A 54639-nucleotide genomic window follows, 5' to 3' on the forward strand; every position below is an offset into this window, starting at 1 on the left:
CGCGCGCCTTCGCCTTCGACGCCCCCCAAGGTCCGGCGACGCGAGCGCCGGGGTTCGCCGATGACATCGTCGCGCGCTTCGAGCGCCAGAGCTTCGAGGTCGCTATCGGCCGGCGCGACGAAGACATGCGTCTCGCCCTCTTCGCAGACCGGGAACTCCGGGCGCTGGCCCGCGCTGACAGCACCCCGCGCACCAAGTGGTTTCGCGTGATGGGCACGCCGCCGCTGCGCGCCGTAGTCGAGACCGCGCTCGGGCTTCCCAAAAGCTTCGGGCAGCAGGATCTGGACCGACAGCTGGAGACGTTTCGCGACCGTAGCGCGCGTCTTTTCGGGAGTCCGGACATTGCGGCCTTCGCCGATCCGGAGGTGCGGGAGCGGGTGATCCGCCAGTTCCTGCTGCAAAGCGAAATCGGGCGCGTGCCCGCCACCACGCCGGGTGCCACGGCGCTTGCGCTCCTTGAAAGCGCCGCTTCGGCGGGCCGGTCCGGGGTTTGAAGCGAGGCGTGTCGCAAGATCGCAGCGCGTCGGAAACGGCGCGAAGGCCAACGGCGCCGCGCGCGTCCCAAGCCCGGCTCTGTCCCGCAAGGTGTTCCTCTGCCTGACAACGCCAAGCAGGCCATCACGAAGCTGGGCGCGCCTCGGGCGGATACCCCTTGCGCGCGCTCTGGCAAGGCAGAGCACGGTACGCCACTCTTCGCCGCGCGAGCGTGGCTGGACACAGGGCGGCGACCCGCCAACAAGACTGCCGGGGCGCGACACGATCTGTCGCTGCCAGCCCAGGCGGCAACGAACCGGCCGGGCACCGACTTGGACCACCGCCGCCGCCTGCTATCCGGCCAGGCGGCGGGGCGCCTCTGGCCCTGCGGCGGTTCGCGGCGCGGCCCGCCCCGACGCCTCGGCCCGGCGCAGGATCAGCTGCAGCCGCCGGAAGCTCTGCTCCACGCTTTGGCTTTCCGGTTCGGCGAGAAAGCTCTCTATCTCCGGCCAGACACGCATGGCCTGATCGACGTCAGCATCGTTCCCCTCCGCATAGAGCCCGGCACGAATCATCGTTTCGGCCCCCTCGCGCGCCGCCACGAGCGCCCGCAGCCGCAGGATGGCGGCATTCTCCTCCGCGCTGGCAGCCGCAGGCAGGCTGCGCGAGACCGATCGGGTAAGATCCACGGCAGGAAAGCGCCCTCGCTCCGCGATCGCGCGGTCGAGCACGACGTGCCCGTCGAGCACACCGCGAAGAACGTCGGCCACCGGCTCGTCCATGTCGGAACCCGCCACCAGAACGGAGAAGATCGCGGTGATGTCGCCAGCCTCGCCCGCGCCGGGGCCGGCGCGCTCGGCGAGCGCCATGACCGACTGCCCCAGCGAAGGCGGATAGCCCCGCAGCGCGGGCAGTTCGCCGGCAGCTGCGGCAACCTCGCGGTGGGCTTCGGCGAAGCGCGTCACCGAATCGGCCAGGAGCAGCACGTGCCGGCCTGCATCCCGGAAGTGTTCGGCCACAGCCATCGCCGTCCAGGCGCAGCGCCGCCGCAGAAGCGGCGAACGGTCCGACGTGGCGGCGACCACCACGCTGCGCGACATGCCCTCGGGCCCGAGGCCGCGCTCGACGAAGTCGCGCAACTCGCGCCCGCGTTCGCCGATGAGTGCCAGCACGACGACATCCGCCTCCATCGCACGGGCGAAATGCGCGAGCAGGCTCGACTTGCCCACGCCGGAGCCCGCGAAGAGGCCCAGGCGTTGACCGCGCACCACGGGCAGCGCCGTGTTGAAGAGCGCGAGGCCCGTCTCCAACCGCCGCCCGAAGCCGCGACGGCGGGCCGGATCGGGCGGATCACACCGCAAAGCGCGCGGCTGCGACCCCGGCAGAAGCGGCGCGCCGTCGAGCGGCCGGCCGAAGGGGTCGATCACGCGGCCAAGCCAGCCGTCGCACGGCGCGATCCCGGGCGCGCGCACGAGCGCGACGGGATCGCCCAGAGAGACGCCCTGCGCCTCGCCCTCCGGCAGCATGACGGCCTCCGATTCGGCGAGGCGCAGAACCTCGCCCGCGAGCCGGCCGCCGTCGCGGCGGCGCAGTTCGAGCCGGTCGCCAATGCGGGCAGATTGGCCGAGGCCCCGCACGCGCAGGAGCGCGCCGTCGACCGCAGCCACCCGCCCGAGCGCGCGCACTGCGCCCAGGCCGGCCAACGCGGCGCCGAGCTCTTCCAGACGCCTGTCTTTCATACCGCCGCTCCCCTGTTGTTCCGGGAACGGTTTCTAAAGGAATCGCAGTTAAGCCTTGATTGAACGCGATCGAGGGAGAAGCCCCGATGTTCGACAGGCTGAACGTCTTCCGCACGGCGGAAATGATGGCGGTGCACGCCGGCACGCGGCATGCGGTCGTCGCGCGCAACATGGCGCATGCCGACACCCCGGGCTACCGGCCCGCCGATCTCGCGCCCTTCCGCGAGATGGCGGCGCGCCACGCGCCCGCCGCCACCACCCTGCGCGCAACGCGCCCGGGCCACATCGGCGCCGCGACCACTGGCTTCGCCACGCCCGAGCCACGCCGTGACGTGGTCACGGACCCCAACGGAAACGGCGTCTCGCTCGAGTACGAAATGCTCAAGTCCGTCGAGGCCAAGCGGCAGCATGACCGCGCGCTGACGATTTATCGCAGCGCGCTGGAAATCATGCGCCAGAGCCTCGGGCGCCGCTGAGAGGGGTTCTGCCATGACCGATTTCTCCGATTCCCTTCGCCTGTCCGTGAGCGCCATGCGCGCGCAGGCGACGCGCCTGCGGCTGGTGTCCGAAAACATCGCGAATGCCGACACGCCGGGCTATCGCCGCAAGACCGTGAGCTTCACGCAGATGGCCGGCGCGAGCGGCGAGGTGCAGACCGGACGCGTCAACCTGGACCGCTCCGAACTCACGCGCATCCACGACCCCGCGCATCCCCTCGCCGACGAGAGCGGCCACTACGCCGGATCCAACGTCGATCTCATCGTCGAGATCGCCGATTCACGCGAAGCGCAGCGCAGTTACGAAGCCAATCTGAAGCTCTTCGACCAGGCGCGGCAGATGTCTTCGGCCCTGCGCGAACTTCTGCGCCGATAGAGGAGAACCCCTATGATCGATGTCCGCACAGCCCTCGCCGCGCGCGAGTACGCCGCCCTTCGCCCCGCCACGGAGCCCGATCCGGCGCAGGCCGGCGCAGGGGCCTCGCTGCGCGCGGCGACGGAAGACTTCGCGGCGACCCTCCGCAAGGGCGAAGAGGCGGCGATGGCCTCCATGACCGGTGACGCCGACCCGCATGCGCTTGTGATGGCGCTCGCGCAGTCCGAACTCGCGGTGCAGACGGTGGTCAGCGTCCGCGACAAGGTCGTCGAGGCCTACCAGGAGATCCTGAGGATGCCCGTCTGATGCAGAGCGACGCGATCTTCTTCGACACGCTGCGGCAGGGGCTCTGGATCGCCGTGATCATCTCGGCGCCGGTCCTGACCGCGGCGCTTCTCGCCGGCGTCACGATCGGCCTGTTCCAGGCGCTGACCTCGATCCAGGAGATGACGCTCACCTTCGTGCCCAAGCTCGTGGCGATCGTCGGCGTCTTCTGGGTCTCGATGAGCTTCATGACCCAGACGCTGGTCTCCTTCCTGCACGAACGCATCGCGCCGCTGATCGCCGGAGGCTGAGATGGAACACGCGACCTATGTCACCCTGGCCCGCCAGTCCGGCCTGATGCGCGAGATGCAGGCGGTGGCGAACAACATCGCCAACATGGCCACCACCGGCTACCGGCAGGAAGGTGTCATCTTCTCCGAGTTCGTCCGCCGGATCGACGGGGCCGAACCGCTTTCCATGGCCACGGCCAACGTCCGCAACACCAGCTTCGCGCAGGGCGAGATCGGCCAGACCGGCGCGCCCTTCGACCTCGCCATCGAAGGCGAGGGCTACTTCCTGATCGAGACGCCTGCGGGCGAACGGCTCACCCGGGCGGGCGCCTTTTCACCCAATGCCGCCGGAGAACTGGCGACGCCCGACGGCCACCGGTTGCTCGACGCGGGCGGCGCGCCGATCTTCGTGCCGCCTGGCGCCGCAGGCGTCACGATCGCGGCCGACGGCACGTTGAGCGCCGACGGTCGGCCGCTCGCCCGGATAGGGCTCTGGACGCCGGTCGACCGGACCGACCTGCGCCGCGAGGACGGCGTGATGTTCCGCGCCGAGTCGGGCGTGCAGCCCGGCGCGCCGGGCCGCATCCTCCAGGGCTACCTCGAGGCCTCCAACGTGGACCCCATAGGCGAGGTCGCCCGGATGGTCGCCGTGCAGCGGGCCTACGAGATGGGCCAGAGCTTTCTCGAGGCCGAGCACGAGCGGATCCGCAGCGCCCTGAGAACCTTCGTGAAATAGGAGATCGCCATGCGCGCCCTCAAGATCGCAGCGACCGGCATGAGCGCCCAGCAGATGCGGGTCGAGGTCATCTCGAACAACCTCTCGAACATGTCGACGACGGGCTACAATCCCCGGCGGGCGGAGTTCTCGGACCTGCACTATCAGCAGTATGCGCGCGCAGGCACGATCAATGCCGCCGACGGCACGGTGCTGCCCACGGGCGTGCAGCTCGGCCTCGGGGTGCGCCCCGCCGCGGTCTCGGTCCAACTCGAGCAGGGCGCGCTCTCGGCCACGGGCGGCGATCTCGATGTCGCGATCGAGGGCCGCGGCTATCTCGAGGTGACCCTGCCTTCAGGTCAGCCCGGCTATACCCGCGACGGCGCCCTGAAGCGCAGCGCGGACGGGCTGATCGTCACCTCCGACGGCTACCCCGTTTCGCCGGAGATCGTGATCCCCGCGGATGCGCGCGCCCTCTCCGTCAATGCCGACGGCGAGGTCTACGCCTACTTCGAGGAAGGTGGTGCAGCGCAGCTTCTCGGGCAGTTCACCCTGGCAGGCTTCACCAATCCGAAGGGTCTGGAGGCCCTTGGCTCGAACCTCTTCGCGGAAACGGAGGCCTCGGGGCCGGCCCTGCTCGCCGCGCCGGGCGAGGATGGTCTCGGCACCCTGCGGCAGGGCTATCTGGAGGAAAGCTCCGTCGATGCCGTGCGCGAAGTTACCGAATTGATCGAGGCGCAGCGCGGCTACGAGCTGAACTCCAAGGTCATATCCGCGGCCGACCAGATGCTCGGCGCGACGGCGCAGGTACGCTGATGCGGGCGGGCCTCGTCGCGCTCGCTGCGCTCGCCGCCGCGCCGGCCGCGGCCGAGACCCTCGTCGCCACGCGCCTGATCCGCGCGCAGGAGGTGATCGGCCCCGGCGACGTGACCCTTTCTTCCGGCGAGGTGCCCGGCGCGCTGACCGATCCCGCCGCGGCCGTGGGTCGCGAGGCGCGGGTCGCGCTTTATCCCGGAAGGCCCGTGATGCGGGGCCAGACGGCGCCGCCTGCCCTGGTCGAACGCAACCAGATCGTCACCGTCGTCTACGCGCAGGGGGGCCTGCGGCTCACCGCGGAGGCGCGGGCGCTCGGCCGCGCCGCCGCCGGCGAACGCGTCCGCGTGATGAACCTGTCGTCGCGGCTGAGCGTCACCGGAACGGTCGCAGAGGACGGCTCTGTCCGCGTCCAACCCTGAGGAGATTCCATGCGCCTCGCCCCTCTCGTCCTCCTGCCGCTGCTCGCCGCTTGCGCCACCGGCCCCATCGGGCGGCCGCCGGAGTTCACCTCGGAGCCCGATAGCGCCGAGCGCTTCGCGATGCTCTCGCCGGGCTTGCCGCCGGAGATCACGGCGTCGGAGCCGGCGGACGCCTCCTCGCTCTGGTCGGCAGGCCAGCGCTCGCTTCTCGGGGATCGCCGCGCGATGCGCCGCGGCGACATCCTGACCGTGGTGATCGAGATCGACGAAAGCGCCGAGATCTCCAACGAAAGCTCCCGCAGCCGCCGCGGATCGCAGCGGCTGGGCCTGCCCCAGCTCTTCGGCCTGCCGCAGCGCGCGCAGCCGGATCTGCCGGAAGGCGCCTCGCTCGCCAATGCCGTCGAACTCGACAGCACAAGCGAGGCCAGTGGCGACGGATCGGTGCGCCGCCAGGAGGAGCTGACCCTGCGCGTGGCCGCGACCGTGACGCAGGTTCTGCCCAACGGCGTGCTCGAGATCCGCGGCAGCCAGGAGGTGCGGGTGAACTTCGAGCTGCGCGAATTGCGCGTGACGGGGCTCGTCCGGCCCGAGGACATCTCGCGCCGCAACGAGATCACCTACGACAAGATCGCCTCGGCCCGGATCTCATACGGCGGCCGGGGCCAGATTACCGACATGCAGCAGCCGCGCTACGGCCAGCAGATGCTGGATGCGGTGCTGCCCTTCTGAGCGGAGGCGCGTATGGGCAAGCTCCTGCCGGTCCTTCTCGCCCTGGCGGGCCTCGGCGCCGGGGTTGGCGCAGGACTGATGCTGCCGGCGGCGCCCGCGCCTCAAGCGGCCGCGCCGACCGAGGCCTGCGCACCGGCAGAGACGGAGGTTGCGCCGCCGCCCGACGGGTCGCGCGAATACGTCAAGCTGGCCCAACAGTTCGTGGTTCCGGTTCTCGAGGGTGACCGCGTCGGCGCGATGGTCGTGCTGTCGCTCTCGCTCGAGGTGCTGCCAGGCGCCCGCGAAGCGGTCTTCGAGCGCGAGCCCAAGTTGCGCGATACACTCCTGCAGGTGCTGTTCGATCATGCCAACATGGGCGGCTTCGGCGCAGAGTTCATGGGGGCGGCGAATCTCGATCTGCTGCGACGGTCGCTTGCCGAAGCCGCGCGGCAGATCATGCCGGATCGCATTACCGACGTCCTGATCGTGGACATGGCGCGTCAGGACGTCTGAACACGGCCGCCATCAGGGTGGCTCGCTCAGAATCAGTCGCTCGATCGCATCCTCCGCCTGCCGCCGCGCGGCGGCGCGGCTCCGCATGCGCCGGACGTCCTCCAGCAAGGCTGCGGCGCCCTCCCGTCGGCGCAGGCTGTCGCGCAGTCGTGTCTCCGCTTCGCCGACACGGGCACGCGCCAGGGCGAGCTCCTGCAGGAGGGTGGTACGGCGGCGCCGGGACTGCTCCTGCCAGAGCGGCGTCGCGCCGACCGTGTGGTGCGCGATGCCGGGGGTCGCAAGCGCCGATCTTGCCTGCGCCTCCATCGCCGCGAGCGCCTGCGCCACACCCTTTTCCTCCGCCTTGGCGCGGGCGAGCGCTGCGGCGTCCCGGCGATACCGTGCCTCAAGGACAGCGAGGAGGTCCGCCAGCTGCGCGCTCATCGCCGGCCCCGCGCCCTTGCACGCCGCCGCATGTCCTCGGCGAAGCGGATCGCCGCCGCGACGGCCCGATAGTGATCCGGCGGGATCTCGCGCCCGAGCGGCACCTCCGCGTGAAGGGCGCGCGCGGTCGGCGCGTCGCGATAGAGCGGCACGCCATGCTCCTCCGCGATCTCGCGTATGCGCCGGGCCACCTCGTCCGTGCCCTTCGCCACGCAGACCGGGGCGGCACCCGGCGCGCGGCTCCAGCGCAGCGCGACCGCGAAGTGGTGCGGATTCACGACCACCACGTCCGCGCCGGGCACATCGCGCAGCATGCGATTGCTGGCGATCGCCTCGGCCCGCGCGCGGCGCTCCTGCTTGAGCCAGGGATCGCCTTCGGACTCCTTCATCTCGTCGCGCAGCTCCTTGTGCGACATGCGGTTGCGCCGCCGATGTTCCGCGCGCTGCCAGAAGTAGTCGAGCGCGCCCATGACACCCGCCACCGCCGTGACAAGCGCGAGGAACTCGATCATGAGGCGCGCCATCGCGGCGCTCGCGGGTCCGGGCGCGGTCATCACGCTCGTCAGCACGTGATCGAGCCGCGCGGCGAGGAAAGCCGCGAGCACCGCAGAGATCACCAGGAGCTTCGCGAAGCTCTTGGCGAATTCGAACAGCCCGTTGCGACCGAACTTGTTCCTGGCGTTGGCGATGACCGAGAGTCGGGAGGCCTTGGGCTTGAGCTTGTCCGGTGCGACAGTGAAACTGCGCTGCGCGACGACCGCGCCGATCACGGCGAGCGCGGGCACGCCGAACCAGAGCGCCAGCGGCGGCGCGAGCGCGGTGAGCAGCCCGCCCGTCGGCGCCGAAGGCGTGCCCTCGAAGAAGAGGGGAGCGAGCCGGTCCGCCTGGGCGACCAGCGTCGCGAGCGCCGACCCCACCTCGCCCACGGACCAGGCGCCTCCCGCTACCGCGGCGACGAGAAGGCCGCCATAGGCCGCGGCGGCGCCGATATCGGCGGATCGGGGAACCTCGCCGCGCCTGCGGGCCTGTTCGAGCTTGCGCTCGGTCGGTTCGTGCGGTTTGTCGCTCCCCTCCTCGGCGCCCTGATCCATCAGTCCGACCCCATGGGCGTCTCGAGAAACAGGTGCAATGCGTCGAGCCAGACCGACAGCATGAGGGGCGCCGCGACCGCGAAGAGCGCGAGCCCGCCCAGCGTGATGACCGGGGCGCCGACGAAGGCCACCATGAGCTGCGGCATCGCCTTGTTGATGGCGCCAAGCGCCAGGTTGTAGAGCATCGACAGGATCACGAAGGGGGCGGCCAGCGTGAAGGCGAGCCAGAACGCGCGCGCGACCCGCCCCGTGCCCCAGGCGGCGAAGGCCGCTGCGTCCGGGAATTGGCCTGCAGGCAGCAACCCGTAGGAGAGGATCATGAATTCCGCGAGGCGGACATGCAGGCCCGCCATCATCGCAAGGGCGAGACCGCCGATCGTCAGAACCTGCCCGATGGCCGGTATCGGTTCCGCCTGCGCGCCGCCAAGAAGCTGCGACAACGACGTGGCGTTCGCCGCGATCGCGCCGGCAGTTTGCAGGGCCAGCACCATGAGCCGCAGACCGAGGCCGAGGGCGAGGCCTGTGAGCGTCTCTGTGGTGAGAAAGCGCAGGAAGGGTCCGAGCGCCGGCTCGGCGTCGGTCTCTATCGGTGCGGCGGGTGCGACGATGGCGGTGAAGGCGAGCGCCAGTGCGAGGCGGATGCGCATCGGCACGGCCTCGTTGCCGAAGCCCGGCAGCACCGCAGCGATCGCGCCCACGCGGAGAAAGACGAGCGCGGCCTGCCACAGCATCGGCTCGAGCAGACGGGCGAGTTCGGTCGCTTCGTTCATGCCGCGACGGTGCCGACCAGGGCGGGCCGCGCCTCAAGCCCGATCTCCTCGAAGGAGAGGACCGGATTCGAGACGCCCTTGGCCGAGAGCACGGTGCGCAGGAACCGCCGCCGCCGGCCGCTCGTGACGAGCGCGGGGTAGAGGCCGCGCTCGCCCGCCGCGCGCATTTCCTGCGCAACCCCGTCGCCCAGCCGGTTGAACACGTCCGGTGGCAGCGCCACGTCGAGACCGCCGCCGGCGCCCTCCACCTGATAGCTGGCGAAGGTGTCTTCCCACTCGGGGTCGAGTTGCAGAAGCGGCACGCTCCCGTCCTCGCGCCTGAGCTGCGCGACCAGCTGGAAACCGAGCCGCTGGCGCACCTGCTCGCAGATCGCCTCAGGGCTCGCATGGGTGAGCCGCGCTTCGGCGATCGCTTCGAGGATGAGCGGCAGGTTCCGGATCGAGACCTGTTCCTCGAGAAGCAGCCGCAGAACGCCGTGCAGAAGATCCACGGGCACCTTGTCGGGCACCAGTTCGTCGAGCAGCCGGCGATTCGCCTCGGCGCGCGCGGGATCGGACAGATTGACCATCTCGTCGAGCAGGCGCCGCAGGGCGCGCAGCGTCAGCAGTCGACCGAAGTTCCGCTTGATCGTCTCCAGAAGATGCGTGGCCAGCACCTCGACCGGCGCGACCACGGTGACGCCTGCCAGAGCGGCCTCGTCCTGGGCCTCCTGCGCGACCCATCGCGCCGCCGCGCCGTAGACGGGTTCCTGCACCTCCTCGCCGGGCGGCAGGGTGTGAGCGGCATCGCCGGCCAGCGCGAGAACCTGTCCGGGACGGAGCTGCGCGCGTGCCTGCTCGACGCCGAGGATGCGGATGACATAGGTGCCGGAGGGCAGCGAAAGCTCGTCGGTCAGCCGGATCTCGGGCATGATCAGGCCATAGGTGGCCGCGATGTGGCGGCGCATGTTCGCGATTCGCGCGTCGAGTCCCGTGCCCTCGTCCAGCACCATGTTCACGAGGTCTGGCGCGAACTCGACATGCACGTCGTCGACCTCAAGCACATCGCCGAGTGGCGGCGGCCCGGCCGGACCCGCCTCCGGGGCGTCGGCACGCTCGTCCGCCTCGGCATGTCGGGTGCCGCGATGCGCGAAGAAGGCGGTCCCGCCCAAGACCGCGGCGCCGGCGAGAAACGGCAGCAGGGGCAGCCCCGGGACCAGAGCGAAGAGCGCCATCAGGACGGCCACCGTCGCGAGCGCCGCCGGGTAACGGCCAAGCTGGGCGAAGAGCGCGAAATCCGCTGCGCCCGTCGTGCCGCCGCGGGCGAGCAGCAGGCCGGCGGCGATCGAGATGATGACGGCCGGGATCTGGCTGACCAGACCGTCGCCCACGGTGAGGATCGCGTAGGTCTCGAATGCGCGGCCGAACGGCATGCCATGCGCGAGCACACCCATGGCGAGGCCCATGACCAGATTCAGCAGCGTGATCAGCAGGCCGGCGACAGCGTCGCCCTTGACGAACTTCGACGCGCCGTCGAGCGATCCGAAGAACGTCGTCTCCTGCTGCTCTCGCTCGCGGCGGGCCTTGGCCTCGGCATGGTCGATGGCGCCGGCGGACATGTCGCTGTCGATGGCGAGCTGCTTGCCGGGCATCCCGTCGAGCGCGAAGCGCGCTCCGACTTCGGCCATGCGGGCGGCACCCTTGGTGATCACGGCGAAGTTGACGATCAGCAGCACGCAGAACACCACGAGTCCCAGCGCTACGCTGCCGCCCATCACGAAATCGGCGAACCCCTGGATCACGTTCCCGGCGGCATGGGTGCCTGCATGTCCCTCGCCGATTATCAGCTTCGTCGACGAGACGTTCAGCGAGAGCCGCAGCATCAAGGAGGCGAGCAGGATCGTCGGGAAGGCGGAGAAGTCCAGCGGGCGCTCGATGAACAGCGTCACGGTGAAGATGAGTATTGCGAGGGCGAAGGACGCTGCGAGGCCGATGTCGAGCATCCAGGCCGGCATCGGGAGCACCATCATGACGATCACCGCCATGAGCGCCATCGCGAGCAGGATGGTAGGGCGGAAGAGTGCGCGGAGGCTGATCGCGGGCATTCCGGTCACCCCCCTGCGGCGAAAAGCGGCCGCACGCCGGCCAGCCCGGCGGGTACGAGCGATCCGGCGACGCCTGGCGCTTCGCCTGAGAGCAGTAGCGGAAACCGGTTCGCCGCATCGCGCGGCGGTGTGACGGCAGGCGGTGCCGGGGGTGTCTTTGGCAGCGGTGGCCGATGGGCGAGCTCCGCGCGCACGGATACGTATCTTTTTCGATAACGCTGCGCATGGACGGGCGTGCGCGAGTGATACGCGGCTGCCGCCGCCGTCCAGTCGCCGGTTTCGGCATGCAGACTTTTCAGAAAGCGCGCCGCGTAGAGCGCGCCGGTCTCCGGGTCAGCCATGTCGTCGAGCGAGCGAAAGGCGTCGCCATGCCAGCGGTGATTGATCTGGAAACACCCGAGATCGAAGCTCGTCGCGCCGCGCGAGACGTGGTGCGCGACGTAGTCCAGCATGCTGGCGCGGTCCGGGAACCATCGTCCCTCGCCTTCCATGTTCACCGTCCAGGGCCAGGGCGTGAGGATGCCGGCCTGACGCCGGCCGGTTTCCACCCGCGTGATCGCCAGCAGAACCTCGGCCGGAACGCCTTCAGCCGCTGCCGCCGTTCGTGCGGCGCTGTCGCAGCGCGCCGCTTCACTGGCGGCCGGGCCGTACGAACAGCTCAGCAGCCACGCGCAGAGAATCCGGCGCAGAAGCGAGGCGAAGGCGCGCCGGCGATGGACGGGCGAGCGCCATCTGCGCCGGCTCGGATCATTTGCCGCCTCCGTTCGATTGGTACGGGGATGGCGCCCGGGGGCGATGAAGGTTGCGGCGGCGGACGTGCAAACCGTTCCTGACCGCAATCGCTCATTGCTGAACCGTTTCCGCACGCCATGCGGCGCGGCATCGCTCGCCATTCGTTCACCCGCGCGTTCTGCTGCCTTGGGCCAGAGTCGCCCGCGAGGCCAAGGTTGACATGGGCGGGTTTAGGGAAGGTTAGTCTCTTGCGATGCGTCAGGGGCTGGTTGTTCCGTTTGCCGCGACAGGGCCAGGCACGCGCGCAAGAAGCTCTTCGAGCGCCGCCCGGGTCGCCGCGCTTTCTTCGATCAGTGCGCGATTGCGGGCGAGGATGCCGGAGTCTTCCTCGAAATTGCCGTCGCTCGGCGCAGACGAAAGACCCGGCCCCGGACGTGTCGCAGCCGATGCGCGTGCAGGGGCGCCAGCATCGCGCGCAGCCTCCTGAAGCCCGCCGTTCGGATCCGCCGATGGGACATTCGGACGCAGGTCGGGGCGCGCGGCCCCGGTGCTCTCGCCCGGCGCGATCGGCGGCGACACGTCCGGGCGCGCGCGGTCGTCGACCGGCTGCGCCGCCTCGCCGCGGCTCTGCTTCGACAGTTGGGATGCGCCAGAACGACTCGGTGCGTGCGCGGCTCGCGCCACCGGCCGTGGCGACACAGGGTCCGCGCTTGCCATGTGTGCGCGCGCTCGCAGACGTTCCGCACCGGGGCCCTCCAGCCCGCGCAGTTCGAGCAACGCGTCCTGCGGTCGGGCGAGCTGGAGGGCGGCTTGAGCGCGGAGTAGAGGCGCGTTGCCCCGACTCGCCTCTGGCGTTTCGCCGTTGAGCCAAGACAGGGCGATCTCGGGGAATCCCAGCTTGAGCAAGCGCGCAGCGACCGCCTCTGCCGCCGCGGGGGGTAGCTGTGCTGGCGCGTCACCGCGGGCGATCACCCGGCGCAGGAAGGCCGTCTCGTCCGGCGCCGCGGCGACTGCGGACCACAAGGGGCCGAGGGTGCCCGGCGCGTCGATCGCGTAGCCGGCCTCTGCGACAGCGTCGAACGCCGACAGCGCGCTGTCGAGGTCGCCCGAGCCGGCGAGCGCGAGGACATGCGCGCGGCGCAACGCTTCACCCAGCGGATGATCGCGGTACTCGCGCGCATAGCTTCCGGCGAGCTGAGCCGTCTCTGGCGCAACCGGGCGGCCGTCTGCGACCCGGGCCTCCACCAGCGCCACCAATGCGCGCGGTCCCTCCGCGCTCGTGCCTGACGCGACCGCGCCGAGAAGTCGCTCGGCCTCGGACGGCCGCCCCTCGGCGAGCGCACCCTCCGCACGGGCGACGTCGAGCCCCGGCGTCGAGCCGGGCGTGAGACGTTCGACGGTGCGCAGGATCGAGGTCGCCGCGACCGGCCGGTCGGCCTGCCTTAGTCGCGTCACTAGGTCGGGCGCGAGATGGCGCCGGAGCTGCATCGGCAGCGCCTGAAAGGCACGCCGTACAGCGTCTGTGTCGACAGAGTCGAGCGCGGAGGGCGCAGGCGCCTCGAGCACCGACCAGAGCGCTGCGGGGCCGGGGCAGGCCGCCTGGCCCGAGAAGGCCGGCTTGCCAGCTTGGCTCACCGCGGGCATCCCGGCACCATCCAGGATACGGGCCAGCGCCCCGAGCGTTTCGCCCGCACCCGGGCGGAGCGCCGGAGCCGCGAGCGGCAGCACCGCAGCGGCCTCCGCGCCGAATCCCATGTGTAGGTAGAGACGCGCGAGTGCGGCGGCCGCCCCCGAATCGGGGCGGTCGAACTCGCGGTAAAGCGCCAGCCGATGCCGCGCAATCTGCTGGGCGTAGGGCGTGCCGTCCGACCAAGCCGTGAAATCAAGATACTCGTCAGGCAGACAAGTCCGCCTCGGTGCCGGCGGCGCGCCTGCGGGAGCATCAGGCTCGGCAGTTGCGATGAAGGGCTGCCGTGTGTCGACCTGCGCCGCCACGCCGGTGGTCGGCACGCGCCCATCGGGCGCTGCCGCGACCGGCGGGCTGGGGGTGTCCGGCCGCGACCGGACGGACGGCGTCAGCAGCGCCTGCGTCGCAGCCCGGCCGATCTCTTCGGCGAGCCTGCGTTCGACAAGGTGCAGGTCTTCGTCCCCCACTCCTTCAATCGACAGCGGCTGCCAGCGCCGAGAGATCCCCGGCAAAAGCGGCAGCGCGAGGCTGTCCGCGGCATTGCGGAACCGGGGCGCGCTTGGTGGCGGATCAGGCGGATCGGCGATGTCGATCACCAGCATGCGTCCATCGTGCAGGAAGCTGTCGATGGTACACTCGCAGCCCAAGCGCAGCGTGAGCTGGCCCGGGTCGGGCCCGGGCTCCGCCGCACGCAAGCGCTCACGCGTGATCCGCGCGAAGACCTGGGACAGATCGAATCCGGGAGCACCGCCGGAGAGCGTCACGGTCGCCGTTCGGCCCGCCGCCTCGATTTGCCAGGAGACCCGCCGCGGCAAGTCGAGGGCCAGCCGGGTGAATCCGTCGTGCTCGCCGCCGCGCACGCGAACATCCTGAGCCACCGCGCCGCCAGCGCAGACGACCATCAACATGAGCGAGACCAGCCAGCGAGTCATGCAGCCTCCGTTCGAAGCGATCGCAGCGACTCCTCGAGGTCGGTGAAGCTGGGCCGGACGTGCTCGGGCGTATTCTGTCGTCCGACTTCGATGCATATGTTGGTGGCGTGGGCGTGCAGGTTCGCGACCAGCACCTCGCGGATCAGCTGGTAGAAATGCGCTTCCTCCTCGACGATCGCGCGAAGGCGTGCCGAGAAGGGTCCGACCAGACCGTATGCGAGGAAGACCCCGAGAAACGTGCCGACGAGCGCGCTGCCGATCAGTTTGCCGAGAACCTCGGGCGGCTGATCGATGGAGCCCATGGTCTTGATAACGCCCAGCACGGCGGCGACGATTCCGAGGGCCGGCAGTCCGTCGGCGACGGTCTGCAGCGCGTGACTGGGGTGCAGCGCGTGCTGCGTCGCCGCCTCCATGCGCTTTTCGAGGACTTCCTCGACCTGGTGCGGATCGTCGTAGTTCATCGAGGCCGCCCGCATCGTGTCGGCGATCAGCGCGACCGCCTCGTGATCGGCCAGTATGCGGGGGTAGCGCGCAAATATGGCGGAGTCCGCGGGCGCCTCGATGTGCTCCTCCGCCGCGACGGGATCCTGCCGCGAGACACGTATGAGCTCGAAGAGCAGGCACAGCAGATCACGATAGTCCTGGGAGCGCCAGCGCGCGCCGCGGAAAAGCTTGGGGATGTCCCGTGCCGTCTGTTTGACCACGGCGAGATCGTTGCCGATCAGGAAAGCGCCGGTCGCAGCGCCAAGGATCATCATGAGCTCGAAGGGCAGTGCGTTCAGAATGATCCCGAACTTGCCGCCAGCGAGCGTGTAGCCGCCGAAGACCATGCCGAACACCACGAGAATGCCGACGACTCCGATCATCCGTGCTTCTCCTCCGCGAGGGGCGCTTGTGTGCTGCGGGGCTTCATGCTCATTCCGTCGGCGCCTCCGCGTTGCGCCCGGCGAGAAGCGCGCTGACGGCATAGGCCGCGTCCGGATTCATACCGGCGAGGATTCCCGCCGCCGCCTCCGGGCGCATTCGGCCCAGAAAGCCCGCGGCGAAGGTCGGCGCCATCGCCTCGAACAGCGGCGCCGCTTCCTTGGGCTTCATGGCTTCGTACACCGCGGTCAGGCGGCTCAGATCGTCCTCGGCCGCAGTCTCGGCCAACGCGATGGTATCGCGCAGCGCTGCCTCGGCTGCCTCCAGGTCGGCCATGCGCCGGTCGATTTCGCGATTGGCGACGGAGAGCGCGTCGAGCCGCGCGGCGATCTCCGCCTCACGGGTGGCGATCCGCTCTTCGCGTGCTTCCAGTGCCTGCAGAACCTTGGCGACCTCCGGCGCGGGGGCGCATTCCCCACCGCGTTCGGTCGTTCCCGTGCCGGTCTCCTTCGGCGTCCGGGCCAGCGCGTGGCCCGCCTCCGTTCCGAGACGCACGGCGGCCGAGGCGATCAGAAGCGTGGCAATCGCGGCGAGCGTCCCACGGCCCCGACGGCGCGGCGCGCGGCGCACCACGCTCATCGCTCTCCTCCCATGGCGGCCCGACTGGCGAATACCGGCTCCGCCGCCGCCCTGGCCGCGTCCTGCCGCTGGGCGGGCGGGGCATCGGGCAGATCGTGCATCGACGCCACCAGAAGCTCGAGACGCTTGGCGACAGATTCGGCGCGATCGGTCAGTTCCTGCAGGGACTCGTTCGAGCGGTCCGCCGTAGTGCGGGCGGATTCCAGCGTTCGCGCCAGATCGTCCACTTGCGCGGAAAGCACCGCGACGGCGCCGCCAACCCCTCCCTCGAGATCGTTGAATCGCGTGAGGCGCCTCGCCAGGACGAAACAGTAGAGCCCGGCGCCCAGCGCCCCGGCGGCGAGCAGAATGTCTGCGACAAGATCCATTTTCGGCCCTCAGGTCATCACGAATTCCATCACGAGCAGATCCCGCACCCGCCCTTCGCCGGTGACGAGCTGCAGCCGGCGCAGCATTTGCGCACGCAGTCGGACGAGCGCCCCGGGCGACTCGATATCGCTTTCGTCCAGCGCGCGCAGGTAGGTGTTGAGCACGTCCATGATGCGCGGGCGCAGCCGCTCCACTTGGGAGCTGTGCGCCGGCGCGACTTCCAGTTCCCCGGTGAAGCGCAGATGCCGGCCGTTCGCGAGCGAAACGACAATCGGCTCGAGCGGCACGAAGGCGACCTCGGCCAGCGGCCTGGACGCCGGCCTCTCCGCGTCGCCGGCCGCATCGTTCCCCAGCACGGGCACCAGGCCGCCGCGCACCGCGAAGAACCCGCCCGTGCCGCAGACCAGCGCGAGAACGAGTCCCGCGGCCAGCGGCCAGCGGCTTCGTTTCACGGGCGCGCTTTCCCTGGCGGCGGTATCGGACATGCGAATCCTCCTCTCGTGCCCCGCCACATTGGCAGGCAAGGGCTAACCGATTGTTAAGCGGGATCGCGCATGACTGCCCCCGAAAGCCCGGGCAGAAGTCCCGAAGGTCAGGAGGCCTGTCTTGCAGCAATTGCTTTCCCTATGGCGCGCGCTGAGCCCCATGCGGCGCATCGTGGTCCTCGGGGCGGCGGCGGCGGTCTTCGTCGCCGTGCTGGCGATGGCGCGGATGGCGGCGCAGCCGGGCATGGCGCTGCTCTACGCCGGCCTCGACGCCGCCGCCGCAGGCGAGGTGGTCAGCGCGCTCGAGGCGCGCGGCACCACGTTCGAGGTCCGTGGCGATTCGGTCTTCGTCGCGGCGCATGAGCGCGACCAGCTGCGCATGACGCTCGCCGGGGAAGGTTTGCCAGCCACATCGGCGCAGGGCTACGAACTGCTGGATTCTTTGTCGGGCTTCGGGACCACGAGCCAGATGTTCGACGCAGCGTACTGGCGCGCGAAGGAGGGAGAGCTCGCACGCACGATCCTGTCGGCACCGGACGTCACGGCGGCACGCGTGCATATCGCCAACGCAGGCGACAGGCCCTTCCGCCGAGATCTGCGGCCAACCGCGTCAGTCTCCGTGACGATGAGTGCCGGAACTGTCGGCGCGGAGCAGGCACGCGCGATCCGTTACCTTGTCGCCTCCGCCGTGCCCGGCATGGCGCCGGATGACGTCGCGGTGATCGATGGCCAGGGCGGCCTCGTCGCCGCCGCCGAGGAGGCCTCGCCCCACGCCACCACCGGAGAGGAGCGTGCGGCCCGGCTGCGCGAGCGCGTGCTGCGGCTGGTCGAGGCGCGCGTTGGACGCGGCAACGCGGTGGTCGAGGTGGCCGTCGAGACAGTCACGGAACAGGAGATGATACGCGAGCGCCGGATCGATCCGGAGAGCCGCGTCGCGATCAGCACCGATACCGAGGAGCGCAGCAGCCAGTCCCAGGATACGGGCGGCGACGTAAGCGTGGCCTCGAACCTGCCGGACGGCGACGCTGCCAGCGGCGACCGTCGGACCAGCACCGACACGGAGACCCGGGAACGGGTAAATTTCGAGATTTCCGAGACCGAGCGCGAGGTGCTCCGAACCCCCGGCGCCATCCGCCGGCTGACCGTCGCGGTGCTCGTGGCCAGCGCGCCGGACGGGGCGGAGCCCGCCGGCGCCACACCTCTGCCGGACGAAGAACTGGCCGCGTTGCGCGACCTGGTGGCCGCCGCCGTGGGCTTCAATGCCGAGCGCGGAGACGAGATCACGATTCGCGCCATGCCGATGGCTGCGTTGCCCGCGGCGCAGGGCACGCCGGCGCAGGAAAGCTGGTTCGCCACGCTGAACCTCGACGCGATGCGGCTGGTGCAATTGGGCGTGCTGGCGGCCGTGACGCTCGTCCTGGCGCTCTTCGTCCTGCGCCCGATGCTCATGCGTCCGACGCCTGGCGAAGAGTCCACGGCGCTTCTCGCGCAAGACCCGGAGGCCGGTAACGGCCCGGCCGGTCCGGTTCCCGCAGCACTCGACGGCGAAGTGGAAATCGGCCCGTTCGGGGGGCCGGGTCTGCCCATGGCTGGACCGGATCCGCTGGCCGTGGCCGACGATCATGACGGGACAACAGAGACGCCCGTCGAGCGGCTGCGCTCGCTGATCGAGGAGCGGCGCGAGGAGACGATGGAGATCCTGTCCAGCTGGCTCGAGGACGAGCAGGAACGCGTCTGATGTCGATCGCGCATCTCCTGGAAGATTTCGGCGAGCCCGTCGCCGAGCAGCCGGCCCCCGCCCTTGCTGGCGAAGCGCTGGAGGCGCACCGGCTCGAGGCTTTCGAGGAAGGTTATCGGGCGGGATGGGACGACGCGGTCAAGGCGCAGGCGGAGGAGGAATCGCGCGTACGGGCCGATCTCGCGCGCAATCTGCAGGAGATGTCGTTTACCTACCACGAGGCCTACGCACAGATCAGCCGCGCGCTGGCCCCGCTCTTCGAGCGGATCGCCGACACGCTGCTGCCCTCGGCGGCGCGGGACTCGCTCGGGTCGCATGTCGTCGAGCAGCTGACTGCTCTCGCCCGCGAGGGCGCGGAAGGCGTGGCGGAGGTCGCCGTCGCACCCGAGAGCGAAGCGGCCGTCGCGGCGCTGCTGGAAGAGGGGCTGCCCTGCCAGGTTCGGTTGCGGTCAGACGCAATGCTCGGCGCCGGCCAGGCCGAGATCACCTTTGGCCAAGTCGAGCGCGAGATCGATCTCGATGCCGCCCTCGCGGCGATAAACGACGCGATTCACGCCTATTTCCACGAGACAGAGACGGAGAAACGTCATGGATGACAGACCCGAAAACACCTCGCTCAGCGATTCGGCGCGTATGTTCACTGCCGTGCCGATCGAGATCACGGTCTGCGTCGGGCGCGCCCGGCCCCTGATCCGCGACCTGCTGCGGCTCGGCGAGGACGCGGTGCTCACGCTGGACCGGCGTGTGAACGATCCGGTCGAGCTCTACGTCGGCGACCGGTTGATCGCCCGCGGCGAGCTCCAGGAGGTCGACGGCGACCAGAACGGGCAACTCGCCGTGCGCCTGACCGAGGTCGCTGATCTGGAGGCAGGTCTGGCATGAAGCCGGCCGCCCCCGCGCTCGCGGCGCTTGCCGTGGTCGTCGCGGCGCCCGCCGCCGCACAGGAGATTACCATCGGACTCGGCGACGGGGGCAGTCTGACGGCGCGCAGCGTTCAGCTGATCCTGCTGCTGACCGTGTTGAGTCTGGCGCCCGGGATCGCGGTGATGATCACCTGTTTTCCCTTTCTCGTCACGGTCCTGTCGATCCTGCGGCAGGGTCTCGGTCTGCAGCAGTCGCCGCCGAACATGCTGATCGTGAGTCTCGCGCTCTTTCTGACCTGGTACGTGATGGAGCCGGTCTTCACCGCCGCCTGGACGGCGGGAGTCGACCCGTTGATCGCGGGACAAGTGGCGGTCGATGCCGCGTTCGGCGCGGCTATGGAGCCGTTTCGCGGCTTCATGCTCAATCGGGTCGATGCCGCGACGCTGGCCGCGATGGCGGATCTGCGCGGCGAGCCGACGGATACCGCGCCCGACGCGATGCCGCTCTCCGTGCTCGTCCCGAGCTTCATGCTGTCCGAGATCGCCCGAGCCTTTCAGATCGGGTTTCTCGTCTTTCTCCCCTTTCTGATCATCGACCTCGTGGTCGCCGCTGTGCTGATGTCGATGGGCATGATGATGGTACCCCCGGCGATCGTGGCCCTGCCCTTCAAGCTCGCCTTCTTCGTGGTGGCCGATGGTTGGAGCCTGATCGCAGGCGCACTGGTGCGCAGCTATCTCTAGACGCGCGCCTGCCCGGCAACCGCGCGGGAGCCGTGGATCGGGCAGCCATGTCCGCCCCAGGCATACCCGGCCCCCGCGTAGGCGTTGCCCCGCGCCGCGCCGAGCGAAGAGCCAAGGCGCGCAATCTCTCATGCGCGTGGAACGGGACGGCGCCGCCCTCGTCCACCGACCTGGTTGCGCTCCGGAGCGGGCGCCGGCGCCTTGCACAGGTGGTCCCGGCGGGAACTCAGCGCACCACGAACTCGGCGTGCAGCGCGCCGGCCGCCTTTATGCTCTTGAGGATGTCGATCATGTCCCGGGGCGCCACGCCCAGGGCGTTCAAGCCGGCGACGACTTCCGAGAGGGAGGTTCCGGGGGGCACTTCGGCAAGTCCCAGGCCCTCCTCCTCCTCGATGTCCGCCTGCGTGCGCGGGACAACGACGGTCTCGCCCTGCGCGAACGGATTGGGCTGCACCGCGAGCGGCGCTTCCTCGATGCGCAGCGTGAGGCCCCCCTGCGCGACCGCGACACGCGAGATGCGCACATCCTCGCCCATCACGATGGTGCCGGACCGCTGATCGACCACGATCCGCGCGCGACGCTCCGGCGAGACCGCGATGTTCTCCACCCGTCCCAGGGCATGCGCCGGCGATCGGGCACCGGTGCGGGCGATGTCGAGCCGCACCGTGCCTGCATCCAGCATGACGGCCACGTCGCGCCCGAAGTCCCGGTTGATCGCCGTCTCGATCCGTGCGGCGGTGGTGAAGTCCGGCTCGCGAAGCGCCAGGCGCAGCGTCTCGAGCGAGGCGAAATCGAAGGGCACTTCGCGTTCGACCCGCGCGCCAGACGGAATCGAGCCCGAGGTGGGAACACCCTGCACCACCTCCGCTGCGTCACCCTCCGCGCTGGCGCCTCCGGCGATCACCGTGCCCTGAGCCACCGCGTAGATCGCGCCGTCAGCGGCATTCAGCGGTGTCATCACCAGCGTGCCTCCGAGCAGGCTGTCGGCATCGCCGATGGCCGAAACCGTCACGTCTATGCGGCTTCCCGCGCGCGCGAAAGGCGGCAGCTCCGCGGTCACGAAGACCGCGGCGACGTTGCGCGGGCGGAACTGCTCACCCGCGACGTTCACCCCGAGGCGCTCAAGAATGTTCGCCATGATCTCCTCGGTGAATGGCGCGTTGCGCAGCCCGTCGCCCGTGCCGTTCAGACCCACGACCAGGCCGTAGCCGACAAGGTCGTTGCCACGCACGCCATCGAACTCGACGAGATCCTTGATGCGCACCGGGCTCGCCGCGGCGACGCTTGCGAAGACGAGCGCGTGGAGCGCTACCGCGAAACCGCGCAGCACCCTCACCGGATCGTCTCCAGCAGCGTCAGTCGAGAGAGCCGGGCGGTCACCGCGTAGAGACTCTCGAGCTTCTGGCTCAGGGCTTCCATGCGGGTCGCCGCTTCGTATCCGTCGACCTCGATCAGGGAAGCGCGCGCGCGGCGCGCGCCACCGGCGGAAGCCTCGATCCGCGCGCCGGCGCGCTCGATGCGCGCCTCCTCGGCACCAAGATCCGCGCGCAGACCGATCAGTTGCGGCCCGGCGCTCCCGAGCCCCTCGGCGGCCGTGTCGAAAAGCGCGCGCACGGTATCTTCCGGCAGGTTCAGCGCTGCATCCGCCGCAAGGGTCGCGAGCGCGCTGGCTGCGAGCACTTGGCGCAGTGCCGGTGCATCGGCGCGGATGTCGAGCGCTGCCTGATCGCCGCCACCGAGCGGGACGGGCGACGCCGGGCTGTCGGCACCGAGATACCCGGACGAGTCGAAGCCGCCGCCGGGCGCGAACCAGTCCTCGACGATCTGCGCGACGCCGGCGGCTTCGGTCTCTGCCCCGATTTCGGCACGCAGGGTGTCCAACATGGCGTCCGCGCCGGCCAGCGCCGGCCCCGTGGTCGCAGCGCCTGCGAACAGGCTGCGACCGGCCGTGCTCTGGTTGAGCGCGCCCACGGTGTCTTCGAACGCGCCGCGCGCCGCCGAACCCGCCGCCGCGAGTTCGCCCGCGAGGCCGCCCGCTGCTGCAGACCGGAGCGTCGTCGCGAGGGGTTCGGTCGCGCTCTGGACGCGTCCCAGCGCGGCCTGCATCGCCGCGCTGCGGTTGGCCGCCTGCGCCTGATTCCGGCGCAGCGTCGCCGCAAGCGCGACTTCGCGATCGAGAGCGGCGAGCCGCGCAGTATCTCCGCTCAGGCGATCCGTCAGATCCGCCGCGCGCCCGGTCGACAGCTCCTGTCCGCGTGCGGAGAGCTCTGTCCGGAGCTGCACGGCCTGCCGGCGGAAAAGGAAGCCCTGCGCAAGATCTCCAACACGTACTTCGGTCATGGTCAGAGCCTCGTTAGCGTGTCCATCATCTCGTCAATCGCGCGGATCATCCGCGCGTTGGCGCCGTAGAGCTGCTCGATCACCATCAGCCGCTGCATCTCGGAATCGGTGTCGACACCAAGGCGACGCTCGGCAAGCGCAATTTCCGTGTGCTGCGCGGCGGCATGGCTTTGCCGCGCTTCGGCATCGACGAGCCGCGTCGAGACCTGCGCGGCCAGATCTGCAGCGAGCGCGGCGACGCCCCGCGGAACAGACCCGAAACCGCCTGCAACGGGCGGGCGCGCCTCGGCCACGGCCGTCTGCATCGCGGTCAGCAGTGCGCCGTCGCCCGCCGGGCCGGGCGTCGCCGCGCCGAGCCCGTCGCGCAGCCGCCAGGAGGCGCCTCCCGTCTCGGGGCGCACCGCATCGTTGACCTCGACGCGGCCGGCAAGGCCGGTTTCCGCACCCGCGGCGAAGGCAGCTCCAGCATCGGTAAACAGCCCCGGCGCGCCCGGCGCCAGCGTGGGGTCCGGCAACCCGTCCTCGAAGCGCGCGATCAGTTCGCGAGCGAGGGCGTCGAGGCCGGCCTGCGCCGAGACTGCGAGATCGTCCCGGACGAGGAAGCGGCTTTCAAGGCGCCCGCCTGCGAATCTGTCGACAGGCACGGGTCGCCCGTCGACGGTAAGCCCGGAGAGATCGCCATCGGCAGCGGTCATGTTGGCGGTGATCACGCCGCTGCGGGCGAAGCCGATCTCGACGGGCGATCCGTCGAGCAGCGTTGCACCGCCCTGCGTGTAGAGGGCGACAGCGCCTCCGGGCCGAGCGAGTTCGCGCAGGGGCACCAGTTCGGCGAGGTCGTCGATCGCCCGCTGCCGCTGATCCAGCAGGCCGGAGGTGTCCTCGCCCCGCACCCCGGCCGCGACCACGGCAGAGTTGAGATCATGAACCCGCGCGAGCGCCGCGTTCATGCGCTCCACCATTCGCCCGATGTCGGTATCGGCTTCAACACGCATCGCCTGCACCTCGGAAGACGCGTTTCGCAGACCCGAGGCCAGACGCTCCGCCGCCATGACGGCGGCATCGAGCCGCTGTGGTGCCGCGGGTTCGCCCGCGGCGGCGAGGAGAGCGGTCTCCAGCTCGGCGACGCGCGCCGACAGCGCACCGGGGTCGTCCGGCGTACCCAGCACATTCTCCAGGCGTGCGAGATAATCCGCCTCGGCAGTCGCACGTCCGAGCGCCGCATCGGCGCGCCGCCGGTCGGAGATCAGGACGGGATCCACATCGCGCATGACCCCGTCGACCCGCACGCCGCCGGCGGCGCCTTCGGCGCGCGCAGACAACTGCAGCGAGCGCGGGCCGTAACCCGGGGTGAGCGCATTGGAGATGTTGGACGAAACGAGTTCTGCCGCGCGCGACGCCGCGGAGAGGCCCGACAAGGCGTTCGAGAGCGAGGCGCTCAGACTCATGATCTATCTCCCACGCGGCGGCTTCAGCGCTTGAGGTTGGTGGTTTCCTGCAGCATCTCGTCGACGGTCTGGATGACCTTGGCGTTGGACGAATAGGCCCGCTGCGTGCGGATCATGTCGGTGAGTTCAGTCGCGACGTCGGTGGCGGACTCCTCGAGCGCGAAGGACACGATCTCACCGGTCGGTCCGTCCCCGGCTTCCCAGAGGAAAAACGGCCCACTCTCGGGGGACGGCAGATAGGTCTGCTGATCGAGCGAGACCATGCCGTTGGGATTCGGCAAGTCGACGAGCGGAATCTGATAGAGGCGGCGCGAGGCGCCGTTATCGAAGACGGCCGAGACGTAACCGGACTCGTCGACAGTGATCTCGCTCACGCTGCCGACGGGAAAACCGTCCTTCTCGATCGCGAGGGGAACAAAGCTGTCCGCAAGCTGCGTCATGCCGTTTGGGTCGCCCGGCTGTCCGATCTGGATTTCGATCGGTCCGCCGCCGGTCGTGACGATCGCACTGCCGGTGGTGGCGTCATAGGCCCCGCCTGACAGCGTCGTCACCGAGCCGAGGGTGCCGCCGCCCGTCGGAGTGTCGTCGAAGGTCAGGGTGTATTCGCCCACGACACTGCCCGTCGCCGTGTCGGTGATGGCCATCGTCCACTCGTTCGAGGACCCGCTGGCCGGCACCGTGGGCGTGAAGTCGAAATCGAGATTCCGGGACGTGCCAAGATTGTCGAAGTATTCGACCGACAGCGTCTCGGCCTCGCCGGATGCTCCCGCCTCGGTCGCCGTCGCAGGAAGGTTGAGGCCCAGCGACACGCGCGTGGTCGGCTCGCCGAACAATTGGTTGGCATTGATTCGCACCGGCTCCAGACCCGCGCTGGTATCCTGCGGGAAACTCGGGACCGAGCCGTCGCTGTTCGCAGGCCAGCCCAGGAGGACGTGGCCGGAGCCGGTGCGCAGGTAGCCCTCGGCGTCGGTCCGGAAGGATCCGGTGGTGCCGAGAAGCATCTGAGGCTGGCCTCCGAGTGCAACCTCCGTCGCCCGCGCCATGGGCAGGAACCCCCGGCCGCGCACCACGAGATCGGTCGGATTGCTGGTGCCGACGAGCGCGCCGCTTTCGTCGATCTTCCGCATGCTGGTGGTGCGCACGCCGCCGGCCGCGTAGTCCCGGCCGGAGTTGGACAACACCAGCGACTGGAAATCCGTCTCGGTACGCTTGTAGCCGTAGGTCGAGGCGTTCGCGATGTTGTCGGCGATGCCGGCCAGCCGGCTTCCATGTGCCATGAGCGCCGCGATGCCGGCATTGAGCGACGAAGAGATCGTCATGGAAACGCCTTTCTGCTGTCTCGGATCGGTCGGATAGCCCGGCTGATACCGTGACCGGGCTTAAGAACGACCTAACGCATAAGATCCGAGACATTCGGAGCGCTTCCGTCAGCCGGGCGCCCCGCGCAGGAAGATCACCTCGAAGCGGTCGTTGCGGGCCGCCATCGGATCGGACACGGCGGGCGTGCGATCCGCATGGCCGGTCACGCGGCGCATCCGGTCAGGCGACATGCCTCCTCGTTCCAGGAGCCGGCGCAGGCTCTGCGCGCGGTCCGCGCTGTCTTCCCAAGGGCGGCTACGCGCGAGCACGACGGGGGCGGCACGCACATGCGCCTCCACGGCGACGCCGTTCTCGACCAGCCCTGCTGCCCGCGCCACGATGCCCGCGAGCGTGCGAAGAGTCGCGGTCGGACCCTGCGCGTCGTAGAGCGGCGCGTCGGGCAGCGAAAACAGCTCGATCACGAGGCCTTCGTCGGTAACGCGCGTGACGACATGGCGCATCAGGCGATCGGGGACGCGGCTCTCGCCGCCCTGTCCGATGAGCGCCTCCTCCAGTGACTGCAGAGCGGCATCGAGCACGGGGGCTTCCCGACCGTCGTCCGATGCGGGCGCAGTCTGCGCCTCTTGCCGGCCGCCGCCCGTCCCCATCCTGGGGCGGTTCCTCTCCGCGAACACGGTGTCGCCGGCCAGCGCGCCGTCGCCGCCGCCGGAGACGCGCGCGATGGGAATCGTCGGGCTGAAATAGTCCGCGATCCCCTTGCGCTGTTCTTCCGTCGTCGCGTTCAGCAGCCACATCAGCATGAAGAAAGCCATCATCGCGGTCACGAAGTCGGCGTAGGCCACCTTCCACGCGCCGCCGTGATGACCGTGCCCGCCGCTCTGGCGTTTCTTCTTCCTGATGATGACCGGCGCGACATTGCTGTCGGCACCCATCGCTCACCACACCGTTCTCACCCGAGACCGCCAATAGCCCGAGCGGCCTTTCATATGCGTTAACGACCGCCGGGTCGCGTCGACGCGTCGTGCCACGGTTACAACGCTCGCTGCGGCGGGTGACCGCGAAGATGGACTTGTTGAAACTTCTACCGTAGCACCGGACCCGTCGGGTTAGGAGATCCACGCGCCGATGACCGAAGCCGCGCCCTGCCGCATCCCGCCGCTCCGTCCGCAATTCGCGGGCGCGGCGGTCCTTCTGGCGTTTCTGGCCGGTGCCGCCGGCGCGCAACCGGTCGAGAGCAGCTTCAACCTTTACGGCGTACCGGGCCTGGTGGACATGCCCACGGCGGAGGTGGCGCCGGACGGCACGCTCTCGACCACGATCGCGCACTTCGGCGGGACCACGCGCACGACGCTGCGCTTCCAGATCACGCCGCGGCTATCGGGGGCGTTCCGCTATTCCTCGATCGAGGATTTCTACCCGCCCGGTCCGCCGCCCTGGACCGAGCCGCGCTACTATGACCGCAGTTTCGACCTGCGGTATCAGATCCTGACCGAAGGGCGTTACCGGCCTTCGGTGGTCGTGGGCCTCCAGGACTTCATCGGAACCGGCCTCTATGGCGGCGAATACGTCGTGGCGACCAAGGCCGTCACGCCCGCGGTGCGTCTCACCGGCGGCCTGGGCTGGGGACGACTTGGCAGCCGCAACCCATTCGGCAGTCTCGGCGACCGGCCATCCGAATTGCTGGGCGAAGGCGGCCTGCCCACCTATGACCGATGGTTCCGCGGCGATATCGCAGCCTTCGGCGGGATCGCCTGGTCGCCCACCGACCGGCTGACGCTCAGCGCGGAGTATTCTTCGGACGATTACGTGCAGGAGCGGCGCGACGGCACCTTTCGCGGCTCCTCGCCCTGGAACTTCGGACTCGACTATCGCTTCGAGAACGGCACGCAACTGTCGCTCTACCATCTCTACGGCGAAGAGATCGGCGCGCAGGTGACGCTGCATTTCAATCCGCGCACCGCCGGCACGCCCGGCGGGCTGGAAGCCGGGCCGGTGCCGGTCGCCGTGCGGCCACCGGGCGCGGCGGAACGGCTCGGCTGGATCACGGACAGCAGGACCGCGGCGCAGGCACGCCAGGAACTCGCACAGGCCATGGCGCGCGACGCGCTTGTTCTCGAGGCCCTGCAACTCGAGCCGCGGCGTGCGACGGTTCGTCTGCGCAATCCGACCTATGGCGCGCCGTCCCAGGCCATCGGGCGCACGGCGCGGGCGATGACACGGGCGCTGCCGGACTCGGTCGAGGAGTTCGTGATCGTGCCCGTCGAGAAGGGCATGCCGCTGGCCCGGGTCGCGCTCAGCCGCAGCGACCTGGAACGGCTCGAGAACGACGCAGCCGTCGAGATGCTCGCGCGGACGCGGATCGCGGACGCCTGGCGCGCCGCGCCGCCCCCTGACCCGGGCCTTTATCCGCGCTTCGCCTGGTCGATCGGCCCCTATCTGCAGTTGAGCGTCTTCGACCCCGACAACCCGGTGCGCGCCGACATCGGCGCGCGCGTCGAGGCGGATTACCGGATTCGGCCAGGACTGATCCTGTCGGGCTCGGTGACGAAGAAAGCCGGCGGCAACCTCGATTCGGTGACGCGGCAGGGCACCTCCGGCCTTCCCTATGTCCGCACCGAACTGCGCCAATACTCGATTCAGGCCGATCCGGCGATCGAGCATCTGACGCTTGCGCATTACGGCCGGCCGGGGCGCGATCTCTACAGCCGTGTGACGGCCGGCTATCTTGAGAAGATGTATGCCGGCGTCTCCGGCGAAGTCCTCTGGAAGCCGGTGGACAGCCGTCTGGCCCTCGGCGCCGAGCTCAATTACGTGCAGCCGCGCGATTTCGACCAGCTGTTCGGCCTCCGCAGCCGGCAGACGCCCGGCGGCGAGATCCCCACGGTGAACGGCCACCTGTCCGCCTACTACGATTTCGGCAACGGCTTCCACGGGCAACTCGACATGGGCCGCTACCTGGCGGGTGACTGGGGCGCGACCGTGTCGCTCGACCGGGAATTCGCCAACGGCTGGCGGGTGGGCGCCTATGCGACGGTCACCGATGTCCCGTTCGACGATTTCGGCGAAGGTTCCTTCGACAAGGGGATCCGCATCACGATCCCGCTGAGCAGCATCTCGAACACGCCGTCGCGGGCCTCGAACACCGTCCGCATCCAGTCGCTGACACGGGACGGCGGGGCGCGGCTGAACGTGCGCGACAGGCTCTACGAGACGGTGCGCGACTACCACGGGCCGGAGATGGCGAAGACGTGGGGGAGATTCTGGCGATGAATGCGCGGCGCAAGCTCGGACTGGCCGTGACGTCGGCGCTGGCAGCATTCGCGTTGGCGGCCTGCGGGTCGGGTACGGACTCCGCCGATCGGGCGACCGTTCTGAAGGAGCTCGCCCGGAACGTGCTGGCGCAACAGACCGCGCAGCCGCGACAGCCGGTCGGCCCGGCCCAGGTGCAGGCGGCGCTCGAGGGTTCCGAGGGGCCGCTGATCTATGCGCGTTTCGCCGAGACGGGAAGCACCGTCATCATGATCGGCATCGAGAACAACGGCCCCTACACCACTTACGCCACGCAGGCGCGCCAGACGATCACGCTTCGGGATGGCTTTCTGACGGCGACCCGCGGGATGGGCGGGGACCTGATGTCCGCGGATATTTCGGGTGTCCGGGCGCTGATCGCGGCGCGTCGGGCCGGCCGCGCGAAGCGGGTCATGCGCTTTCTCAACGCCGAGGACGTGACCTACGAGGTGGTCTTCGATTGCCGGATCGTGCCGGGCGAGACCCGGCGCGTGCAGGTCGGCGCCATCACGACGAGCGCCACAGAGGTCCGGGAAGACTGTACCGGCCGCCGCGGGCGCGAGATCACCAACACCTACATGGTCGATCCGCAGGGTCGCGCCGTGGTATCGCGGCAATGGACCGGGGACCTGATCGGCGCCACCGAGCTCCGACTCCTGCGCTTCTGAGCGCCGAGCGGAGCGCCCCTATTCGTTGATGGTGCTCGAGCGCGCCCCGAGATCCGATTTCTCGATCCAGCGGCGCATGACGCCAGCCGCGGCCGCACCATCCTGCGCCTCGATGGCCTTGCGCAGCTCCTGCACAGCGCTCGCCATCTCGAGCTCGGACAGACGACCTTCCTCCGCGCGCAGGATCTTGGGATGCGGCGTGGTGAGCATGTCGCTGCCGATCAGCAGCTCCTCGCTGAGCTTTTCGCCGTCACGCAGCCCGATGAACTCTATCGCGATGTCGCCATCCGGATTCTCCGGGCAGCGAACCGTGTATCCGGCGCCCTCGATCATCTGACGCGCGACCTGCTGGATCGACACCGGCGACCCCATATCGAGCACAAATACGTCGCCGCCTCGAGAGAACGAGCCGGCCAGCAGGACGAGGCGGACCGCCTCTGCCACGGTCATGAAGTAGCGGGTCACGTCTGCATGGGTCACCGTGACGGGTCCGCCGCGCGCAATCTGCTCCTCGAAGAGCGGGATCACGGACCCGGAGGAGCCGAGCACATTGCCGAAGCGAACCATGGAAAACCGCGTCCCGCCGGAGCGCGTGGCCAGATCCTGCACGATCAGTTCGGCCAGCCGCTTCGAGGCGCCCATGATGCCCTTTGGCCGCACCGCCTTGTCGGACGAGATCAGGATGAACCGTTCGACCCCCGCCTCGCGCGCCGCATCGGCCATCACCTTCGTGCCGATCACGTTGTTGCGCAGTCCCTCGATGCAGTTCTTCTCGACCAGAACGACGTGCTTGTAGGCAGCGGCGTGCAGGACCACGTTGATCCCGTTCTCCGCGAGAACCCTCGAGACCAGGCTCTTTTCGCAGACCGAGCCGAGCACGGGAACGATCTCGATCCCGGTTTCCATGTCCTGAAGCTCGCGTTCGATGTTGAACAGCGAAAGCTCGCTGTGATCGAGCAGCACAAGCCGCGAAGGGCCCGCTGCGACGACCTGGCGGCAGAGCTCAGACCCGATGGAGCCTCCGGCCCCCGTCACAAGAACCGACCGCCCCTTGTAGGCATCGGTCACCTCCGGAAGCTCGGCCTCCATCCGTCCGCGCCCGAGAAGCTCGCTCAGCTCCGCGCGGGTCACGCGCTGGTGATCCGCCTTGTCGAGCACGAGCTGCGCGAAGGACGGCAGCGTCTGCACCTCGCAGCCGAGATTGCGAAGGCGGCGGGCGATCCGCGCCTGCGCCGGCCGGCCGGCCGAGGGCATCGCCAGAACGATGCGGTCGATTTCCTTGGTGGCGACGAGCTGCGGGAGTTGCACCGGCGAATGGACCTTGAGCCCGGCGACGGTGAGGCTTTGCAGCGTCGGGTTGTCGTCCACGAAGGCGACGGGCAGAAGCGTGTCGTCGGTGCGCAGCGCGGTCGCGAGCTGCTGGCCCGTCTGGCCGGCGCCGTAGATCAGGACATGCTTGCGCGCCTTTCCGGCGATGTAGATCCACAGCACGATCGACCGGAGCCAGATCCGCCCGAGCACGGTGAGGATCAGGAAGGTCATCGTGTGCAGGATGAAGAGCTGCGTCGGCATCGCCGTCGCGGTCAGGGCGTTCACGACGACGCCGGCACCACCCATCGCGACCGCGACCCAGGTCGTTCCCATGACGCCCTGCATCTCGTAGGCGTTGAGCTTGATGCGATGCAGCCCGAACCAGATGATCAGCCCGCCGCCCACGGCGAGCATCGCGGCGAGGAACGGCAGGCTCGCCTGAAGCTCGACCCAGGCCGGCAGGCGGCCGAGAAGCAGCGCTTGCGACAGCACGAAGGCGACCACGATGGTCAGAAGGTCGATTGCGAGGAGGATCCAGCTCTTTTGTGCGCGGCTCAAAGATGTGCAGAGCTCATAGAGCATTCCTGTCCCCCGGAAAGCCATTCTGGATCCAATTCGCAGGACCGGCAAAGTCGCTGTTTCGGCCTGTGCGCGACTCGTGAAGCGCCGATCATGCAAGCCTACGCTGCGGCAATTTGCCTTAACGCGAACTTAAAGCCTTCCCTGACCGAGAGACCGTAGCCCCCTGCAGCGAATTTTCACAAGCTCAAAATGCTGCATTTGCAAATGCAAGGCGGTTTCCCGCCTAGTCTTCTGCGCGCGACCGGCGCCGCGGATGACCGGGAACCACCGGCAGCCGCCTGAAGACCGTGGCGAGCATGATCCACAGATCGAGACACAGATCGCGGCGCGCGGCGTAGATCAGATCAAGCTGCGCCTTGCGCGGCACGCAACGGCGGACATAGACGGCCTCCGTCTCCGCCGCCGTCCGGCAGGGCGCGAGCAGGCGTTCTTCTTCCGCATGGTAGATCAGCGTGGCGAGCCCGGTGATGCCGGGGCGCGCGCGCAGCACGTCGGCGTAGAGTTCGGGAAAGGCCTCGACATAGCGCCGCAACGGCGGTCGCGGGCCCACGAAGCTCATCTCGCCGCGCAGGACGTTCCAGAGCTGCGGCAGCTCGTCGAGGCGCCAGCGGCGCAGCACGCGTCCGATCGGCGTGATCCGCGCCGCCTTGTCCCCGCCGGACACGCCGCTGTCGTCGTCGACCGGCGTCATCGTCCGGAACTTCCACAGAAGAAACGGCCGCCCCGGCGCCATCATGCGCTCGGAGAGGAAGAACACCGGCGGCCCGTCGCGCAGGCGCACCATCACGGCGACTGCGAGCACGAGCGGCGACAGGAGGACGGCAAGCCCGAGGGCGACCACGATATCGAAGGCGCGCTTGCCCGGAGTCATTTTCGCGATTCCTGTTGCAAAGATGGCACCCCGGTCCCCGAAGAACGGCGCATCGCGCGTTGCTTTCCCTGCGACGTCGTCTAATGTCGCGCTCATCTAAAGATCGTCCGGCCCGGGGCTGGCAAGTCGAAAGGCCGCTGCCTTGGCCCGACTGTGTCGATGCCGCCCGAACCGGCGGAGTCTGGGGGAAAGACTTGCGCGTGCGCTGCCTGCGTCGATCCGTTCTGCTGTTGCTCTCCGCATTGTCGATCGCGGGTTGCAGTCTGCCCCGCGGCGCCGCGCTGCAATCCGAGATCCTGCGCGAGGACGCCGCCGATACGCCCAGCTTCCAGGTGGTCGAGGTCACGCGCGCGGTGGTGGCGGACATCGCCCGGTGGCCCGCCACCGGGTGGAGCGGAAGCTACCACTGGCTGACCACCGGGCGAGGTCCGAAATCGACGGTCATCAGGCCTGGCGACGAGGTGCGGATGGTGATCTGGGACAGCCAGGAGAACTCGCTCCTGACCGCTCCGGGACAGAAGAACATCGTCCTCGAAGCGATGGAGGTTTCGCCCGAAGGCACGATTTTCGTCCCATATGTCGAAGACGTGGTCGTCAGCGGTGCAACCCCTCAGCAAGCCCGGGCGCGGGTGCAGGAGGCGCTGGAAGAGATCGTGCCCTCCGCGCAGGTCCAACTTTCGGTCAAGCAGGGCGAAGACAACTCGATCGACATCGTTTCGGGCGTCGGCGTGCCCGGCAGCTACCCGCTGCCCTCTCGGGATTACACGATCCTCAGTGCGCTGGCGGCAGCGGGGGGCGTCCGCGAAAGTCTCGAGAACCCGCTGGTGCGGCTGATCCGGGGCGACGAGACCTACGAGATCCGCGCCGGACAGCTTTTCGAGGACGCCACCCATAACGTCCTGTTGCGCGGCGGCGACAAGATCGTGATCGAGGAGGATTCGCGGAGCTTCACCGCGCTCGGGGCGGCCGGCACCGAGGATCTCATGGCCTTCCCCGATGAAGAGGTGACGGCGCTGGAAGCGATGTCGCTGATCGGCGGGCTGTCGGACTCGCGTGCCGATCCGGAAGGCGTGCTCGTCCTGCGCGAATACGACGCGCGTCATGTCGGCCGCACGCCGGGCCCCACGCATCGACAGGTGATCTTCACCTTCGACCTGACCACGGCGGACGGGCTCTTCGCGGCGCGGAACTTCCTGATCAATCCGGACGACACGGTTCTGGTGACCGAGTCGCCCGTCACCAAGGCGCAGACGATCTTCAATCTCTTCGGCACGGTCTTCGGTCTGACCCGACAGGTCACGACGGTCGCCAACTGAAAAGGCCGCCCGGGCGGGGCGGCCTCTTCTCATGTCTGCCTGTCCCGGTCAGCTCTCGCCGGACGACTCGTCCGGGGCCACGTCCATCAGGTAGGCATAGATGTCCACCGCGCCTTCGCGCAGCTTGAACGCCATCTTGGAGCGGGCGCTGCTGTTGCCCGTATATTCGCGCAGGAAAGCCTGCGGGTCTTCGGTGTAGGCGACGAAATTCTCCTGGTTCCACTCGAGGCCCATCTCGGCCGCCTCGAGAATGCCGTCGCCGTAGCGGAAGTCTTCGACCTGCGCAGCCGGGCCGCCCACGACGCCATAGAGGTTGGGTCCGACGCGTCCGCCACGCTGGATCATCTCGCCGTCGGGGCTTTCGATCATGTGGCAGGCCTTGCAGCGGTTGAACAGATTCTCGCCCTCGGCCGGATCGCCGGCATCCTGTGCCAAAGCGGGCGCAGCGATCGTCGCGGCCATCATCAGGGTCGTGGCTCTCAGGATCATTCGTCTCTCTCCCTCGGTTAGCTGGGGTCACAGTTTAGTCCGCCATGTCGGTTGTCAACCTGGCGACCCCGAGGCCGGGGGAGGAGACGCAGCTTGCGTCGGCCGGCCCGGAGGCGCAAGGGGAACGCCATGCGCTATCTTTCGTTCCTGCGCGACAACGCGCCCTGGCTCGCCGCGGGCGTCTTGCTCGCCTTCCTGTCGAGCTTCGGCCAGACCTTCTTCATCTCGGTCTTCGCCGGCGAGATCCGCGCCGAGTTCGGCCTGTCGCATGGCGCCTGGGGGCTGATCTACACCGCCGGCACCGGCGCCTCGGCGCTCGCGATGCTCTATGCCGGCGTGCTGACCGACCGTTTCCGCGCCCGCGCGCTGGGCGCGGCCGTGCTCGTGCTTCTGGCCGCGGCCTGCCTTTTCATGGCCGCCGTGCCGGCGCTCTGGGCGCTGCCGGTGGCGATCTTCCTGCTGCGCTTCGCCGGGCAGGGCATGACCAGCCACATCGCGATGGTCGCGATGGCGCGCTGGTTCGTGGCGACGCGCGGCCGCGCGCTGTCCACCGCGACGATGGGCTTCGCGGCGGGCGAGGCCTTCCTGCCGCTGATGTTCGTCTCGGCGCTGGCCTTCGCGGACTGGCGCGCGCTCTGGATCGTGGCCGCCGCGCTTGCCCTCGCCGGCATCCCGGCGCTGCTGGCGCTGCTGCGGCGCGAGCGGCTGCCGGCGGCGATGGCCGCAGAAAGCACGGCGACTCTCGGCATGGGCGCGGCACACTGGACGCGGGTCGCGGCGTTCCGCCACTGGCTTTTCTGGTGCATGGTCCCGGCCCTGCTGGGGCCTGCGGCCTTCAACACCGCCTTCTTCTTCCAGCAGGTGCACATCGCCGAGGTGAAGGGATGGAGCCACCTGGAACTGGTCGCGCTCTTTCCGGTCTATACCGGCACCTCCGTCGTCGCGATGCTGCTCTCGGGCTGGGCGCTCGACCGGCTTGGGACCGCGCGGCTGATGCCCTGGTTCCAGCTGCCGATGGTCGGCGCCTTCCTGCTGCTGGCGGTGGCGCCCACGCCGGCCCTCGCGCTGCCGGGGCTCTTCCTTATGGCGTTGACGACCGGCGCCAATTCGACCCTGCCCAACGCCTTCTGGGCCGAGTTCTACGGCACCCGCCACCTTGGCGCGATCAAGGCGATGGCCGCCGCGGTCATGGTGCTGGGCTCGGCCATCGGGCCGGGCGTGACGGGCACCCTGATCGACGCAGGGATCGGCATCGAAACGCAGTTCGTGGGCATCGCGGCCTATTTCGTGGCGGCGAGCGCCTGCATGGCCTTCGGCATCCTGCGCGCCGCGCCCTCGCTGCCACCCCGGCCGGCCTAGGGCCCGAGGCGCGCGTCCTGCACGTCCTTGAGGTCGGGGATCGCGTCCGCCGTGCCGGGCCGCGTCACCATCAGCGCCGCGGCCACCTGCGCCTGCCCGATCGCCTGGGCCATCGGCAGCCCCCGGTCGAGCCCGGCCAGCAGATAGCCGGCGAAGGTGTCTCCCGCGCCCGTGGCATCCACCGCCTCGACGCGCGGCGCGGCGAAGTCCTGCACACCTTCGGCCCCGTGCCACCGCACGCCATCCGCGCCACGGGTCACAAGAACATCAGGAACCCCCAGATCCGCAACCCGGCGCCCCAGCGCCGCCTCGAGCTGCTCCGCCTCAACGCGGTTGAGAATCAGCAGGTCGAGCACGTCCAGCACCGCGCCCACCGCCTGCGCGTCGAACGGTGCGGCGACATAGGCCGTGTGCAGGCCCAGCCGCTTCGCCGTGGCGAGCCATGCGCCCTGCCCGTTCGTCTCGTTCTGCGCCACCGCGCGGTCGCCCACCCGCGCCTCGGCGAGCGGCGCGTCGCGGGTCTCGTCGGGGATCGCGACATTGGCGCCCGGCCAGATCAGGATGCTGTTCTCGCCGGCCGGGTCCACCGCGATCACCGCGTGCCCGGTCACCTCGCCCACCTCCGCGATGTGCCGGGTATCCACGCCGTATTCCAGCAGCCGTTCCACCGCCCAGCGCCCGTCGGGCCCCACCGCGCCCACATGCGCCACCCGCGCTGCCGCCCGCGCGGCGGCCACGGAGAGGTTCGCGCCCTTGCCGCCGAGCCCCCGCGTCAGGCTCTCGGCCGCCAGCGTCTCGCCCGGCCCCGGCAGGCGCGGGACACGATAGGCGAAATCGGCGTTGATCGAGCCGAGGTTCCACAGGGTCATCGCGCGCGATCCTTCTTCTTGCTCCGAGTATTTCCGACGGAGGCGGAGGCGGCGGCCGCGGGCACGGCCGTCACCCTACCTTGCAGGCCGCCAGCACCGCCATGTTCAGGATGTCGTTCGCCGTCGAGACCGTCGAACAGAGCTGGATCGACGCGTCGATGCCGGCAAGGATCGGGCCGATAACCGTGGCCCCGCCCATCTCCTGCATGAGCTTGACCGAGATCGAGGCAGAGTGCCGCGCCGGCACGACGAGGATGTTGGCCGGCCCCGAAAGCCGCTGGAACGGATAGGCCGCCTGCGCGCGGGCGTTAAGCGCCACGTCCACCGTCATCTCGCCTTCGTATTCGAAATCGACGCCGCGCCCGTCCAGCACCTGCGGCGCGCGATGCATCTTTTCGGCGCGTTCCGAGACAGGGTAGCCGAAGGTCGAGAAGCTGACGAAGGCCACCCGCGGCTCGAGGCCGAGATGCCGGGCCACGTCCGCCGCCCGCTCGGCGATGTTGGCGAGATCCTCGGCGTCGGGCCACTCGTGCACCAGCGTATCGGCGATCAGCACGATCCGGCCCCGGTGCAGGAGCGCCGTGACCCCGGCCGCGCCGTGGCCGGCATCGGCGTCGAAAACATGGTTGATCAGCCCCATGACATGCGCCGACTTCCGCGTGGCGCCGGTCACGACCCCGTCGCCGTGCCCATGCGCCAGCATCAGCGCCGAGAACACGTGTCGGTCGCGGGCGGCGAGGCGGTGAATGTCCTGCATGTCGTGGCCGCGCCGCTGGAGCCGTTCGTAGAGAAACCCCTTGTAGGTCTCGAGATGGTCGGTGTTGGCGGCGTTCACGACCGTGAGTTCGCGCACCGCGTCGCCCATGCCCTCCGCCTCGAGCTTGGCCTTCACATCCGCCTCGCGGCCGACGACGAGCGCGGTGCCGAAGCCGGAACGCTGATAGGTCACCGCGGCGCGCAGCACCCGGATGTCGTCGCCCTCGGCGAAGATCATGCGCGCCTGCGCGCGGCGCGCGCGCTCGGTGATGCCGCGCAGGATGCTGGCGGTCGGGTCCATCCGGCTCTTGAGCGCCGTCTGGTAGCCGTCCATGTCCACGATCGGCCGCCGCGCCGCGCCCGTGTCCATGCCGGCCTTCGCCACCGCCGGCGGCACCCGCCAGATGAGGCGCGGATCGAAGGGCGTGGGAATGATGTAGTCGCGCCCGAAGGTGAGCTTGCGGCCATAGGCCATCGCCACCTCGTCGGGCACGTCCTCGCGCGCCAGTTCGGCCAGGGCGCGGGCGCAGGCGATCTTCATCTCGTCGTTGATCGCGCGGGCGTTGATGTCGAGCGCCCCGCGGAAGAGGTAGGGAAACCCCAGCACGTTGTTGACCTGATTCGGGTAGTCCGAGCGGCCGGTCGCCACGATGGCGTCGCGCCGCACCTCCTGCGCCTCCTCGGGCGTGATCTCGGGGTCCGGATTCGCCATGGCGAAGATCACCGGGTTGTCGGCCATGCTCGCCACCATCTCGGGCGTCACGGCGCCCTTCACCGAGACGCCGAGGAAGACGTCGGCACCCTGCATCGCCTCTTCCAGCGTGCGCAATTCGGTCTTCACCGCGTGGGCCGACTTCCACTGGTTCATCCCCTCGGTGCGGCCCTGGTGGATCACGCCCTTGGTGTCGCAGACGATGCAGTTGTCGTGCCGTGCCCCCATCGCCTTCAGGAGTTCGATGCAGGCGATGCCCGCGGCGCCGGCCCCGTTGAGCACGATGCGGCAGTCCTCGATCCGCTTTCCCGAGAGATGCAGCGCATTGATGAGACCCGCCGCGCAGATCACCGCGGTGCCGTGCTGGTCGTCGTGAAAGACGGGGATGTCCATCTCGTCCTTCAGCCGCTGCTCGATCACGAAGCAGTCCGGCGCGCGGATATCCTCGAGGTTGATGCCGCCGAAGGACGGGCCCAGCAGCTTCACCGCGTTCACGAAGGCGTCCACGTCCTCGGTGTCGATCTCGAGGTCGATGGAATCGACGTCGGCGAAGCGCTTGAAGAGCACCGCCTTGCCCTCCATCACCGGCTTGGAGCCCAGCGCGCCGAGGTTGCCGAGACCCAGCACGGCGGTGCCGTTCGAGATCACGGCGACGAGATTGCCCTTGTTGGTGTAGTCGTAGGCCGTCTGCGGCTCCTGCGCGATGCGCAGGCAGGGCACCGCCACCCCCGGCGAATAGGCGAGGCTCAGGTCGCGCTGCGTGGTCATCGGAACCGTCGCCGTGACCTCCCACTTGCCGGGGCTCGGCTCGTGGTGGAAGGCGAGCGCCTCCTCGTCGGTGATGCGGCTCTGGCTCATCTGACCCTCCGGAATGCCTCGCCCGCTCTTAGCCCGCGCATGCCCGCGCCACAACGCCGCCTCCCTTTCAATGGTCCCCGAATGGCCCGGCCGCAGGCAAGACCGCAGCCGCGACATTCGCTGCTTCGCCAGGCTATGCCCGCGACACGGGATTCGCGGCTTTCGCCGGCCGTGCCCCTCGCCTAATCTCCGCAGCGCCGTGTGCCAGAGGGGGACCGCATGACCGCCGCGACGCCGATGATGGCGCAGTATCTGGAGATCAAGGCGCAGCACCCCGATGCGCTCCTGTTCTACCGGATGGGCGATTTCTACGAGATGTTCTTCGACGACGCCGTCGCGGCGGCCGAGGCGCTGGACATCGCGCTCACCAAGCGCGGCAAGCACGGCGGCGACGACATCCCGATGTGCGGCGTGCCGGTGCATTCGGCCGAGAGCTACCTGCTGACGCTGATCCGCAAGGGCTTCCGCGTTGCCGTCTGCGAACAGATGGAGCGCCCCGAGGAGGCGAAGAAGCGCGGCGCGAAATCGGTCGTGAAACGCGAGGTGATCCGCCTCGTCACGCCCGGCACGCTGACCGAGGACTCGCTTCTGGAGGCGCGGCGGCACAACTACCTCGCCGCCTATGCAGAGGCGCAGGGGCAGGGCGCGCTCGCCTGGGCCGACATCTCGACCGGGGCGCTGCACGTCATGGCGCTCGCGCGGGTGCGGCTGGGGCCGGAGCTGGCGCGGCTCGCCCCTGCCGAAGTGCTGCTCTCAGAGGCGCTGGAGCCCGATTGCGCCGGAATAGTGACGGAGTCGGGCGCGGCGATGACGCCGCTCGCCCGGTCCGTCTTCGACAGCACGGGGGCCGAGAAGCGGCTCACCCGGCTCTTCGGGGTGGAGACGCTCGACGGCTTCGGCGCCTTCTCGCGGCCCGAACTCGCGGCGATGGGCGGCCTCGTGGACTATCTGGAGCTCACGCAGAAGGGTCGCCTGCCGCTCCTGCGCCCTCCAATGCGCGAGGCCGCCTCCGGCGTCATGCAGATCGACGCCGCGACCCGGCGCAACCTGGAACTGACCCGTTCGCTGCAGGGCGGCCGCGCCGGATCGCTGCTGGCGGCCATCGACCGGACGGTGACCGCGGGCGGCGCGCGGCTGCTCGAGGCGCGGATCGGCGCGCCCTCGCTCTCGCTCGAGACGATTCACGCGCGGCAGGCCGCGGTGGCCGCGCTGGTCGAGGATACGGAGCTCGCGGCGGATCTGCGCGACCTGCTGCGCCGGGTGCCGGATCTCGACCGCGCGCTCTCGCGCCTGTCGCTCGATCGGGGCGGGCCGCGCGACCTCGCCGCAGTGCGGGACGCCATGGAGCAGGCCGACGCTCTGGCGCGGCGGTGTGCCGGTCTCGACCTGCCCGGGTTGCTCACCGACGCGCTGGGCGCGCTCACAGGTCACGAGGCACTGCGCGATCTGCTGGCCGACGCGCTGATCGCCGAGCCGCCGCTTCTTGCACGCGACGGCGGTTTCGTGGCCGAAGGGTTCGACGCCGAACTGGACGAAACGCGCGAGTTGCGGGACGAAGGGCGCGGCGTGATCGCCGGGCTGCAGGCGCGTTATGCGGAAGAGACTGGAATTTCATCGCTCAAGATCAAGCACAACAACGTCCTGGGCTATTTCATCGAGACCACCGCCACCCATGCCGAACGCATGATGGCCCCGCCGCTTTCCGAGACCTTCATCCATCGCCAGACCACCGCCAACCAGCTGCGCTTCACCACCGTGGAGCTCTCGGAGCTCGAAACCCGCATCCTCAACGCCGGCGCCCGTGCCCTGGAGCTGGAGAAGGCGATCTTCGCAAGACTGCGGGCCGCGATCCTCGACGAGGCCGGGCCGCTGGGCCAACTCGCCGCCGCGCTGGCCGAGATCGACCTCGCCGCCGCGCTGGCGGATCTGGCGCGCGGCGCCGACTGGGCGCGCCCGCATGTGGACGCGAGCCGGGCCTTCGAGGTGACGGGCGGGCGGCATCCGGTGGTGGAGGCCGCGCTGCGCGCCGAGGGCGCGTCCTTCGTCGCCAACGACTGCACCCTGTCAGCGGAAAGCGACGCGGCGGCGATCACGCTGCTGACCGGCCCCAACATGGCCGGCAAGTCCACATGGCTTCGGCAGAACGCGCTGATCGCGCTGCTCGCCCAGATCGGCGCCTTCGTGCCGGCCGAGGCGGCGCGGATCGGCCTCGTCAGCCAGCTCTTCAGCCGCGTCGGCGCGTCGGACGATCTGGCGCGGGGGCGCTCGACCTTCATGGTTGAGATGGTCGAGACGGCGGCGATCCTCAATCAGGCCGACGACCGCGCGCTGGTGATCCTCGACGAGATCGGTCGCGGGACAGCGACCTACGACGGCCTGTCCATCGCCTGGGCGGTGATGGAACAGCTGCACGAGGTGAACCGCTGCCGCGCGCTCTTCGCCACGCATTACCACGAACTCACGGCGCTCGCCTCCCGCCTCGACGGGGTGCGCAACGCGACCGTGGCGGTCAAGGAATGGCAGGGCGAGGTGATCTTTCTGCACGAGGTCAGGCCGGGCGCCGCGGACCGCTCCTATGGCGTCCAGGTGGCGCAGCTCGCCGGCCTGCCGGCCTCGGTGGTCGCGCGGGCGCGCGAGGTGCTCGAGGCGCTCGAGGCGGGCGAGCGCGACACCGGCGCACGCCCCAAGGCGCTGATCGACGATCTGCCGCTCTTCGCCGCTGCACCGCCGCCTGAGCAGACCGCCCCCGGCGCGCCCTCGCAGGTCGAGGAGAGGCTCGCCGCGCTGCATCCTGACGAACTGACGCCGCGCGAGGCGCTGGAACTGCTCTACGAGCTCAAGGCGCTCGCCACCGAGGATGGCGGTCAGCCGCGGTAATCCAGAAGCGCGGCGGAGATATCGTCCTCGGCCGCCATGCCGGTGCCGGTGGCCTGCCGCAGATGCCCGAGCAATTCATCCAGAAACGTGCGCCCCGAGCGTTCCGGCGTCACACGGGCCACGAGCTCGCCCAGTCCCTCGTCGCCCAGAAGCGACCCGTCGGGCAGCTGCGCCTCGGTGAAACCGTCGGAGTGCAACAGCAATCTGTCGCCAGGGGCGAGGCGCGCCTCGATCTCTTCGAAGCGCGCCTCCGGCAGAAGACCCACGGGCAGCCCGCCCTGCCCGATGAACTCGCGGCGGCCATCGGCGCGCAGGATCATCGGGTGCGGGTGGCCCGCCTGCACCAGCCGCACCCGGCCTGATCGCAGATCGACGGTCGCGTAGACCATGGTGAAATACTCCTCGACGCCCCTGTCGGCGGCAAGCCGCTCGTTCAGCAGGCGGGCGACCTCGGCAGGCGGTCTTAGCGCGAAGAACCGCTCGAAGCGGCGCGTCACGGCGACGTTCTGATCCAGGAATTCCGACGAAAGGTATCCGCTGACCCGCGCGGCCATCAGCGCCGAAGTCACGCCGTGACCCGACACGTCGATCGCGTAGATCCCCAGTGTGCCGTAACCGGGGCTGAAGGCGCCCACGAGATCGCCGCCCACCTGCCCGCAGGGCTGGAAGAGCAGGTTCACCTCGGACTCGCCGAACCGCCGTGTGCGCTCCGGCACGAGCGATTCCTGGATCTTGCGCGCCTGTTGGAGATCGGCATCGAGCATGGCCTGCGCCGCCTGGAGCTCGGCCAGCGTCTGGCTGATGAGCCGGTTCTTTTCGCTCAGTTCCCGCTCCATCCGGAGGATGCGTTCGCCTGCGGCGAGGCGGGCGCGCAATTCTGCGGCATCGACAGGCTTCGTCAGGAGGTCGTCGGCGCCGCAGTCGAGACCATGCGCAACCTCTGCCTTTTCGCTCCGCGAGGTCAGCAGGATGAAATAGACATAGCGGCCCGTCGCGAGCGCGCGCAGGGCGCGGCAGAGGTCGATCCCGCTCATCCCGGGCATCATCCAGTCGCTCACCACCAGATCGGGCGGCGCCTGACGGCACAGCGCGAGCGCAGCTTCGCCCGAGTCGGCCTCCATCACGCGGTAGCCCGCGCGGCCGAGCAGCATGGAGAGCAGACGGCGCTGCAGCCGGCTGTCGTCCACGACCAGGACGGTCCGAAGGCAGCGCTCCGCCGTCGTGGCGGTGCCTGCCGGGCCGCCGGCGCCGGAAGAGGGAGTGGCAGTCATGCTCGAATCCTCGGGCATCGGCAGACGCTTGCGGAGGCCAATGTCGGCGGTGCCCGCCAACATCGTTCCCGACGCAGCCGAGGCCGAAGGCTGCGCGGATAGGTGTGAAGGCGCCGTTAAACGCGCAATTTTCCGCATCCGGCAGCGCGCGTCCGTCGTGAGGTAATGATCCCTTTACGCCTTTCCGCGCATCTGCTCGCGGGGGCTCCGGATCGAGAGGATCCCATGATCGATTGGACCTGCGTGAGCGACCTGCGCGAGGAAGTGGGCGACGAAGACTTTCAGGAGGTGATCTCCCTTTTCGTGGACGAGGTGGAAAGCGCGCTCGCCGGGCTCGATCCTGCCGCGCCTGCATCGGAGGATCTGCACTTCCTCAAGGGAAGCGCTCTCAATCTCGGCTTCACCGCGCTCGCACGGCGCTGCGCGCCACCGGCGGATGCCGAGGACCTGCGCGCCTGTTTCGCGGAATCGAAGGCCGTGTTCCTCGCGGAACTGCCGCGCAGGCTCGCGGCCTGACCCGCCTCAGACCAGGCGGTGGATCGTAACCGGATCGGCCCGGCCGTGTTCCTGAAGCGCTCGGCGCCGGAGCGCGCGCATGCCTTCCAGCCAGCGTTCGGGGTCGCCTGCCTTGCGCGCGACATGTGTCGCCACCTGCGGGTGCGGCAGGATCAGGAAGCGCTCGGCCCGCATTCCGTCGAGCACGGCCTCGGCGACCGACTCCGGCGAGAGCACGCCCGAAGCGTCCCCTGCGTCGCCGTCCGCGTAACCGATCATCGCGGTGGCGACGTATTGCGGACAGACGACCGAGACGCGCACCCCGTCGTCGCGATGGGTGATCGCGAGCGATTCGGCGAACCCCACGGCGGCATGCTTGCTCGCGGTGTAGGCGGCGTCGCCGATCTGGGCCAAGAGACCCGCGGCAGAGGCCACGTTGACCAGATACCCCTCGCCGCGCGCGATCATGCCGGGCAGCACGGCGCGGGCGGCATGCACCTGCGCCATGACGTTGACCTCCCAGCAGGCCTGCCAATGCGCGTCAGGGGCCGAGGCCGCGTGATCGGGCTCGCCGAAGCCCACGCCGGCGTTCGACACGAAGATCTCCACCGGCCCCAGCCGCTGTTCCGTCTCGGCGACGAGCGCCTCGATGTCGCGCGCACAGCGCACGTCGCAGCGCATGCCTTCAGCGCCCAGTTCCGCCGCCGTCTGTGGGGCAGCTTCCAGATCGGCCAGCATGACGCGGCCGCCCTCCCGAACCAGGGCAGCGGCGATGGCGCGGCCGATTCCGCGCCCTCCGCCGGTCACCACGGCCACTCGTCCCCCAAGCTCCATCGCCGCCTCCTTCAGATCAGGAACTGCGCCAGGATCTCGTCGTCGGTGATGTCCTGATAGGTCATCCCGGCCGCATCGAGCCGCGCGAAGAGCCGTTCGAAATTGCCCGCCTGCGTGGTCTCGATCCCGATCAGCACCGAGCCGAAGTTGCGCGCGGACTTCTTCAGATACTCGAAGCGGGCGATGTCGTCCTCGGGCCCCAGGAAATCGAGGAAATCCTTCAGCGCGCCGGGCCGCTGAGGCAGCCGCAGGATGAAATACTTCTTCACGCCGGAATAGCGCTGCGCGCGCTCCTTCACCTCGGGCAGACGCTCGAAGTCGAAATTGCCGCCGGAGGTGACGCAGACCACCCGCTTCCCGCGGATCGTCTCCGTGATGTCGGGAAGCACGTCGAGAGCGAGCGCGCCCGCCGGCTCGAGCACGATGCCCTCGACATTCAGCATCTCGAGAATCGTGCCGCAGATGCGGTCCTCGGGCGCACCGAGAACGTGGGCGGGATCCACGTCGCGCAGCCGCGCGAAGGGATGGTCGCCCACCATCGCCACCGCCGCACCGTCGACGAAGGTGTTGATCGCCTCGAGCCGCACCGGCTCTTCGGCCGTCAGCGCGGCGAAGAGGCTGCGCGCGCCCTGCGGCTCCACGAAGGTCATCGCGGTGTCAGGCCCGAACCAGCCGCGCACCCCGGCCGAGAGGCCCCCGCCACCCACCGGCAGCACGATACGGTCGGGCGGGCCACCCAGCTGCGCCTCGATCTCGAGACCGACGCTCGCCTGCCCCTCGATCACGTCGGGGTCGTCGAAGGGCGAGAGAAACTGCGCCCCGGTCTTCCGGCAGTGCTCCTGCGCCGCGCGCAGGGTGTCGTCCACGTAGTCGCCCACGAGCCGCACCTCGACGGCGTCGCCGCCGAACATCCGCGTCTTCTGGATCTTCTGCTGCGGCGTGGTCACGGGCATGAAGATCACGCCCTCCACCCCGAAATGCCGGCACATGTAGGCCACGCCCTGCGCGTGATTGCCCGCGCTGGCACAGGCGAAGCGGCGGCCCTGCCCGATCCGCTTGCGCATCGCGTTGAAGGCCCCGCGCAGCTTGTAGGAGCGCACCGGCGAAAGATCCTCACGCTTGAGCCAGATCTCGGCGCCGTAGCGCTCGGACAGATGCGCATTACGGGTGAGCGGCGTGGGCTCGAACACCTCGCGCATGGCGGCCTCGGCGGCCCGGACGGCGTCGCGGAACTCGGTCATGCCGGCACCCTTGCCGCGCGGGCGCAGCCCGCGCAAGCCCCGCCGCCTTGCGGGCCTGCGGCAAAGGCGCTATCCGCGCCTCGGTTTCCGCGGGAGAATGACGATGGACGCGCCGAAGAAAGTCGTGCTGGCCTATTCCGGCGGGCTCGACACCTCGATCATCCTGAAATGGTTGCAGACGGAGTACGGCTGCGAGGTGGTGACCTTCACCGCCGACCTGGGCCAGGGCGAAGAGCTGGAGCCCGCGCGCGCGAAGGCCGAGATGATGGGCGCCGCCGCGATCTACATCGAGGACCTGCGCGAGGAATTCGTGCGCGATTTCGTCTTTCCGATGTTCCGCGCCAACGCCGTCTACGAGGGGCTCTACCTGCTCGGCACCTCGATCGCGCGGCCGCTGATCTCCAAGCGGCTGGTCGAGATCGCGGCGCAGGAGGGCGCGGACGCCGTGGCGCACGGCGCGACCGGCAAGGGCAACGATCAGGTCCGCTTCGAGCTCTCGGCCTATGCGCTCGACCCGGAGATCAAGGTGATCGCCCCCTGGCGAGAGTGGGATCTGACCAGCCGGACGAAGCTCATCGACTTCGCGGAAAAGAACCAGATTCCCATCGCCAAGGACAAGCGCGGCGAGGCGCCGTTCTCGGTCGACGCAAACCTTCTGCACACCTCGTCCGAGGGCAAGGTGCTGGAGGATCCCGCCGAGGAGGCGCCGGACTACGTCTATCAGCGCACCATGGACCCCGAGGCTGCGCCCGATACCCCCGAATATGTCGAGATCGGCTTCGAAAAGGGCGATGCCGTCAGCATCGATGGCGAGCGCCTGTCCCCCGCCGCACTGCTGACGAAGCTCAACGAACTGGGCGGCAAGCACGGCTGCGGGCGGCTGGACCTGGTCGAGGGGCGCTTCGTCGGCATGAAGTCGCGCGGCATCTACGAGACGCCGGGCGGCACGCTGCTCTTGGAGGCGCACCGGGGGATCGAGCAGATCACGCTCGACCGAGGCGCCGCCCATCTCAAGGACGAGCTGATGCCGCGCTACGCGGAACTCATCTACAACGGCTTCTGGTTCTCGCCCGAGCGCGAGATGCTCCAGGCGGCGATCGACCGCAGCCAGGAGCACGTCACCGGCACCGTGCGCCTCAAGCTCTACAAGGGATCGGCGCGCACCGTCGGCCGCTGGTCAGAGCATTCGCTCTATTCCGAGGCGCATGTCACCTTCGAGGACGACGCCGGCGCCTACGACCAGACGGACGCGGCGGGCTTCATCCAGCTCAACGCGCTGCGGCTGAAATTGCTGGCGGCGCGCAAGCGGCGGCTTGGCTAAGCTGTCCGAATTCGTCGCGGCGCAGGAGCCGGTCTGGCCTCGGGTCCGGGCCGAGCTCCGCGCAGGCCGCAAGACCAGCCACTGGATCTGGTGGGTCTTCCCGCAACTGGCCTCGCTCGGCCGGTCCGAGCGCGCGCGCCATTTCGGCCTGTCGGGCCTGGACGAGGCCGCGGACTACCTCGCGCACCCCGTCCTCGGCCCGCGGCTGGAAGAGGCGGCGCAGCTGATGCTCGCACATGACGGCACCCCGCCCGAGGATGTGCTGGGCGAGGTGGACGCGCTGAAACTGCGCTCCTCCATGACGCTCTTCGAGGCGGTGCCGGGGGCGCCGGAGGTCTTTGCCCAGGTGCTCGACCGGCTTTATGACGGCGCCCGTTGCCCGCACACGCGTGAGGCGCTGGGCCGCTGAAACTAATATCGCCACCCGCTTTGCGCTTGCGTCACACATGCCGCCACGGGTTGCGCCCCGGCCCGCGCCCAGGTCTTTCAATGGTCCAGAAATACCCAGGTCGCCGAGCACGGTTCCCCCGCTCCGCTTCATCTCTCTCCCGAGCTCCCGTTCACCTCTGCGTGACGCACGGTTTCGTGGCTTGTCCTGATGCGTTGCACCGGCGGACCCTGACGTCATGCGAACCGGGAGGACGAACGCCATGATCGCTCTCAAGACCCTCAAGCCCGCATTGCTCGCGGTGTTGATCGCGGTAGGTTTCACCGTGAAGGCCACCGATGCGCACGCGGCGGAGACCGCAACCATCACGGTCGCCGGCGGCTGTTTCTGGTGCGTGGAGGCCGACTTCGAGAAGGTGCGCGGCGTGACGGAGGTCGTCTCGGGCTACACCGGCGGGACCGTCGCCAACCCGACCTACAAGCAGGTCGTGCGCGGCGGCACCGGCCATTACGAGGCGGCGCGCATCCGCTACGACCCCGCGCAGGTCAGCCGACCGCAGCTCTACGATCTGTTCTTCCGCTCCATCGACCCCTTCGATGCGGGCGGGCAGTTCTGCGACCGCGGGGAAAGCTACCGTTCCGCGATCTTCGTGGGCAGCGAGGCCGCGCGGAAGGACGCAGAGGCCGCCAAGCGCCGCGCCGAACAGGAGCTGGGGCGCGAGGTCGTCACGCCGGTCCTCGATCTGGGCGAGTTCTACCGCGCCGAAGACTATCATCAGGACTACTACAAGAGCGACGAGCGTCTGCCAGTCTCCTCGGTCGGCATCGCCGTACCGAAGAGGGCCGCCTATGAGCGCTACCGCGACCGCTGCGGACGTGACGAGCGGGTGCGCGAGATCTGGGGCGACGACGCGCCCTTCGCCGGCAGCTAGCGCCGGCGTCTGAGATAGACGTAGAAAGCGCCTGCGCCGCCGTGCTTCAGGTGCGCCTCGCGGATCTGAAGCACGCACCCCGCCAGCGGCGGCGTGGACAGCCAGTGCGGCAACTGATGACGCAGGACGCCGGGCCGCCGGGGGATCGGCCCCTCGTCTTCCGAGCGCCGCCCCTTGCCGGTGATGACCAGCACGAGGCGCCGTCCTTGGGCATACGCCGAGAGGATGAAGGACTGCAGCGCCGCGTGCGCCTCGTCGGCCCGCATCCCGTGCAGGTCGATCCGCGCCTCCGGGTCGAGGCGACCGCGCTTCATCCGCTGGTGCGTCTTGCGGTCCATGCGCAGCGGCTCGGATTTGACTCGTTCGGATACCGAAGGCGCGAGGTCATGCGCGCCGGTGCCACCCGATGCCGACTGGCCGATGCGAAAGGGCGAGGGGGCAGGACGCTCCTGTGTCTGGCTGCGTCTGGCCGCCGGCGCGGTCCGCTTCGGCGCATCGTCGCGCTGCGGTGCAGGCCGGGCGCGGTCCAGCGGCTGCGCGGTCTTGGCCACCTCGTGCCAGAGCGCGAGTTCATCGGGCCGGAGACGGCGGCGGCTCATTGCAGCGGCTCCGGCAGCATCGCATAGGCACGCTGAATGGGCATGAGCACGACCATGCGGCCGGGATCGCGCAACCGCCCGGCGCGCCGCCCGGCTTCGGCGCCTGTTCCGAAGAAGATGTCGGCCCGCTGCGCGCCCTTGATCGCCGAGCCGGTATCCTGCGCGATCATCAGGCGGCGCATCGGCGTCTGGCCGTCCTTCTCGATCCAGACGGGCGCACCCAACGGCACATGCGCGGGATCGACGGCGACCGTGCGCAGGGGCGTGACCGACCGGTTCATCGCACCGAGCGGGCCGCGATCCGCCGGCACCTCCGTCACTTCGCGAAAAAAGACGTAGGACGGGTTGTGGAAGAGCAGATCGCGCCCCTCGGCCGGGTTGCGGCGGACCCAGTTGCGGATCACCTGGGCCGAAACCTGGTAGGGCTCATAGACGCCCCGGCGCACCAGTTCGCGGCCGACGGAACGGTAGGGGTGGCCGTTGCCGGCGCCGTAGCCCACCCGGATGAGACTGCCGTCCTGAAGGCGGATACGTCCCGAGCCCTGGACCTGGAGAAAGAAGAGTTCGACCGGGTCATCGACCCACGCGATCTCTAGCCCGCGCCCTTCCAGAATACCGCTGGTCGCGATCTCCTGTCGCGTGAGCCAGGGCGCATTCCGCGTGAGTTCCGGCGGCGTGCGGTAGAGCGGGTAGCGGAAGCGCGGCGTCCTGCGCCGCGCGCCGTCGAGTTCCGGCTCGTAATACCCGGTGAAGAGAGCGGGTCGGCCGTCCTCGATCAGCACCGGGCGAAAAAAGAGCTCGAAGAAGCGGCGCGGATCCTCGTCCCCTTCGGTCTGCGCGAAGGCGCAGAGCGCGCTCCAGTCCGGCGCCTCGAGATCGGGACAGGTCTCGAGAAAAGCATCGAGCGCTGCGGCGTGGTCGTCCTCGGCCCAGCCGCGCAGATCTTCGAAGTCGAGAAGCGAGCGCGTTGTCTCGGCCTGGCCCGCGGATCCGGTCATCGTCAGGCCCAGAGCGAGTGCTGCGCCCAGCGCCCGCAGCATCACTCGCCCGTTGCGACCAGCTGCCAGTTCGGATCGTCGGAGCCCATGACGCGGCCGAAGGTCCACACGTCCTTCTGGCGACGAACCTCCGTCGGGCTGCCCTCCACGACCTGGCCCTCGCGGTTCTTCACCACCGAGGTCAGCTCGCCCACGAAGCGGACAGTGACCTCGCCCATGCGGCTCGAGGTATCGAAGGTCGCATCGACCAGCGTGACCTCGCGCAATCCGACGAATTCGGCTTCGATGGTCAGACCCTGCGCCTCACGCTCGCGCACGACCTCGTCGAAGCTTTCGTAGACGTCCTCGGCGAGAAACGGCTTCACGCTCTCCATGTCGCCCTTCTCGAACGCCATGAGGATCATTTCGTAGGCGCCCCGGGCACCCTGCAGGAACTCGCTCACCGAGAAGCTGGAATCCGCCGATTTCATGCGTGCGAGCGCCTCGGCCGCGTCGGAGCCCTGCGGCACGTGATCCGTGATGTCCTCGTCGGGGCCACCTTCGATCACCTCGAACTCCGGTCGGCGCGGCGCGGCCCGGGTCTGCTGCTCCGGCCCTGAGACGGGCGGCTTCTCAAAGCCGTCGCGTGTGCCGAGCACGCTGCGCAGGCGCAGGATGAGAAAGACGGCGATGCCGGCAAGCACCAAGAGCTGCAGGAGCGGGGAGTTCATCTGAACCTCACAGGGCGCGCATGGAAACGAGCGATGTCCGTGCATATGTAGGTAAGGCAGGTGCACAAGTCCACCGCAAGCTCGAGTCCGAAAGGAGCGCACCTCATGTGGCTTCTGGCAGCCTTCATCGCGGTTCCGCTGATCGAAATCGCCCTCTTCATCCAGGTCGGCGGCTGGATCGGTCTGTGGCCGACCCTCGGAATCGTGATCGCGACCGCCGTCGCCGGCACCTGGGCCGTCCGCAGTCAGGGCCGCGCGACGCTCGATGATTTGCGCAAGCGATTCAACACACTGGGTGATCCGTCGGAACCGCTGGCGCATGGCGCGATGATCCTGTTCTCGGGCGCGCTCCTGCTGACACCCGGCTTCTTCACGGATGCGGTCGGGCTGTTGCTTCTGGTGCCATCCGTGCGGGTCGCCTTGATGCGGTGGCTCGGGCGCAGGATCGAGGTGCAGCGCTTCGAGATGGGGACCGGCCCGGCGGGGCCAAATGCCGCGCGTCGGCCGCCGCGCGCTCAGGGTGACGTGATCGACGGCGAATGGGAGCGCGTGTCGCGCGAGGACATGCCGCATGACGAGCCGGCACAGGAGTCGCCATCCGCGAAGCGCCCGACACATCAAGGGTCCGGCTGGACACGCCACTAGCACCGCGGCGCTGATTGAGGCTCGCCGCGCTCGCTGGTAGATCATCTCATGAATGCAATTTGAGCGGAGACCCCGATGAACGATAACGAGAATGGCAACGGCCCCGCGGATCAGGGCGCGACCCCTGGCGTGGCGGCGCAGGATCCCCAGCAGCAGCCGCAACAGCAGCAGCAACCCCGGATGAACGTGCTCGCGCAGTACATCCGCGACATGAGCTTCGAGAACATCCTGGTCCAGAAGGGCGGGCAGGCACAGGGCCAGCCCGACGTCCAGGTCCGGGTCAATCTAGACGCCAAGCGCCGCCAGGCCGAGAACCAGTACGAGGTGTCGATCAAGCTGAACATCGACTCCAAGTCGAAGGAAACCGGCACCCAGCTTTTCCTGCTGGAAATCGACTACTGCGGCGTCTTTCAGGTCGAGAACGTGCCGGAGCAGCAACTGCATCCCTACCTGCTGATCGAATGCCCGCGGATGCTGTTCCCCTTCCTGCGCCGCATCGTGAGCGACATCACGCGGGACGGCGGCTATCCGCCGCTGAACCTGGAAACCATCGACTTCGTCAGGATCTACCGCAACGAGATCATGCGGAGGCAATCGGAACAGCAGACCCAGGGCGAGGCGGCACCTGCGGCAGAACCGAGCGGCCCGACCGGCACCGCCTGATCCGTCAGGCGTCCGGCCAAAGGCTCTGGTCCCCAAGCCTGGCGACGAACGCGTCGTGCGCTTCGGCTTCGGCCTGCGTGATACGTGGCGGCAGCGGTCTCGGTCGCTGCCCCGCGCGCCAGCCCTGGTCCATCATGGCCCCGTCGCCGGTTCCGGCTGCCGAGAGCCCGAGAGACAGACCCGGCTGGCGGCCGCCGATCAGCTCCAGATAGACTTCGGCAAGGATCTCGGCATCGAGCAGCGCGCCGTGCAGCGTGCGGGCGGAATTGTCGATGCCGAATCGCCTGCACAGCGCATCGAGCGACGCGGGCGAGCCCGGAAACCGCTTGCGCGCGATCGCCACGGTGTCGATCGCCCTCTGCATCGGCAGCTCCGGCAGGCTGATGCGTGCGAGCTCCGCGTTGATGAAGCGCATGTCGAACTCGGCGTTGTGGATCACCAACCGGGCATCGGCGATGAACTCGATGAAACGGTCCGAAATTCCCGCGAACAAGGGTTTGTCGCGCAGAAACTCGTCACCCAAACCGTGAACGGCAAAGGCCTCTTCCGGCATCGGCCGCTCGGGGTTGATGTATTCGTGGAAATGGCTGCCCGTGGGAACATGGTTGTAGAGTTCCACGGCCCCGATCTCGACGATGCGGTGGCCGTCGAAAGGGTCGAGGCCCGTCGTCTCGGTATCCAGGACGATCTCACGCATCGTTCATCCGCCTCCTGATGTCAGCCACGATCCGGCGCACCTGTTCGCGCGCGTGCTCCGGCGTGTCGGTCACGATGACATAATCGGCGCGCGCCGTCTTTTCCGGGTTGGGGATCTGACGTGCGAGAACGCGGTCAAGATCGTCACCGCTCATGGTCCCCCGCGCGAGCACGCGCCGGCGCTGTTCTTCGGCGGGTACCGTCACGACAGCCACTGCATCCATCTCGCGCTCACCGCCCGTCTCGTAGAGCAGCGGGATGTCGAACACCGCGATGTCCGCCTCCGTCTCCTCCGCGAAAGCCGCCCGATCGGCAGCGACGAGCGGATGCACGATGGCCTCGATCCGGGCAAGCGCGTCGGACGTCTCCGCGATGATGCGCCGCAGCGCGTCGCGCGACACGGTGCCGTCCTCGACTGCCTCCGGAAAGGCGGCGCGAAAGGGTTCCACCGCAGCGCCGCCCGGCCCATAGGCCCTGTGGACGGCCGCATCCGCATCCCAGACGGCGCATCCTTCTTGCTCGAAGAGCCGGGCCGTCGCAGTCTTGCCCATGCCGATCGAGCCTGTCAGCCCAAGCTTGAACGTCTTCACAACAGCGCCTCGCGCGTCGCCTGATCCACCTCGGGACGCATGCCGAACCACCGCTCGAACCCCGGAATCGCCTGATGGATCAGCATGCCAAGACCATCCACCGTGATGCAGCCCATTTCCGCAGCCACGCGCAGTAGCCGGGTCTGCAGGGGCGCATAGACGAGATCGCACACGACTGTTCCCCGGCGCAGCCCGTCGAGAGGCACCCGCAGTTCGGGATGCCCGACCATGCCCAGGGAGGTGGTGTTCACGACGGTCGCCGCCTGCTCGAGGACGTTGCCCGCCTGCACCCAGTCCTCGACGCGGATCCGCGTTCCGAACTCCTGCTTGAGCGCGTCGGCGCGCGCCCGCGTTCGATTGCACAGGATGATCTCCGGCACGCCCGCGTCACGCAGCGCAGAGACGATCGCACGCGCGGCTCCGCCCGCGCCGAGAACGACCGCAGGTCCGGCGCGCGGATCCCAGCCGGGCGCCCCCTGTCGCAGGCTTTCGATGAATCCGTATCCGTCCGTGTTGTCGGCATGAACCTTGCCGTCCTTGCGGAAGATCAGCGTGTTGGCCGCTCCGATGAGCGTCGCCCGGTCGGTCACGAGATCGGCGATCTCGAGCACCCTCTCCTTGTGCGGGATGGTCACGTTCAAGCCGACGAAGCCGGCCTTGGGCAGCGTGCGGATCACCGTTTCGAGATCGCCCGGCGCGACATCCATCGGCACATAGTACCCGCGCAACCCGAGACTGCGCAGCCAGTGACCATGCAGCCGAGGGGACTTGGAATGCGCCACGGGGTGCCCCACCACGCCGGCCAGGGGGATGCGCGTCTCGGTCATGCCTCGATCTCTCCCGTAACCGCCAGCCAGTTCAAGAGCTCGAGCAGGGGCAGCCCCTGAACGGTGAAATGATCGCCCGTCACCGCTGCGAAGAGCCGCACTCCCTCTTCCTCGAGGCGATAGGCACCGGCACTGCCGGCGATGGCCGGCCAGTTTCGGTCGAGGTAGCCGCGCAGATAGGCGTCCGAGAACGCCCGCATCGCCATGCGCGCGACCCCGACGTGCCGCCATATCGGCTCGCCGTCGCGGCACACCACGGCAGCCGAGAGCAAGTGATGCCGCCTGCCGCGCAGGCGCTCGAGTTGCGCGCGGGCCGCCTCGATGTCCGCGGGTTTGCCCAGAACCTCGCCACCGTGTTCCAGAACCTGATCGGCGCCGAGGACGAGTTGTCCCGGGTGCTTCTCACTGATCCGGCGCGCCTTCATCTCGGCAAGGACATCCGCCACGTCGCGCGGACCGGCGTCCTCTGCCTCGAGGGACGCACGGACGGCGACTTCGTCGATCCGCGCCGGATCGACCTCGATCTGCAGCCCAGCGGCCCGCAGAAGACGCGCGCGCGCCTCGGAGCCCGAGGCCAGGACGATCGGTTGCTGCATGGGGAGGTCCTGTGCACCGTTTCCGGAAAGGTTTTGGAAACTTTCTCCGGCAACAGTGGAAAAGATGCAAGCAGCGGGGCATGGCCCGCCTGGCCGCTCGCCGCCCCTGCGTTGTCCCGATGGGGACGGGATGAAGCCGCCCGGCAGGACAACCTTGAACATGCACCGTATCCCGGATGGTTGTCCGCAATTCCATCCCCATGCCGATTTCTCATAAATTATTGTTTATAAATGATAAATTTTGGCTTATCTGCTGTTTTCCAGCGCTTGTCCCCATTGCCGCTCGGCACGTGGACAAACGCAGGGACAACCGGGATATCCCGAGGGTGCCTGCAGACCTACAACCACAACTTCTTTTCTTTTTTCTTCATTGACTCTAGGGGTGACCGGAACCAGCCCGGAGCCAGCGATGACGGATCTTCTCGCCCTGCTGTATCCATGGACGAAGTCGCTGCACATCCTTGCAGTCATCGCCTGGATGGCCGGGCTGTTCTACCTTCCCAGGATCTACGTCTATCACACCGAACGCTCGACGCCCGGCGAC

57 protein-coding genes (2 of these 57 only partly in view) are annotated in these 54639 nt (G+C 69.1%); 26 read left to right on the forward strand and 31 right to left on the reverse strand.

Annotation, left to right across the window (positions count from 1 at the left end; translation table 11 throughout):
- Window positions 1–494, forward strand: the 3' portion of a protein-coding gene (locus DRV85_RS11740) for a DUF1217 domain-containing protein (RefSeq protein WP_233495489.1). The gene continues 385 nt to the left of window position 1, outside the view; the window shows 494 of its 879 coding nt (coding positions 386–879); the start codon falls outside the window, past its left edge; the stop codon is at window positions 492–494.
- Window positions 495–827: 333 nt separating this feature from the next.
- On the opposite strand, the gene DRV85_RS11745 is transcribed toward DRV85_RS11740, so the two are convergent.
- Window positions 828–2213 (reverse strand): FliI/YscN family ATPase, encoded by a 1386-nt coding sequence (locus DRV85_RS11745; RefSeq protein ID WP_113289660.1) that lies wholly within the window; start codon window positions 2211–2213, stop codon window positions 828–830.
- Between the two features lie 86 nt (window positions 2214–2299).
- On the opposite strand from DRV85_RS11745, the gene DRV85_RS11750 reads away from it, so the two are divergent.
- Genes DRV85_RS11750 through DRV85_RS11790 form a run of 9 tightly spaced genes read left to right on the forward strand, consistent with a single transcriptional unit; the run spans window position 2300 to window position 6811 of the window.
- Complete coding sequence (locus DRV85_RS11750; RefSeq protein WP_199525916.1) at window positions 2300–2689, forward strand: FlgB family protein; 390 nt, start codon at window positions 2300–2302, stop codon at window positions 2687–2689.
- A 13-nt stretch (window positions 2690–2702) separates the two neighbouring features.
- The gene (flgC, locus tag DRV85_RS11755) at window positions 2703–3086 is read left to right on the forward strand and encodes a flagellar basal body rod protein FlgC (protein WP_113289662.1); all 384 of its coding nucleotides are present in this window, start codon (window positions 2703–2705) and stop codon (window positions 3084–3086) included.
- A 15-nt stretch (window positions 3087–3101) separates the two neighbouring features.
- Window positions 3102–3392 carry a flagellar hook-basal body complex protein FliE gene (fliE, locus tag DRV85_RS11760; protein WP_113289775.1) on the forward strand — a complete coding sequence of 97 codons (291 nt, stop codon included), beginning with the start codon at window positions 3102–3104 and terminating at the stop codon, window positions 3390–3392.
- Window positions 3392–3661, forward strand: coding sequence for a flagellar biosynthetic protein FliQ (locus DRV85_RS11765; RefSeq protein ID WP_113289663.1), 270 nt, complete (start codon window positions 3392–3394; stop codon window positions 3659–3661). The genes fliE and DRV85_RS11765 overlap by 1 nt, the downstream gene beginning before the upstream one ends.
- Before the next feature lies 1 nt (window position 3662).
- Window positions 3663–4376 carry a flagellar hook-basal body complex protein gene (locus DRV85_RS11770; RefSeq protein ID WP_113289664.1) on the forward strand — a complete coding sequence of 238 codons (714 nt, stop codon included), beginning with the start codon at window positions 3663–3665 and terminating at the stop codon, window positions 4374–4376.
- 9 nt (window positions 4377–4385) lie between these two features.
- Entirely contained in the window at window positions 4386–5171 is a 786-nt protein-coding gene (flgG, locus tag DRV85_RS11775) for a flagellar basal-body rod protein FlgG (protein WP_113289665.1), read from the forward strand.
- Complete coding sequence (gene flgA / locus DRV85_RS11780; RefSeq protein ID WP_113289666.1) at window positions 5171–5590, forward strand: flagellar basal body P-ring formation chaperone FlgA; 420 nt, start codon at window positions 5171–5173, stop codon at window positions 5588–5590. Before flgG ends, flgA begins: the two co-directional genes overlap by 1 nt.
- A gap of 9 nt (window positions 5591–5599) precedes the next feature.
- Window positions 5600–6319 carry a flagellar basal body L-ring protein FlgH gene (flgH, locus tag DRV85_RS11785; RefSeq protein ID WP_113289667.1) on the forward strand — a complete coding sequence of 240 codons (720 nt, stop codon included), beginning with the start codon at window positions 5600–5602 and terminating at the stop codon, window positions 6317–6319.
- Between the two features lie 12 nt (window positions 6320–6331).
- The gene (locus DRV85_RS11790) at window positions 6332–6811 is read left to right on the forward strand and encodes a flagellar basal body-associated FliL family protein (RefSeq protein WP_113289668.1); all 480 of its coding nucleotides are present in this window, start codon (window positions 6332–6334) and stop codon (window positions 6809–6811) included.
- A gap of 12 nt (window positions 6812–6823) precedes the next feature.
- On the opposite strand, the gene DRV85_RS11795 is transcribed toward DRV85_RS11790, so the two are convergent.
- The 10 genes from DRV85_RS11795 to DRV85_RS11840 form a co-directional block, all read right to left on the reverse strand.
- Complete coding sequence (locus DRV85_RS11795; RefSeq protein ID WP_113289669.1) at window positions 6824–7234, reverse strand: hypothetical protein; 411 nt, start codon at window positions 7232–7234, stop codon at window positions 6824–6826.
- Window positions 7231–8325, reverse strand: a complete 1095-nt coding sequence (locus DRV85_RS11800; protein WP_113289670.1) for an EscU/YscU/HrcU family type III secretion system export apparatus switch protein — start codon at window positions 8323–8325, stop codon at window positions 7231–7233. Before DRV85_RS11800 ends, DRV85_RS11795 begins: the two co-directional genes overlap by 4 nt.
- Entirely contained in the window at window positions 8325–9095 is a 771-nt protein-coding gene (locus tag DRV85_RS11805) for a flagellar biosynthetic protein FliR (RefSeq protein ID WP_113289671.1), read from the reverse strand. The genes DRV85_RS11800 and DRV85_RS11805 overlap by 1 nt, the downstream gene beginning before the upstream one ends.
- Complete coding sequence (gene flhA, locus DRV85_RS11810) at window positions 9092–11179, reverse strand: flagellar biosynthesis protein FlhA (protein ID WP_113289672.1); 2088 nt, start codon at window positions 11177–11179, stop codon at window positions 9092–9094. Before flhA ends, DRV85_RS11805 begins: the two co-directional genes overlap by 4 nt.
- 5 nt (window positions 11180–11184) lie before the next feature.
- On the reverse strand, window positions 11185–12072 hold the full coding sequence (locus tag DRV85_RS11815; protein ID WP_113289673.1) for a transglycosylase SLT domain-containing protein: 888 nt from the start codon (window positions 12070–12072) through the stop codon (window positions 11185–11187).
- Between the two features lie 97 nt (window positions 12073–12169).
- A complete protein-coding gene (locus tag DRV85_RS11820; RefSeq protein ID WP_113289674.1) occupies window positions 12170–14530 on the reverse strand; it encodes a hypothetical protein in 2361 nt (786 codons plus the stop codon).
- Window positions 14527–15396, reverse strand: coding sequence for a flagellar motor stator protein MotA (gene motA, locus DRV85_RS11825; RefSeq protein WP_113289675.1), 870 nt, complete (start codon window positions 15394–15396; stop codon window positions 14527–14529). Before motA ends, DRV85_RS11820 begins: the two co-directional genes overlap by 4 nt.
- A 49-nt stretch (window positions 15397–15445) precedes the next feature.
- Window positions 15446–16033, reverse strand: coding sequence for a MotE family protein (locus DRV85_RS11830; RefSeq protein ID WP_113289676.1), 588 nt, complete (start codon window positions 16031–16033; stop codon window positions 15446–15448).
- Window positions 16030–16401 (reverse strand): hypothetical protein, encoded by a 372-nt coding sequence (locus DRV85_RS11835; protein ID WP_233495490.1) that lies wholly within the window; start codon window positions 16399–16401, stop codon window positions 16030–16032. Before DRV85_RS11835 ends, DRV85_RS11830 begins: the two co-directional genes overlap by 4 nt.
- Window positions 16402–16410: 9 nt before the next feature.
- A complete protein-coding gene (locus DRV85_RS11840) occupies window positions 16411–16887 on the reverse strand; it encodes a flagellar basal body-associated FliL family protein (protein ID WP_113289677.1) in 477 nt (158 codons plus the stop codon).
- A 130-nt stretch (window positions 16888–17017) separates the two neighbouring features.
- Between DRV85_RS11840 and fliF the strand changes: the two genes are divergently transcribed.
- The 4 genes from fliF to fliP are packed head-to-tail and all read left to right on the forward strand — an operon-like array spanning window position 17018 to window position 20229.
- Window positions 17018–18625, forward strand: coding sequence for a flagellar basal-body MS-ring/collar protein FliF (gene fliF / locus DRV85_RS11845; RefSeq protein WP_420820918.1), 1608 nt, complete (start codon window positions 17018–17020; stop codon window positions 18623–18625).
- Window positions 18625–19221: a FliH/SctL family protein gene (locus DRV85_RS11850; protein ID WP_113289679.1), complete on the forward strand. Its 597-nt coding sequence runs from the start codon at window positions 18625–18627 to the stop codon at window positions 19219–19221. The genes fliF and DRV85_RS11850 overlap by 1 nt, the downstream gene beginning before the upstream one ends.
- A complete protein-coding gene (locus tag DRV85_RS11855) occupies window positions 19214–19507 on the forward strand; it encodes a FliM/FliN family flagellar motor switch protein (RefSeq protein ID WP_113289680.1) in 294 nt (97 codons plus the stop codon). Before DRV85_RS11850 ends, DRV85_RS11855 begins: the two co-directional genes overlap by 8 nt.
- Complete coding sequence (gene fliP / locus DRV85_RS11860) at window positions 19504–20229, forward strand: flagellar type III secretion system pore protein FliP (RefSeq protein ID WP_113289681.1); 726 nt, start codon at window positions 19504–19506, stop codon at window positions 20227–20229. The genes DRV85_RS11855 and fliP overlap by 4 nt, the downstream gene beginning before the upstream one ends.
- A 226-nt stretch (window positions 20230–20455) precedes the next feature.
- On the opposite strand, the gene DRV85_RS11865 is transcribed toward fliP, so the two are convergent.
- The 5 genes from DRV85_RS11865 to DRV85_RS11885 form a co-directional block, all read right to left on the reverse strand.
- Window positions 20456–21556: a flagellar basal body P-ring protein FlgI gene (locus DRV85_RS11865; RefSeq protein WP_233495502.1), complete on the reverse strand. Its 1101-nt coding sequence runs from the start codon at window positions 21554–21556 to the stop codon at window positions 20456–20458.
- A 5-nt stretch (window positions 21557–21561) separates the two neighbouring features.
- A complete protein-coding gene (locus DRV85_RS11870) occupies window positions 21562–22335 on the reverse strand; it encodes a flagellin (RefSeq protein ID WP_233495492.1) in 774 nt (257 codons plus the stop codon).
- A 236-nt stretch (window positions 22336–22571) separates the two neighbouring features.
- Entirely contained in the window at window positions 22572–23984 is a 1413-nt protein-coding gene (locus DRV85_RS11875; RefSeq protein ID WP_158540151.1) for a FlgK family flagellar hook-associated protein, read from the reverse strand.
- Window positions 23985–24037: 53 nt separating this feature from the next.
- Entirely contained in the window at window positions 24038–25333 is a 1296-nt protein-coding gene (locus tag DRV85_RS11880; RefSeq protein ID WP_113289685.1) for a flagellar hook protein FlgE, read from the reverse strand.
- A 108-nt stretch (window positions 25334–25441) separates the two neighbouring features.
- Window positions 25442–26266, reverse strand: a complete 825-nt coding sequence (locus DRV85_RS11885; protein ID WP_113289686.1) for a flagellar motor protein MotB — start codon at window positions 26264–26266, stop codon at window positions 25442–25444.
- A 193-nt stretch (window positions 26267–26459) separates the two neighbouring features.
- On the opposite strand from DRV85_RS11885, the gene DRV85_RS11890 reads away from it, so the two are divergent.
- Together DRV85_RS11890 and DRV85_RS11895 are read left to right on the forward strand one after the other, a co-directional pair.
- On the forward strand, window positions 26460–28604 hold the full coding sequence (locus DRV85_RS11890; RefSeq protein WP_113289687.1) for a YjbH domain-containing protein: 2145 nt from the start codon (window positions 26460–26462) through the stop codon (window positions 28602–28604).
- Window positions 28583–29290 carry a YjbF family lipoprotein gene (locus tag DRV85_RS11895; protein ID WP_147238838.1) on the forward strand — a complete coding sequence of 236 codons (708 nt, stop codon included), beginning with the start codon at window positions 28583–28585 and terminating at the stop codon, window positions 29288–29290. Before DRV85_RS11890 ends, DRV85_RS11895 begins: the two co-directional genes overlap by 22 nt.
- A gap of 18 nt (window positions 29291–29308) precedes the next feature.
- Here the strand turns inward: DRV85_RS11895 and DRV85_RS11900 are convergent, their stop codons facing one another.
- Window positions 29309–31159 (reverse strand): polysaccharide biosynthesis protein, encoded by a 1851-nt coding sequence (locus DRV85_RS11900; protein WP_338066969.1) that lies wholly within the window; start codon window positions 31157–31159, stop codon window positions 29309–29311.
- A 247-nt stretch (window positions 31160–31406) separates the two neighbouring features.
- Window positions 31407–32054, reverse strand: coding sequence for a sugar transferase (locus DRV85_RS11905; RefSeq protein ID WP_113289690.1), 648 nt, complete (start codon window positions 32052–32054; stop codon window positions 31407–31409).
- Window positions 32055–32284: 230 nt separating this feature from the next.
- Between DRV85_RS11905 and DRV85_RS11910 the strand changes: the two genes are divergently transcribed.
- Window positions 32285–33370, forward strand: coding sequence for a polysaccharide biosynthesis/export family protein (locus DRV85_RS11910; RefSeq protein WP_233495493.1), 1086 nt, complete (start codon window positions 32285–32287; stop codon window positions 33368–33370).
- A 48-nt stretch (window positions 33371–33418) separates the two neighbouring features.
- Here the strand turns inward: DRV85_RS11910 and DRV85_RS11915 are convergent, their stop codons facing one another.
- The gene (locus tag DRV85_RS11915; RefSeq protein ID WP_113289692.1) at window positions 33419–33859 is read right to left on the reverse strand and encodes a c-type cytochrome; all 441 of its coding nucleotides are present in this window, start codon (window positions 33857–33859) and stop codon (window positions 33419–33421) included.
- Between the two features lie 129 nt (window positions 33860–33988).
- Between DRV85_RS11915 and DRV85_RS11920 the strand changes: the two genes are divergently transcribed.
- On the forward strand, window positions 33989–35218 hold the full coding sequence (locus tag DRV85_RS11920) for an MFS transporter (protein WP_113289693.1): 1230 nt from the start codon (window positions 33989–33991) through the stop codon (window positions 35216–35218).
- Here the strand turns inward: DRV85_RS11920 and DRV85_RS11925 are convergent.
- Window positions 35215–36087 (reverse strand): PfkB family carbohydrate kinase, encoded by an 873-nt coding sequence (locus DRV85_RS11925; protein ID WP_113289694.1) that lies wholly within the window; start codon window positions 36085–36087, stop codon window positions 35215–35217. The two genes, DRV85_RS11920 and DRV85_RS11925, sit on opposite strands and share 4 nt — an antisense overlap.
- A gap of 70 nt (window positions 36088–36157) precedes the next feature.
- Window positions 36158–38413: an NADP-dependent malic enzyme gene (locus tag DRV85_RS11930; protein ID WP_113289695.1), complete on the reverse strand. Its 2256-nt coding sequence runs from the start codon at window positions 38411–38413 to the stop codon at window positions 36158–36160.
- 219 nt (window positions 38414–38632) lie between these two features.
- Between DRV85_RS11930 and mutS the strand changes: the two genes are divergently transcribed.
- Window positions 38633–41290, forward strand: coding sequence for a DNA mismatch repair protein MutS (gene mutS, locus DRV85_RS11935; protein WP_113289696.1), 2658 nt, complete (start codon window positions 38633–38635; stop codon window positions 41288–41290).
- Here the strand turns inward: mutS and DRV85_RS11940 are convergent.
- Window positions 41278–42561 carry a PP2C family protein-serine/threonine phosphatase gene (locus DRV85_RS11940; protein WP_113289776.1) on the reverse strand — a complete coding sequence of 428 codons (1284 nt, stop codon included), beginning with the start codon at window positions 42559–42561 and terminating at the stop codon, window positions 41278–41280. The genes mutS and DRV85_RS11940 overlap by 13 nt on opposite strands.
- Window positions 42562–42786: 225 nt before the next feature.
- Between DRV85_RS11940 and DRV85_RS11945 the strand changes: the two genes are divergently transcribed.
- The gene (locus tag DRV85_RS11945) at window positions 42787–43077 is read left to right on the forward strand and encodes an Hpt domain-containing protein (protein WP_113289697.1); all 291 of its coding nucleotides are present in this window, start codon (window positions 42787–42789) and stop codon (window positions 43075–43077) included.
- Window positions 43078–43083: 6 nt separating this feature from the next.
- Here DRV85_RS11945 and DRV85_RS11950 read toward each other — a convergent pair whose 3' ends face one another.
- Both DRV85_RS11950 and ilvA read right to left on the reverse strand, forming a co-directional pair.
- Window positions 43084–43890, reverse strand: a complete 807-nt coding sequence (locus tag DRV85_RS11950; protein ID WP_113289698.1) for an SDR family NAD(P)-dependent oxidoreductase — start codon at window positions 43888–43890, stop codon at window positions 43084–43086.
- A gap of 11 nt (window positions 43891–43901) precedes the next feature.
- Complete coding sequence (ilvA, locus tag DRV85_RS11955; protein WP_113289777.1) at window positions 43902–45131, reverse strand: threonine ammonia-lyase IlvA; 1230 nt, start codon at window positions 45129–45131, stop codon at window positions 43902–43904.
- 103 nt (window positions 45132–45234) lie between these two features.
- Here ilvA and DRV85_RS11960 point away from each other — a divergent pair, with 103 nt between their 5' ends.
- The 3 genes from DRV85_RS11960 to msrA all read left to right on the forward strand — a co-directional run bounded on the left by DRV85_RS11960 (window position 45235) and on the right by msrA (window position 47771).
- Window positions 45235–46452, forward strand: a complete 1218-nt coding sequence (locus tag DRV85_RS11960; protein WP_113289778.1) for an argininosuccinate synthase — start codon at window positions 45235–45237, stop codon at window positions 46450–46452.
- Window positions 46445–46861 carry a DUF1810 domain-containing protein gene (locus DRV85_RS11965; protein WP_113289699.1) on the forward strand — a complete coding sequence of 139 codons (417 nt, stop codon included), beginning with the start codon at window positions 46445–46447 and terminating at the stop codon, window positions 46859–46861. Before DRV85_RS11960 ends, DRV85_RS11965 begins: the two co-directional genes overlap by 8 nt.
- 241 nt (window positions 46862–47102) lie before the next feature.
- Complete coding sequence (gene msrA, locus DRV85_RS11970) at window positions 47103–47771, forward strand: peptide-methionine (S)-S-oxide reductase MsrA (RefSeq protein ID WP_113289700.1); 669 nt, start codon at window positions 47103–47105, stop codon at window positions 47769–47771.
- Here msrA and DRV85_RS11975 read toward each other — a convergent pair.
- Genes DRV85_RS11975 through DRV85_RS11985 form a run of 3 tightly spaced genes read right to left on the reverse strand, consistent with a single transcriptional unit; the run spans window position 47768 to window position 50078 of the window.
- Window positions 47768–48370 carry a Smr/MutS family protein gene (locus DRV85_RS11975; RefSeq protein ID WP_113289701.1) on the reverse strand — a complete coding sequence of 201 codons (603 nt, stop codon included), beginning with the start codon at window positions 48368–48370 and terminating at the stop codon, window positions 47768–47770. The two genes, msrA and DRV85_RS11975, sit on opposite strands and share 4 nt — an antisense overlap.
- Entirely contained in the window at window positions 48367–49410 is a 1044-nt protein-coding gene (gene mltA / locus DRV85_RS11980) for a murein transglycosylase A (protein WP_113289702.1), read from the reverse strand. Before mltA ends, DRV85_RS11975 begins: the two co-directional genes overlap by 4 nt.
- A complete protein-coding gene (locus DRV85_RS11985) occupies window positions 49410–50078 on the reverse strand; it encodes a Tim44/TimA family putative adaptor protein (RefSeq protein WP_113289703.1) in 669 nt (222 codons plus the stop codon). Before DRV85_RS11985 ends, mltA begins: the two co-directional genes overlap by 1 nt.
- A gap of 105 nt (window positions 50079–50183) precedes the next feature.
- On the opposite strand from DRV85_RS11985, the gene DRV85_RS11990 reads away from it, so the two are divergent.
- Complete coding sequence (locus DRV85_RS11990; RefSeq protein ID WP_113289704.1) at window positions 50184–50723, forward strand: FxsA family protein; 540 nt, start codon at window positions 50184–50186, stop codon at window positions 50721–50723.
- 180 nt (window positions 50724–50903) lie between these two features.
- Window positions 50904–51386, forward strand: a complete 483-nt coding sequence (gene secB / locus DRV85_RS11995; protein ID WP_420820919.1) for a protein-export chaperone SecB — start codon at window positions 50904–50906, stop codon at window positions 51384–51386.
- A gap of 4 nt (window positions 51387–51390) precedes the next feature.
- Here the strand turns inward: secB and dnaQ are convergent, their stop codons facing one another.
- The 4 genes from dnaQ to DRV85_RS12015 are packed head-to-tail and all read right to left on the reverse strand — an operon-like array spanning window position 51391 to window position 54095.
- Entirely contained in the window at window positions 51391–52083 is a 693-nt protein-coding gene (gene dnaQ / locus DRV85_RS12000; RefSeq protein WP_113289706.1) for a DNA polymerase III subunit epsilon, read from the reverse strand.
- Entirely contained in the window at window positions 52076–52672 is a 597-nt protein-coding gene (gene coaE, locus DRV85_RS12005; RefSeq protein WP_275401720.1) for a dephospho-CoA kinase, read from the reverse strand. The genes dnaQ and coaE overlap by 8 nt, the downstream gene beginning before the upstream one ends.
- Window positions 52669–53499: a shikimate dehydrogenase gene (locus tag DRV85_RS12010; RefSeq protein ID WP_113289707.1), complete on the reverse strand. Its 831-nt coding sequence runs from the start codon at window positions 53497–53499 to the stop codon at window positions 52669–52671. The genes coaE and DRV85_RS12010 overlap by 4 nt, the downstream gene beginning before the upstream one ends.
- Window positions 53496–54095 carry a Maf family protein gene (locus DRV85_RS12015; protein ID WP_113289708.1) on the reverse strand — a complete coding sequence of 200 codons (600 nt, stop codon included), beginning with the start codon at window positions 54093–54095 and terminating at the stop codon, window positions 53496–53498. Before DRV85_RS12015 ends, DRV85_RS12010 begins: the two co-directional genes overlap by 4 nt.
- Window positions 54096–54504: 409 nt before the next feature.
- On the opposite strand from DRV85_RS12015, the gene hemJ reads away from it, so the two are divergent.
- Window positions 54505–54639, forward strand: the 5' end (the start) of a protein-coding gene (gene hemJ / locus DRV85_RS12020) for a protoporphyrinogen oxidase HemJ (protein WP_113289709.1). Its footprint extends 318 nt past the window's final position; 135 of the gene's 453 nt are visible here — the first part of the coding sequence; the start codon lies at window positions 54505–54507; its stop codon lies off the right edge, out of view.

The organism is Rhodosalinus halophilus, from assembly GCF_003298775.1.
Classification (GTDB): Bacteria; Pseudomonadota; Alphaproteobacteria; order Rhodobacterales; family Rhodobacteraceae; genus Rhodosalinus; species Rhodosalinus halophilus.

Excerpts from the sequence above, each read along its gene's own strand:
- DRV85_RS11745 (WP_113289660.1), bottom strand. The coding sequence starts at position 2,213 with ATGAAAGACAGGCGTCTGGAAGAGCTCGGCGCCGCGTTGGCCGGCCTG.
- DRV85_RS11750 (WP_199525916.1), top strand. The coding sequence starts at position 2,300 with ATGTTCGACAGGCTGAACGTCTTCCGCACGGCGGAAATGATGGCGGTG.
- flgC (WP_113289662.1), top strand. The coding sequence starts at position 2,703 with ATGACCGATTTCTCCGATTCCCTTCGCCTGTCCGTGAGCGCCATGCGC.
- DRV85_RS11765 (WP_113289663.1), top strand. The coding sequence starts at position 3,392 with ATGCAGAGCGACGCGATCTTCTTCGACACGCTGCGGCAGGGGCTCTGG.
- DRV85_RS11770 (WP_113289664.1), top strand. The coding sequence starts at position 3,663 with ATGGAACACGCGACCTATGTCACCCTGGCCCGCCAGTCCGGCCTGATG.
- flgG (WP_113289665.1), top strand. The coding sequence starts at position 4,386 with ATGCGCGCCCTCAAGATCGCAGCGACCGGCATGAGCGCCCAGCAGATG.
- flgA (WP_113289666.1), top strand. The coding sequence starts at position 5,171 with ATGCGGGCGGGCCTCGTCGCGCTCGCTGCGCTCGCCGCCGCGCCGGCC.
- flgH (WP_113289667.1), top strand. The coding sequence starts at position 5,600 with ATGCGCCTCGCCCCTCTCGTCCTCCTGCCGCTGCTCGCCGCTTGCGCC.
- DRV85_RS11790 (WP_113289668.1), top strand. The coding sequence starts at position 6,332 with ATGGGCAAGCTCCTGCCGGTCCTTCTCGCCCTGGCGGGCCTCGGCGCC.
- DRV85_RS11795 (WP_113289669.1), bottom strand. The coding sequence starts at position 7,234 with ATGAGCGCGCAGCTGGCGGACCTCCTCGCTGTCCTTGAGGCACGGTAT.
- DRV85_RS11800 (WP_113289670.1), bottom strand. The coding sequence starts at position 8,325 with ATGGATCAGGGCGCCGAGGAGGGGAGCGACAAACCGCACGAACCGACC.
- DRV85_RS11805 (WP_113289671.1), bottom strand. The coding sequence starts at position 9,095 with ATGAACGAAGCGACCGAACTCGCCCGTCTGCTCGAGCCGATGCTGTGG.
- flhA (WP_113289672.1), bottom strand. The coding sequence starts at position 11,179 with ATGCCCGCGATCAGCCTCCGCGCACTCTTCCGCCCTACCATCCTGCTC.
- DRV85_RS11815 (WP_113289673.1), bottom strand. The coding sequence starts at position 12,072 with ATGGCGAGCGATGCCGCGCCGCATGGCGTGCGGAAACGGTTCAGCAAT.
- DRV85_RS11820 (WP_113289674.1), bottom strand. The coding sequence starts at position 14,530 with ATGACTCGCTGGCTGGTCTCGCTCATGTTGATGGTCGTCTGCGCTGGC.
- motA (WP_113289675.1), bottom strand. The coding sequence starts at position 15,396 with ATGATCGGAGTCGTCGGCATTCTCGTGGTGTTCGGCATGGTCTTCGGC.
- DRV85_RS11830 (WP_113289676.1), bottom strand. The coding sequence starts at position 16,033 with ATGAGCGTGGTGCGCCGCGCGCCGCGCCGTCGGGGCCGTGGGACGCTC.
- DRV85_RS11835 (WP_233495490.1), bottom strand. The coding sequence starts at position 16,401 with ATGGATCTTGTCGCAGACATTCTGCTCGCCGCCGGGGCGCTGGGCGCC.
- DRV85_RS11840 (WP_113289677.1), bottom strand. The coding sequence starts at position 16,887 with ATGTCCGATACCGCCGCCAGGGAAAGCGCGCCCGTGAAACGAAGCCGC.
- DRV85_RS11850 (WP_113289679.1), top strand. The coding sequence starts at position 18,625 with ATGTCGATCGCGCATCTCCTGGAAGATTTCGGCGAGCCCGTCGCCGAG.
- DRV85_RS11855 (WP_113289680.1), top strand. The coding sequence starts at position 19,214 with ATGGATGACAGACCCGAAAACACCTCGCTCAGCGATTCGGCGCGTATG.
- fliP (WP_113289681.1), top strand. The coding sequence starts at position 19,504 with ATGAAGCCGGCCGCCCCCGCGCTCGCGGCGCTTGCCGTGGTCGTCGCG.
- DRV85_RS11870 (WP_233495492.1), bottom strand. The coding sequence starts at position 22,335 with ATGCAGGCCGCGCTGGGACGCGTCCAGAGCGCGACCGAACCCCTCGCG.
- DRV85_RS11880 (WP_113289685.1), bottom strand. The coding sequence starts at position 25,333 with ATGACGATCTCTTCGTCGCTCAATGCCGGCATCGCGGCGCTCATGGCA.
- DRV85_RS11885 (WP_113289686.1), bottom strand. The coding sequence starts at position 26,266 with ATGGGTGCCGACAGCAATGTCGCGCCGGTCATCATCAGGAAGAAGAAA.
- DRV85_RS11890 (WP_113289687.1), top strand. The coding sequence starts at position 26,460 with ATGACCGAAGCCGCGCCCTGCCGCATCCCGCCGCTCCGTCCGCAATTC.
- DRV85_RS11905 (WP_113289690.1), bottom strand. The coding sequence starts at position 32,054 with ATGACTCCGGGCAAGCGCGCCTTCGATATCGTGGTCGCCCTCGGGCTT.
- DRV85_RS11915 (WP_113289692.1), bottom strand. The coding sequence starts at position 33,859 with ATGATCCTGAGAGCCACGACCCTGATGATGGCCGCGACGATCGCTGCG.
- DRV85_RS11920 (WP_113289693.1), top strand. The coding sequence starts at position 33,989 with ATGCGCTATCTTTCGTTCCTGCGCGACAACGCGCCCTGGCTCGCCGCG.
- DRV85_RS11925 (WP_113289694.1), bottom strand. The coding sequence starts at position 36,087 with ATGACCCTGTGGAACCTCGGCTCGATCAACGCCGATTTCGCCTATCGT.
- DRV85_RS11930 (WP_113289695.1), bottom strand. The coding sequence starts at position 38,413 with ATGAGCCAGAGCCGCATCACCGACGAGGAGGCGCTCGCCTTCCACCAC.
- mutS (WP_113289696.1), top strand. The coding sequence starts at position 38,633 with ATGACCGCCGCGACGCCGATGATGGCGCAGTATCTGGAGATCAAGGCG.
- DRV85_RS11940 (WP_113289776.1), bottom strand. The coding sequence starts at position 42,561 with ATGACTGCCACTCCCTCTTCCGGCGCCGGCGGCCCGGCAGGCACCGCC.
- DRV85_RS11945 (WP_113289697.1), top strand. The coding sequence starts at position 42,787 with ATGATCGATTGGACCTGCGTGAGCGACCTGCGCGAGGAAGTGGGCGAC.
- DRV85_RS11950 (WP_113289698.1), bottom strand. The coding sequence starts at position 43,890 with ATGGAGCTTGGGGGACGAGTGGCCGTGGTGACCGGCGGAGGGCGCGGA.
- ilvA (WP_113289777.1), bottom strand. The coding sequence starts at position 45,131 with ATGACCGAGTTCCGCGACGCCGTCCGGGCCGCCGAGGCCGCCATGCGC.
- DRV85_RS11960 (WP_113289778.1), top strand. The coding sequence starts at position 45,235 with ATGGACGCGCCGAAGAAAGTCGTGCTGGCCTATTCCGGCGGGCTCGAC.
- msrA (WP_113289700.1), top strand. The coding sequence starts at position 47,103 with ATGATCGCTCTCAAGACCCTCAAGCCCGCATTGCTCGCGGTGTTGATC.
- DRV85_RS11975 (WP_113289701.1), bottom strand. The coding sequence starts at position 48,370 with ATGAGCCGCCGCCGTCTCCGGCCCGATGAACTCGCGCTCTGGCACGAG.
- mltA (WP_113289702.1), bottom strand. The coding sequence starts at position 49,410 with ATGCTGCGGGCGCTGGGCGCAGCACTCGCTCTGGGCCTGACGATGACC.
- DRV85_RS11985 (WP_113289703.1), bottom strand. The coding sequence starts at position 50,078 with ATGAACTCCCCGCTCCTGCAGCTCTTGGTGCTTGCCGGCATCGCCGTC.
- DRV85_RS11990 (WP_113289704.1), top strand. The coding sequence starts at position 50,184 with ATGTGGCTTCTGGCAGCCTTCATCGCGGTTCCGCTGATCGAAATCGCC.
- secB (WP_420820919.1), top strand. The coding sequence starts at position 50,904 with ATGAACGTGCTCGCGCAGTACATCCGCGACATGAGCTTCGAGAACATC.
- dnaQ (WP_113289706.1), bottom strand. The coding sequence starts at position 52,083 with ATGCGTGAGATCGTCCTGGATACCGAGACGACGGGCCTCGACCCTTTC.
- DRV85_RS12010 (WP_113289707.1), bottom strand. The coding sequence starts at position 53,499 with ATGACCGAGACGCGCATCCCCCTGGCCGGCGTGGTGGGGCACCCCGTG.
- DRV85_RS12015 (WP_113289708.1), bottom strand. The coding sequence starts at position 54,095 with ATGCAGCAACCGATCGTCCTGGCCTCGGGCTCCGAGGCGCGCGCGCGT.